This is a genomic window from Streptomyces sp. NPDC046860 (assembly GCF_040645115.1).
GTDB lineage: Bacteria > Actinomycetota > Actinomycetes > Streptomycetales > Streptomycetaceae > Streptomyces.
Map to the genome: position 1 here is coordinate 1 of NZ_JBEYXQ010000011.1, position 56,256 is coordinate 56,256.

50 protein-coding genes are annotated in these 56,256 nt (G+C 72.0%); 27 read left to right on the plus strand and 23 right to left on the minus strand.

The genetic code is table 11. From position 1 onward, the window contains the following. Positions 1-175 precede the first annotated feature (175 nt). Entirely contained in the window at positions 176-934 is a 759-nt protein-coding gene (locus ABZ898_RS17630; RefSeq protein ID WP_361659013.1) for a FadR/GntR family transcriptional regulator, read from the plus strand. Positions 935-975: 41 nt separating this feature from the next. Continuing rightward, a complete protein-coding gene (locus ABZ898_RS17635) occupies positions 976-1,992 on the plus strand; it encodes an asparaginase (RefSeq protein WP_361659524.1) in 1,017 nt (338 codons plus the stop codon). A 26-nt stretch (positions 1,993-2,018) separates the two neighbouring features. On the opposite strand, the gene ABZ898_RS17640 is transcribed toward ABZ898_RS17635, so the two are convergent. Continuing rightward, entirely contained in the window at positions 2,019-3,203 is a 1,185-nt protein-coding gene (locus ABZ898_RS17640) for a serine hydrolase (protein ID WP_361659016.1), read from the minus strand. 296 nt (positions 3,204-3,499) lie between these two features. Between ABZ898_RS17640 and ABZ898_RS17645 the strand changes: the two genes are divergently transcribed. Then, positions 3,500-4,387: a hypothetical protein gene (locus ABZ898_RS17645; protein ID WP_361659019.1), complete on the plus strand. Its 888-nt coding sequence runs from the start codon at positions 3,500-3,502 to the stop codon at positions 4,385-4,387. Positions 4,388-4,441: 54 nt separating this feature from the next. Next, positions 4,442-5,161, plus strand: a complete 720-nt coding sequence (locus ABZ898_RS17650; RefSeq protein ID WP_361659021.1) for a class I SAM-dependent methyltransferase — start codon at positions 4,442-4,444, stop codon at positions 5,159-5,161. Positions 5,162-5,194: 33 nt separating this feature from the next. On the opposite strand, the gene ABZ898_RS17655 is transcribed toward ABZ898_RS17650, so the two are convergent. The 3 genes from ABZ898_RS17655 to ABZ898_RS17665 all read right to left on the minus strand — a co-directional run bounded on the left by ABZ898_RS17655 (position 5,195) and on the right by ABZ898_RS17665 (position 7,231). After that, positions 5,195-5,773 carry a hypothetical protein gene (locus tag ABZ898_RS17655; RefSeq protein ID WP_361659527.1) on the minus strand — a complete coding sequence of 193 codons (579 nt, stop codon included), beginning with the start codon at positions 5,771-5,773 and terminating at the stop codon, positions 5,195-5,197. Positions 5,774-5,841: 68 nt separating this feature from the next. Then, complete coding sequence (locus ABZ898_RS17660) at positions 5,842-6,561, minus strand: ferredoxin reductase (protein ID WP_361659530.1); 720 nt, start codon at positions 6,559-6,561, stop codon at positions 5,842-5,844. A gap of 64 nt (positions 6,562-6,625) precedes the next feature. After that, positions 6,626-7,231: a sulfite oxidase-like oxidoreductase gene (locus tag ABZ898_RS17665; protein ID WP_361659024.1), complete on the minus strand. Its 606-nt coding sequence runs from the start codon at positions 7,229-7,231 to the stop codon at positions 6,626-6,628. A gap of 171 nt (positions 7,232-7,402) precedes the next feature. Here ABZ898_RS17665 and ABZ898_RS17670 point away from each other — a divergent pair, with 171 nt between their 5' ends. Continuing rightward, complete coding sequence (locus ABZ898_RS17670; RefSeq protein ID WP_361659027.1) at positions 7,403-8,170, plus strand: GNAT family N-acetyltransferase; 768 nt, start codon at positions 7,403-7,405, stop codon at positions 8,168-8,170. A 12-nt stretch (positions 8,171-8,182) separates the two neighbouring features. On the opposite strand, the gene ABZ898_RS17675 is transcribed toward ABZ898_RS17670, so the two are convergent. After that, entirely contained in the window at positions 8,183-8,578 is a 396-nt protein-coding gene (locus tag ABZ898_RS17675) for a MarR family winged helix-turn-helix transcriptional regulator (RefSeq protein WP_361659533.1), read from the minus strand. A gap of 214 nt (positions 8,579-8,792) precedes the next feature. Between ABZ898_RS17675 and ABZ898_RS17680 the strand changes: the two genes are divergently transcribed. Then, positions 8,793-9,866 carry a hypothetical protein gene (locus tag ABZ898_RS17680; protein WP_361659030.1) on the plus strand — a complete coding sequence of 358 codons (1,074 nt, stop codon included), beginning with the start codon at positions 8,793-8,795 and terminating at the stop codon, positions 9,864-9,866. Positions 9,867-10,121: 255 nt separating this feature from the next. Then, on the plus strand, positions 10,122-10,910 hold the full coding sequence (locus ABZ898_RS17685) for a putative protein N(5)-glutamine methyltransferase (RefSeq protein WP_361659033.1): 789 nt from the start codon (positions 10,122-10,124) through the stop codon (positions 10,908-10,910). Between the two features lie 30 nt (positions 10,911-10,940). Here ABZ898_RS17685 and ABZ898_RS17690 read toward each other — a convergent pair whose 3' ends face one another. After that, complete coding sequence (locus ABZ898_RS17690; RefSeq protein ID WP_361659036.1) at positions 10,941-13,022, minus strand: SpoIIE family protein phosphatase; 2,082 nt, start codon at positions 13,020-13,022, stop codon at positions 10,941-10,943. Between the two features lie 308 nt (positions 13,023-13,330). Between ABZ898_RS17690 and ABZ898_RS17695 the strand changes: the two genes are divergently transcribed. The 4 genes from ABZ898_RS17695 (at position 13,331) to ABZ898_RS17710 (ending at position 17,412) form a co-directional block, all read left to right on the plus strand. Next, positions 13,331-14,212 carry a hypothetical protein gene (locus tag ABZ898_RS17695; RefSeq protein ID WP_361659038.1) on the plus strand — a complete coding sequence of 294 codons (882 nt, stop codon included), beginning with the start codon at positions 13,331-13,333 and terminating at the stop codon, positions 14,210-14,212. An 82-nt stretch (positions 14,213-14,294) separates the two neighbouring features. Further along, on the plus strand, positions 14,295-14,669 hold the full coding sequence (locus ABZ898_RS17700; protein ID WP_361659041.1) for a hypothetical protein: 375 nt from the start codon (positions 14,295-14,297) through the stop codon (positions 14,667-14,669). 149 nt (positions 14,670-14,818) lie between these two features. Further along, the gene (locus tag ABZ898_RS17705; RefSeq protein WP_361659044.1) at positions 14,819-16,834 is read left to right on the plus strand and encodes an NADPH-dependent 2,4-dienoyl-CoA reductase; all 2,016 of its coding nucleotides are present in this window, start codon (positions 14,819-14,821) and stop codon (positions 16,832-16,834) included. A 26-nt stretch (positions 16,835-16,860) separates the two neighbouring features. Beyond that, on the plus strand, positions 16,861-17,412 hold the full coding sequence (locus tag ABZ898_RS17710) for a PadR family transcriptional regulator (RefSeq protein WP_361659047.1): 552 nt from the start codon (positions 16,861-16,863) through the stop codon (positions 17,410-17,412). A gap of 34 nt (positions 17,413-17,446) precedes the next feature. On the opposite strand, the gene ABZ898_RS17715 is transcribed toward ABZ898_RS17710, so the two are convergent. Next, complete coding sequence (locus tag ABZ898_RS17715) at positions 17,447-18,004, minus strand: hypothetical protein (RefSeq protein WP_361659050.1); 558 nt, start codon at positions 18,002-18,004, stop codon at positions 17,447-17,449. 151 nt (positions 18,005-18,155) lie between these two features. Then, positions 18,156-19,139: a fibronectin type III domain-containing protein gene (locus ABZ898_RS17720; protein ID WP_361659053.1), complete on the minus strand. Its 984-nt coding sequence runs from the start codon at positions 19,137-19,139 to the stop codon at positions 18,156-18,158. A gap of 374 nt (positions 19,140-19,513) precedes the next feature. On the opposite strand from ABZ898_RS17720, the gene ABZ898_RS17725 reads away from it, so the two are divergent. Next, positions 19,514-20,215: a glycoside hydrolase family 75 protein gene (locus tag ABZ898_RS17725; protein ID WP_361659055.1), complete on the plus strand. Its 702-nt coding sequence runs from the start codon at positions 19,514-19,516 to the stop codon at positions 20,213-20,215. 42 nt (positions 20,216-20,257) lie between these two features. On the opposite strand, the gene ABZ898_RS17730 is transcribed toward ABZ898_RS17725, so the two are convergent. The 6 genes from ABZ898_RS17730 to ABZ898_RS17755 form a co-directional block, all read right to left on the minus strand. Next, positions 20,258-20,668 (minus strand): PTS fructose transporter subunit IIA, encoded by a 411-nt coding sequence (locus tag ABZ898_RS17730; protein WP_361659058.1) that lies wholly within the window; start codon positions 20,666-20,668, stop codon positions 20,258-20,260. Further along, the gene (dhaL, locus tag ABZ898_RS17735; protein WP_361659061.1) at positions 20,661-21,272 is read right to left on the minus strand and encodes a dihydroxyacetone kinase subunit DhaL; all 612 of its coding nucleotides are present in this window, start codon (positions 21,270-21,272) and stop codon (positions 20,661-20,663) included. The genes ABZ898_RS17730 and dhaL overlap by 8 nt, the downstream gene beginning before the upstream one ends. A gap of 46 nt (positions 21,273-21,318) precedes the next feature. Further along, the gene (dhaK, locus tag ABZ898_RS17740) at positions 21,319-22,311 is read right to left on the minus strand and encodes a dihydroxyacetone kinase subunit DhaK (RefSeq protein ID WP_361659063.1); all 993 of its coding nucleotides are present in this window, start codon (positions 22,309-22,311) and stop codon (positions 21,319-21,321) included. A 351-nt stretch (positions 22,312-22,662) separates the two neighbouring features. Next, positions 22,663-23,943: a ThuA domain-containing protein gene (locus tag ABZ898_RS17745; RefSeq protein ID WP_361659066.1), complete on the minus strand. Its 1,281-nt coding sequence runs from the start codon at positions 23,941-23,943 to the stop codon at positions 22,663-22,665. A gap of 25 nt (positions 23,944-23,968) precedes the next feature. Beyond that, positions 23,969-26,173 carry an RICIN domain-containing protein gene (locus ABZ898_RS17750; protein ID WP_361659068.1) on the minus strand — a complete coding sequence of 735 codons (2,205 nt, stop codon included), beginning with the start codon at positions 26,171-26,173 and terminating at the stop codon, positions 23,969-23,971. 25 nt (positions 26,174-26,198) lie between these two features. Continuing rightward, positions 26,199-27,566 (minus strand): lectin, encoded by a 1,368-nt coding sequence (locus ABZ898_RS17755; protein ID WP_361659071.1) that lies wholly within the window; start codon positions 27,564-27,566, stop codon positions 26,199-26,201. 321 nt (positions 27,567-27,887) lie between these two features. Here ABZ898_RS17755 and ABZ898_RS17760 point away from each other — a divergent pair, with 321 nt between their 5' ends. After that, complete coding sequence (locus ABZ898_RS17760; protein WP_361659074.1) at positions 27,888-30,284, plus strand: SpoIIE family protein phosphatase; 2,397 nt, start codon at positions 27,888-27,890, stop codon at positions 30,282-30,284. Positions 30,285-30,324: 40 nt separating this feature from the next. After that, a complete protein-coding gene (locus tag ABZ898_RS17765) occupies positions 30,325-30,549 on the plus strand; it encodes an alpha/beta hydrolase (RefSeq protein WP_361659077.1) in 225 nt (74 codons plus the stop codon). On the opposite strand, the gene ABZ898_RS17770 is transcribed toward ABZ898_RS17765, so the two are convergent. Further along, positions 30,533-31,579, minus strand: a complete 1,047-nt coding sequence (locus ABZ898_RS17770) for a helix-turn-helix transcriptional regulator (protein WP_361659080.1) — start codon at positions 31,577-31,579, stop codon at positions 30,533-30,535. The two genes, ABZ898_RS17765 and ABZ898_RS17770, sit on opposite strands and share 17 nt — an antisense overlap. A 94-nt stretch (positions 31,580-31,673) precedes the next feature. Here ABZ898_RS17770 and ABZ898_RS17775 point away from each other — a divergent pair, with 94 nt between their 5' ends. Further along, on the plus strand, positions 31,674-32,105 hold the full coding sequence (locus ABZ898_RS17775) for a VOC family protein (RefSeq protein WP_361659083.1): 432 nt from the start codon (positions 31,674-31,676) through the stop codon (positions 32,103-32,105). Between the two features lie 91 nt (positions 32,106-32,196). Here ABZ898_RS17775 and ABZ898_RS17780 read toward each other — a convergent pair whose 3' ends face one another. Then, positions 32,197-33,273: an NAD(P)-dependent alcohol dehydrogenase gene (locus ABZ898_RS17780; RefSeq protein ID WP_361659085.1), complete on the minus strand. Its 1,077-nt coding sequence runs from the start codon at positions 33,271-33,273 to the stop codon at positions 32,197-32,199. A 330-nt stretch (positions 33,274-33,603) separates the two neighbouring features. On the opposite strand from ABZ898_RS17780, the gene ABZ898_RS17785 reads away from it, so the two are divergent. From ABZ898_RS17785 to ABZ898_RS17795, 3 genes are all read left to right on the plus strand, one after another. Next, entirely contained in the window at positions 33,604-34,131 is a 528-nt protein-coding gene (locus tag ABZ898_RS17785) for a YbhB/YbcL family Raf kinase inhibitor-like protein (RefSeq protein ID WP_361659088.1), read from the plus strand. 123 nt (positions 34,132-34,254) lie between these two features. Then, a complete protein-coding gene (locus ABZ898_RS17790; protein WP_361659091.1) occupies positions 34,255-35,631 on the plus strand; it encodes an NADP-dependent succinic semialdehyde dehydrogenase in 1,377 nt (458 codons plus the stop codon). Further along, positions 35,624-37,984 (plus strand): FUSC family protein, encoded by a 2,361-nt coding sequence (locus ABZ898_RS17795; RefSeq protein ID WP_361659094.1) that lies wholly within the window; start codon positions 35,624-35,626, stop codon positions 37,982-37,984. Before ABZ898_RS17790 ends, ABZ898_RS17795 begins: the two co-directional genes overlap by 8 nt. Here ABZ898_RS17795 and ABZ898_RS17800 read toward each other — a convergent pair. The 3 genes from ABZ898_RS17800 to ABZ898_RS17810 all read right to left on the minus strand — a co-directional run bounded on the left by ABZ898_RS17800 (position 37,942) and on the right by ABZ898_RS17810 (position 40,186). Next, positions 37,942-38,358 carry an SRPBCC family protein gene (locus tag ABZ898_RS17800; protein WP_361659097.1) on the minus strand — a complete coding sequence of 139 codons (417 nt, stop codon included), beginning with the start codon at positions 38,356-38,358 and terminating at the stop codon, positions 37,942-37,944. The genes ABZ898_RS17795 and ABZ898_RS17800 overlap by 43 nt on opposite strands. A gap of 72 nt (positions 38,359-38,430) precedes the next feature. Continuing rightward, on the minus strand, positions 38,431-39,441 hold the full coding sequence (locus ABZ898_RS17805; RefSeq protein WP_361659100.1) for an aldo/keto reductase: 1,011 nt from the start codon (positions 39,439-39,441) through the stop codon (positions 38,431-38,433). 49 nt (positions 39,442-39,490) lie between these two features. Continuing rightward, entirely contained in the window at positions 39,491-40,186 is a 696-nt protein-coding gene (locus ABZ898_RS17810; RefSeq protein WP_361659103.1) for a type 1 glutamine amidotransferase domain-containing protein, read from the minus strand. A 343-nt stretch (positions 40,187-40,529) separates the two neighbouring features. Between ABZ898_RS17810 and ABZ898_RS17815 the strand changes: the two genes are divergently transcribed. The 7 genes from ABZ898_RS17815 (at position 40,530) to ABZ898_RS17845 (ending at position 50,281) form a co-directional block, all read left to right on the plus strand. Next, on the plus strand, positions 40,530-42,203 hold the full coding sequence (locus ABZ898_RS17815; protein WP_361659106.1) for an FAD-dependent oxidoreductase: 1,674 nt from the start codon (positions 40,530-40,532) through the stop codon (positions 42,201-42,203). Between the two features lie 403 nt (positions 42,204-42,606). Further along, on the plus strand, positions 42,607-43,650 hold the full coding sequence (locus tag ABZ898_RS17820) for an Lrp/AsnC family transcriptional regulator (protein WP_361659109.1): 1,044 nt from the start codon (positions 42,607-42,609) through the stop codon (positions 43,648-43,650). A gap of 286 nt (positions 43,651-43,936) precedes the next feature. Continuing rightward, entirely contained in the window at positions 43,937-44,734 is a 798-nt protein-coding gene (locus ABZ898_RS17825) for a polysaccharide deacetylase (protein WP_361659111.1), read from the plus strand. Further along, the gene (locus ABZ898_RS17830; RefSeq protein ID WP_361659113.1) at positions 44,731-46,041 is read left to right on the plus strand and encodes an MFS transporter; all 1,311 of its coding nucleotides are present in this window, start codon (positions 44,731-44,733) and stop codon (positions 46,039-46,041) included. The genes ABZ898_RS17825 and ABZ898_RS17830 overlap by 4 nt, the downstream gene beginning before the upstream one ends. Then, complete coding sequence (locus ABZ898_RS17835) at positions 46,041-46,817, plus strand: SDR family oxidoreductase (protein ID WP_361659116.1); 777 nt, start codon at positions 46,041-46,043, stop codon at positions 46,815-46,817. The genes ABZ898_RS17830 and ABZ898_RS17835 overlap by 1 nt, the downstream gene beginning before the upstream one ends. Further along, entirely contained in the window at positions 46,814-49,033 is a 2,220-nt protein-coding gene (locus ABZ898_RS17840) for a M20/M25/M40 family metallo-hydrolase (protein WP_361659119.1), read from the plus strand. The genes ABZ898_RS17835 and ABZ898_RS17840 overlap by 4 nt, the downstream gene beginning before the upstream one ends. A 150-nt stretch (positions 49,034-49,183) precedes the next feature. Continuing rightward, a complete protein-coding gene (locus tag ABZ898_RS17845) occupies positions 49,184-50,281 on the plus strand; it encodes an NADH:flavin oxidoreductase/NADH oxidase (protein WP_361659121.1) in 1,098 nt (365 codons plus the stop codon). Between the two features lie 82 nt (positions 50,282-50,363). Here ABZ898_RS17845 and ABZ898_RS17850 read toward each other — a convergent pair whose 3' ends face one another. After that, complete coding sequence (locus ABZ898_RS17850; protein ID WP_361659124.1) at positions 50,364-51,524, minus strand: aromatic acid exporter family protein; 1,161 nt, start codon at positions 51,522-51,524, stop codon at positions 50,364-50,366. Between the two features lie 233 nt (positions 51,525-51,757). On the opposite strand from ABZ898_RS17850, the gene ABZ898_RS17855 reads away from it, so the two are divergent. Beyond that, positions 51,758-52,285: a peptidylprolyl isomerase gene (locus ABZ898_RS17855; RefSeq protein ID WP_361659127.1), complete on the plus strand. Its 528-nt coding sequence runs from the start codon at positions 51,758-51,760 to the stop codon at positions 52,283-52,285. A gap of 54 nt (positions 52,286-52,339) precedes the next feature. Here ABZ898_RS17855 and ABZ898_RS17860 read toward each other — a convergent pair whose 3' ends face one another. Continuing rightward, on the minus strand, positions 52,340-53,710 hold the full coding sequence (locus ABZ898_RS17860) for an MFS transporter (protein WP_361659130.1): 1,371 nt from the start codon (positions 53,708-53,710) through the stop codon (positions 52,340-52,342). A gap of 294 nt (positions 53,711-54,004) precedes the next feature. Between ABZ898_RS17860 and ABZ898_RS17865 the strand changes: the two genes are divergently transcribed. Further along, the gene (locus ABZ898_RS17865) at positions 54,005-55,456 is read left to right on the plus strand and encodes an aromatic amino acid ammonia-lyase (protein ID WP_361659132.1); all 1,452 of its coding nucleotides are present in this window, start codon (positions 54,005-54,007) and stop codon (positions 55,454-55,456) included. 17 nt (positions 55,457-55,473) lie between these two features. Here the strand turns inward: ABZ898_RS17865 and ABZ898_RS17870 are convergent, their stop codons facing one another. Then, the gene (locus tag ABZ898_RS17870) at positions 55,474-55,908 is read right to left on the minus strand and encodes a VOC family protein (RefSeq protein WP_361659135.1); all 435 of its coding nucleotides are present in this window, start codon (positions 55,906-55,908) and stop codon (positions 55,474-55,476) included. Positions 55,909-56,013: 105 nt separating this feature from the next. Continuing rightward, positions 56,014-56,241 (minus strand): DUF2945 domain-containing protein, encoded by a 228-nt coding sequence (locus ABZ898_RS17875; protein ID WP_361659138.1) that lies wholly within the window; start codon positions 56,239-56,241, stop codon positions 56,014-56,016. Between the last annotated feature and the right edge of the window lie 15 nt (positions 56,242-56,256).

The following is a 56,256-nucleotide window of genomic DNA, read 5'->3' on the forward strand; positions in this document are numbered from 1 at the left end:
CATCCAGTACGAGGGCGACCCTCCGCCTTGCGATCGCACGCACCAGACGCCGCGAGCCCTGCCCTCCGGGCAGACGACGCCACTTTGCGGACACGCCCTAGGGCGTCCGCACCCCGTCGGCGTTCCGGATCGTCACGCCTTGACAGGTTCTGCCCTCAGCCCGCACGATCGCTCCGTGAACCTGTCAGACAGCCAGACAGGTGGCCCGGCCCCGCGACGCGTCAGCGCCATGGAAGCGGTCCTCGGCCACCTCCGCGGCGCCATCGAGCGCGGCGAGTACGCGATCGGCGCGAAACTGCCCTCCGAGGCCGAGCTGTGCCGCACCCTGGAGGTCTCCCGGCCCGTCGTGCGCGAGGCCCTGCGCGCCCTGCACACCATGGGGCTCACGGTCTCCCGCACCGGCAAGGGCACCTTCGTCGTCGCCGACGCGGTGGAGGACCCCACCTTCGGCGACTACGCCGCCAGCGACCTGCTGGAGGTCCGCCGGCACATCGAGGTCCCGGTCGCCGGGTACGCCGCCCGGCGCCACACCCCCGAGGACCTCGACCGGCTGTCCCTCCTGCTGGACCGCATGGAACGCGAGACGGACACCACCGCGTGGGTGGCCATGGACACCCTCTTCCACCTCGCCGTCGCCGAGGCCGCCCGGAACCCGGTCTTCCGCAAGGTGATCGAGGAGATCCGCGACGCCCTCGCCCGCCAGTCGGCGTTCCTCACCGAACTCGGCGGCCGCCGCGAGCAGTCCGACCGCGAGCACCGCGCCATCCTCGACGCGCTCGCCGCCGGCTCCGAACACGACGCCGTCGCGGCCATGACCCACCACCTCGACCGGGTCGCCACGACCCTCTCCCGCGTGGTCCGCACCGCGGGCACCGCCACACCCCCGGCGCTGCCCGGACAGGGCGGACCGAAGACCACCGGAGCCGACGCGTGACCCGCGCCCAGGCCACCCCCGACCCCGTGACGCAGGCAGTGATGCACCAGACCTCCCCCCTCGACGCCCCCGTCGTCCGCGAACCCCGCCACACCCCCGTCGCCCACCTGGTGCGCGGGGGAGTCGTCGAAGGCGTCCACCACGGCTCGGTCGTCGTCCTCGACGCCGACGGCGGTGTGCGGTTCCGGCTCGGCGACACCGAGGCCGCCTTCTACCCTCGCTCGGCCCTCAAGCCCGTGCAGGCCGTCGCCATGCTGCGCGCCGGACTGCCCCTCGACGGCGACCTGCTCTCGCTGGCCGCCGCCAGCCACTCCGGCGAGGAACGCCACCTGGAGGGGACCCGGCGCATCCTCGCGCGCGCCGGACTCACCGAGGCCGACCTGCGCAACACCCCCGACATGCCCTACGACCCGGTCGTCCGCGACGCCTGGGTCCGGGACGGCCGGGAGCCCTCGCGGCTCGCCCAGAACTGCTCGGGCAAGCACGCCGCCATGCTCTGGACGGCGTCCCTGAACGGCTGGACCCTGGACGACTACCTCGACCCGGCCCACCCCCTCCAGCAGACCGTCGCCGAGACCGTCGAGGACCTCACCGGCCAGCGGGTCGCCCACGTCACCGTGGACGGCTGCGGCGCACCCCTCTTCGCCGTCTCCCTGCACGGACTCGCCCGCGCCCTCGCCCGCATCACCAGCGCCCCCGCCGGCACCCCCGAGGCGCGCGTGGCGGACGCGATGCGCGACCACGCCGAGATGGCCTCCGGAGTCCGCCGGGACGTGGCCGCGCTGATGCGCGCGGTGCCCGGACTGCTGGCCAAGGACGGCTTCGAGGGCGTCCAGGTGGCCGCGCTGCCCGACGGCCGCGCCGTCGCCGTGAAGATCGCGGACGGCGCCGACCGGGCCCGAGTCCCCGTCGCCGCGGCCGCGCTCGCCCACGCGGGCGTCGACGCCGCCCTCCTCGACGCCTTCGCGGGCGCGCCCCTGCTGGGCGGCGGCAGGCCGGTGGGAGCCATCCGTACGGTACGGGCGCTGGAGGCGGCCCCGCTGGTGCCCTCCGCCTGACGGGGCGGGCCGGGCGCGGCGCCCGGTCAGGCTCCGGTGCCGCCCCGGCCGGCCTTTCCGCCCTTGCTCCGCAGCGCCAGGGTCACGCCCGCCGCGCCGAGGACCACGATCCCGGCGACGGTCGCGGTCCGCGTCCAGTCGGTGTCGTCGTCCGGCGCCGGTGAGGTGGCGGCGGCCACGGGGACGGCGGAGTGCTTGGGCTGCGGCGTGGTGCGCAGCGCGTCCAGCGAGCCGACCGGGTCCACCCGGCCCGCGGCGGCGAACCCCCAGTCCAGCAGATGACGGGCCTCCTCGTACACGGCGAGGCCGCCGCCCTCCTGAGGGTTCATCACCGTGACCACGAGGGTGCGGCCGCCCCTGCGGGCGGCGGCGACGAGGGTGTTGCCCGCGTTGCTGGTGTAGCCGTTCTTGATCCCGACCAGCCCCGGATAGAGGGCGACGCCGTCCTCGCCGCTCAGCAGCCGGTTGGTGTTCTCGATGGCGAACGGCCAGCCGTCGCCCGGGAACTGGGCCTGCACGGTGGAGCAGTACCGGGCGAAGTCGGGGTTGCGTAGCCCGGCCCGCCCGAACACCGCCAGGTCGAACGCCGAGGACACCTGGCCGGGGGCATCGTAGCCGTCCGGCGAGATGACGTGGGTGTCCATCGCGCCGAGCGAGCGGGCGGTGGACTGCATCCGGGTCACCGTCCTCGGCACGCCGCCGTCCAGCGCCGCCAGGACGTGCACGGCGTCGTTGCCGGAGCTGAGGAACACCCCTCGCCACAGGTCCGCCACCTGATAAGTGTGGCCCTCCTCCACCCCGACCAGGCTGCTGCCCTCGCCGACGTCCGCCAGCTCCTGGTAACTCACCCGGTGCTGCTGTGTCGCGGGCAGCGTCGGCAGGACGGTCAGGGCGAACAGGGTTTTCAGGGTGCTCGCGGGCGGCAGTTTGCGGTGCGCCCCGTCGGCGGCGAGCACGTCGCCGCTGTCGGCGTCGGCCACCAGCCAGGACAGTGCGGAGAGCTGAGGCGTCTCCGGGGCACCGGCGCGCGGGCGCACCTGGATGCCGGAGCCGTAGAGCAGCGACGGCTGCGGGACGGCCGCCCGGGGCGCGGGCGGTGCGGGTTCCCCGCCGCTTCCGGTGGCGGCGGCCGCGGGCGCGAGGGCCAGCGCTCCCGCCACACACAGGGAACAGACGGAAACGGTCGCCCGACGTGAGAATCCGGTGCTCATATGATCAACGTAGGAAGATCGGCGGAATGCGGCGAGCTGCCCGCGCCGGACGGCTGACCCGAGCAACCCGGATGCCGCACTGGGGGCACTTCGGCGGAACGCGCCCGAAGCGAGCAGAAGGGCTCTCCGGAGGGGTGACGGGTGGGCCTGGAGTACACCCCTGTGCGCTCCTGTGTATGACGGGGCGACATGGTGTGGCGCCCTGTGTGCGAGTGCTCCAGGGGCCATGTCCTGATGCCGTAACGATCCCGTCCGGGCGGGGTACTTGGGCGTCACCTGTGCCCTATCGTCACGACATGTCCACGCCACCGCAGCAGCCCGCGCAGCCGTCCGACCGGCCGCCGCAGCCCGGGCCGCCCGCGCAGCCGCCCTCGGTCCCGCCCCAGCCGACCGCCTACCCCTACCCGGGCCCCCAGTCCCCGCCGCCGGTTCCGCAGTCCCCGCCGCCGGGCCCCTTCCCGCCGCCCAGCGTTCCGGGCGGCCCCCAGCCGGGCAACCCCTACGCCCAGCCCCCGCAGTACGGCCCCCCGGTGGGTCCACCGATGGCAGGCGGGAGCGGTGCCGCCGGACGGGCCGTGCTGTGGGCGGTCGTCGGAGCCGTCGCCGCCTCGGCGGTCTGGGCGGCCGGCGTCCTCCTGATCGGCGCCACGGCGGGCGCGGCCGACCTGCGCGGCTACGCCGCCCCCTCCGATCTCTGCTCGCGCGCGGACTACTCCTCGTTCAAGGACGAATACTCCGCGACCGACTCCTCCCCGACCCACAACTCCCTCAAGGACGGTGCGCTGGACGAGAGTTACTGCAGCGCCAGCCTGAAGAAGCCCGGCTCCTCCTACGCGGACGCCTACCTCACCCTCCAGGTCGACCTGCACAAGAAGACCGACCCGGGACCCGAGTTCACGGCCTCCTGGAAGAACTACGAGGAGAGCCACACCGGTTACGACGTCGGCCGGGTCGAGGGCATCGGTGACGAGGCGTACCTCGTCACCCGCGACACCACCAGCGGCACGTCCAGCGGCTCCCGCTACGCCACCCTGGCGGTCCGCGACGGCTGGGTCACCTACACCATGAGCTACAGCGCCTACCTCAGCTCCTACGACCCCGACAAGGACCCGCCCCGGATCGACGAGGTCTCGGACTGGCTGAAGACGGACACCCGCAACACCCTGGACCGGCTCAAGGACTGACGCGCTGCCCGGTCGGCCCCGCTCCCGACACCCCGCACGCCCTACCCTGGACCCATGTTCAGCCCCGAGGGTCCCACCACGCGCGAACTGGCCGTGCAGGCGTTGTCGTCCGTCGAGCGGGGCTACGACCTGCTCGCGCCCAAGTTCGACCACACGCCGTTCCGGACACCCGGAGCGGTGCTGGACGCCGCGGCGAAGGCGCTCGGTCCGCTGGGTCCCTTCGAGGACGGGCTCGACCTGTGCTGCGGCACCGGCGCGGGACTGTCCGTGCTGGGCGGGCTGTGCCGCCGGGGTGTCACCGGGGTCGACTTCAGCGCGGGCATGCTCGACGTGGCCCGGCGCGGGCAGGGTGCCAAGGCCGCGCTGGTGCGGGCGGACGCCCGCGCGCTGCCGTTCACGGCCGCCTTCGACCTCGTCGTCAGCTTCGGCGCCCTCGGGCACTTCCTGCCGCGCGAGCTGCCCGGCCTGTTCGCCCAGGTCCACTCGGCGCTCCGGCCGGGCGGCCGGTTCGCCTTCCCGGTGCTCGCACCGCCCCGGCCCACCGACGCCGCGTACTGGGCGCTGCTCGGCTTCGACGCGGTGATGCGGGTGCGCAACGCCGTGTGGCGGCCGCCGTTCGTCATGTACTACCGGGCCTTCCGCCTCGGCGACGTCCGCAGGGAACTGGAACGGGCCGGCCTCACCGTGGAGCTGTGGCCCCTGCCTGAGTTCGGCCGCCGCTCCGACGGCAGCCCCCGCGCCCGGCTGGTGACGGCACGGAAGGCGAACCCGTAGGCGCACGCGGGGTGTGGTGATGTCACGCGGCTCCTACGCGCGTCGCCGGGTCCATCGCGGACCGGTGCGTGCCCAGGCCCGCTCCCACTCGTCCAGCCGGCGCCGCAGCGCCACCCGGCGTTCCACGGCGCGGGCCAGGAGCACGATCGCGGCGGTGCCGCCCACCGTGGCCAGGCCGACCGCGACCGTGTGCTGCCAGACCGCCACGTCGTCCGCGGGCGCGGGCACCGCGCGCCCACGGCCGTCGAACCACACGGTGACCGTGTCACCGGCCCGCGTCCCCACCGGCACGGGGGCGACGGCGGTACGCGGACCCCGGCCCGCCTCCGTCCAGCGGACCTCGGCACGGTAGCCCTGTCCGCGGTCGCCCCGGACCGTCGGCCGGGCGTCGGGACGGCCCCGCACCACGGCCCGCACGGCGTGCCGTTCCGCCCGTTGCTCCGTGGCGTGCGCCCGCGCGCGGTCGTAGGTGTACAGCCCGGCCGAGATCCCCGCCAGCGGCGCGAGGACGCACAGCAGGACGGCGACGACCGTCACCACCCACGCCTCCATCACGTCCGACCGCCGCCGCAGCGGATTGTGCCGACGGCGGCGGCGCGACCGGATGCGCATGTCCACCCGGGTCGGGTACCCCACCGGTCCGGTCTCGTGCACGCGGCCCGCCACGAGCCGCCGAGGACTCAGCCGAAGCGCTCGATGCGGATGCGGTCCACCGGCTGACCGGCGGCGACGAGAAGCCGGGAGGCGTGTTCGGCGAAGCCGTTGGAGCCGCACACATAGGCTTCCCACCCACCAGGAGGCTGCTCCGCCAGGAGCGGGGCCACATGTGCGGCCGACATACGGCCCACCGGCTGCCCCTCGGGGGCGCTGCGGGTGAACACGGCCGTCGTCTCGGCGCCCAGCTCCCCGGCGTAGATCAGCTCCTCGGGTCCGCGCGCCGACACCAGCATCCGCAGCGGCACCGACAGGCCCCGGGCGCGGTGGTGCCGGACCATCGACATCAGCGGGACGACGCCCGAGCCGGCGCCCAGCAGCAGTGCCGGACGGTCGCCCGGCCAGGCGAAGAAGCCGCTCAGCGGGCCGCGCACCTCGATACGGTCGCCGGGCCTGGCCACCGTGTGGAACCAGCCCGAGACCTCGCCGTCCGGGACCCGGTCCAGGGTCAGCTCGATGTGCCCGGAGTCGTCCGGCGCGGAGGCGATGGAGTAGTGGCGCTGGGCCACGTACCCGTCCTCGGCGGTCAGCCGCAGCATCAGGTGCTGGCCGGGGAGGTGGCCCGCCCACGCGGGCACCGCGAGCCGGAACGTCGACGCCTGTGGGGTCTCGTGCCGCACCTCGGTCAGTGTGGCCGTCTGCCACGCGGCCGCGACCTGCTCGCTCACCGCGATCCGGCCCGGCACCGCGAAGCGCGCCGGGGGAGCGGGGGAGGCGGCGCCGGGAGCGGCGGGGGCCTGGTAGGTCTGCTCAGTCACCTCGGTACCGCTGTTCCTCCCACGGGTTGCCCCGCTCGTGGTAGCCGTTGCCCTCCCAGAAGCCCGGCTCGTCGTGGTCGAGCAGGGTGAGGCCCGCGATCCACTTCACGCTCTTCCAGAAGTACAGGTGCGGCACGATCAGCCGGGCCGGCCCGCCGTGTTCCGGGGCCAGCGGCACACCGCCCTGGTCCCAGGCGAGCCAGGCGCGGCCGCCGGTGAGGTCGGCGAGCGGCAGGTTCGCGGTGTACCCGGTGTGGGAGCGGGCCAGCACATGGGTGGCGGACACATGTGGCCGCGCCATATCCAGGAACGCGTCCAGCGAGACCCCGCCGAAGCGCATCCCGAACTTCGACCAGCCGGTCACACAGTGGATGTCACCCTCGTACACCGATCCGGGCAGCGCGTGCGCCTCGTCCCAGCCCCACGTGTGCGGCCGCTCCACCAGTCCGTCGACGCGGAAGGACCAGTCGGCGGGCGCGAGGGCGGGAGTGACCTCGGCGGACAGGACGGGCCAGTCGTCGCGCGCGTCGTACTGCCCCGGAGGCAGCCCCGGACGGGAGACGCGCCGACGGCCCGTGAAGCCTCGGGTGACGTTCATGGCTCAACCGTACGCTCTCGTCACAGCCGTCCCGCCCCAGGCCAGGGCCCCCGGCGGGCGAGATCGCCCACACTCCGCACCGCCCCGGGAATAGCCGCCCCGCCGCCGGACTTGGGTGGAGGGCCGACGCCCGAGCGCCGGTTCCCGACGAGGGAGAACGAGGAGTTGCAGATGCCCGAGGCGTACGTCTCCGCGCGGTACGAGAGCCCGGGGGCCGATGCCCCGGCCGGAGCCGTTCCCGGCCCCGCCGGACGGACGGCCCCGCACCCGCTCGACAACGCCGCGCGCGCCTCCCTCACCGGCCCGCACGCCCGCTTCGCCGAGCGCCACGGCCGGGTGCTCCGGTACCCGGTCGAGGTGTCGCCCTGGCTGGCCCTGCCCGACGACGTCGGCGCCGCCGACTGGGACGACATCGCGCGGATGGCGGGACCGGGCACGGAGGTCCCGCTGCTCGGCCACCGCGGCCCGGTGCCGCCGGGCTGGGAGATCACCTTCGACGTGGCGGGCGTGCAGATGGACGACGACGGGGTGGCCGGCGCCCCGGAGCCCGAGGCCGTGCCGCTCGGCCCGGCCGACGTGCCCGAGATGCTGGACCTCGTCGCCCGCACCCAGCCCGGCCCCTTCGCGCCGCGCACCGTCGAGATGGGCACCTACCTCGGCATCCGCCGTGACGGCGCGCTGATCGCCATGGCGGGGGAGCGGCTGCGCCCGCCGGGCTGGACCGAGATCAGCGCGGTCTGCACCGACCCCGCCTTCCGGGGCGAGGGCCTGGCCACCCGGCTGATCCTCGCCGTCGCGCACGGCATCCGCGAGCGGGGCGAGCGCCCCTTCCTGCACACCGGCGCCGCCAACACCGGCGCCATCCGCCTGTACGAGGCCCTCGGTTTCCGGCACCGGATCGACACGAGGTTCTTCGGCGTGCGCGTGCCCCTCGGGTGACGGCCCGGCCGCCTACTCGGTGCCGCCGGAGGCGCCCGTGTTGTACCGCTCCAGATACGCCGCGAAGCGGATCAGGTCGTCCTCCGGCCAGTCCGCGAGCCGTTCCCGGAAGGCGGCCCGGCGGCTGCGGGTGACCTGGGCCAGGATCTCCTGGCCCGCGTCGGTCAGATGCAGCACCTGCACACGGTGGTCGTCCGGGGCGAGCCGCCGTTCGATCAGCCCGGCCCGCTCCAGCGCGCCGACCTGACGGCTCACCGTCGACTTGTCGAGGGCGTAGTGCGAGGCCAGGTCGGTCGCCCGGCAGCCGCCGCGCTCCTCCAGGTGCCCGAGCAGCGTGTACGACACCAGCGACAGCTCGGGGTGCATGCGGCCCGCCGAGGCGCGGGCACGGCGCGCGAAGGCCGTCATCTCGCGCTGGATCGTCTCGACGGCCGACTCCGCCGCCGTCACGGAGACACCTTCGTCATGAGTACACCGGTCATGAGTACACCTTCGCTGAGAGCGCCCTGAGAGCCCCACGCGGAGCTCCTCCGATCCGCCCGACGATCCGCCCGGGCCGTTCTGGTTGTATAGTACAACTTGAATGTGAGTTGTATAAGACAACCAATGGAGGTTCCGGCCGATGAAATCACCGGCACTGCGTCATGTGCTCGCGCACCTGATCACCCCGCTGCTGATGTGCATAGGCATGGGGCTCGCCTATATGGGGGCCTTCGTCACCCCGGAGCCCCACCACATGCCCGTGGCCGTCGTCGGTGCCGGACCCGAGGCGAAGGTGTTCGCGCAGACGGTCAAGGACAGCGCGGGGGACAAGCTCGACGTCCGTACCGTCTCCACCCGGGCCGCGGCCGTCGACCTGCTGGAGAAGCGGCAGGTCACCGGCGCCTATGTGCCCAGCGCACATCAGCCCGAGCTGATCGTGGCGAGCGCCGCGTCCGACATGGGCGCCACCGCCGTGGAGAAGGTCTTCACCCCGGTCGCCGCGCACCAGGGCAAGCCCCTGAAGGTCACCGACGTCGCCCGGCCCGTCCCGGACGACCCCACCGGGCAGGGCCTGTTCTTCCTGCTCATCGCCGTCAGCATCGGCTCCTACGCCTCCGTCGCCGCCATCGGCGCGGCCGGCGCGGCGCTCGCGGTGCGGGTGCGGGCGCTGCTCGCCGTGGGCACGGCCGCGGTGGTCGGCGGCATCGGCGCGCTGCTCGCCGGGCCCGTCTTCCACCTCGCCCACCACGACCTCGGCACCCTGTGGGCCATGGCGTGGCTGTATTCGGCGGGCATCCTCCTCATCGGCGTCGGCCTGCACACCTTCCTCAAGCGCTGGACCACGCTGGCCATGATGGTGCTGTTCGTGATGCTGAACTTCACCAGCTCCGGCGGTTTGTTCCGGCCCGAGCTGCAGAACGGCTTCTTCGGCACCCTGCACGCCTTCTGGAACGGCGCCGGATTCGTGGAGGGCGTCCGCTCGCTGCTCTACTTCGGCGACGACGGCATCGCCCGCGACGTGTGGACGCTCGTGGCCTGGCTGGCCGTCGGCATCGCCGTCACCGGCCTCGCCGCCCTGCGCGAGCGCCCGGCCCGCCGGAACCCGGAGGCCGTACCGGCCGCTCCCGGCGCTCGGGCCACCGAGGCCACCGAGGCCGCGCAGGCGGCGGAGGCGGAGGCCGAGGAAGAGACCGAGGAGACCGTGGCCGTCTGAGCCACCGCCGGCGGACGGCCCCGGCCGGGCCGGGAACCCGGTGCCGCCCGGGGACCCGGCACGGTATGGTGGCCGTCCGGTCGCACACGGTGCGCGGCCGACGCGACAGAGGAGGTGAGACCCATCAACGCTGTGTCAGCCAGGGTGCTCTCTCCTCGCGCCCGTGCCGTGTGACGGTACGGACCGACGCGACGGTGACCGCGGGAGCGCCCTGAGGCCCCAGGTCCCGAAAGGCTCATGGCTCTTATGGCCACCATGCCCGCATCACCCTCCCCGCTCGCCGACCCGCCCGCCCTCGTCGCCGCCCTGCGCGCCGCGGGATGTGTCTTCGCCGAGGACGAGGCCCGCCTCATCCTCGCCACCGCCCGCAACGCCGACGAGGCCGCCGGGATGACCGCCCGCCGCGTCCGCGGACTCCCGCTCGAACACGTCCTCGGCTGGGCCGAGTTCCACGGCCTGCGCATCACCGTCGAGCCCGGCGTGTTCGTACCCCGCCGCCGCACCGAGTTCCTCGTCGACCAGGCCCTGGCACAGGCGCCGCGCGCTCACGTCGTCGTGGACCTGTGCTGCGGCTCCGGCGCGCTCGGCGCGGCCCTGGCCGTCGGCCTCGACGGCGCCGAGGTGCACGCCGCCGACATCGACCCGGCCGCCGTACGCTGCGCCCGCCGCAACCTCGCTCCGCACGCGGGCCGCGCCCACACCGGCGACCTCTACGCGGCGCTCCCCGGCCGGTTGCGCGGCCGCGTGGACATCCTCACCGCCAACGTGCCCTACGTACCCACCGCGGAGGTCGCCCTGCTCCCCTCCGAGGCCCGCGACCACGAGCCCGCAACGGCGCTCGACGGCGGCCCGGACGGCCTGGACGTGCTGCGCCGGGTGGCGGCCGGCGCGGCCGGATGGCTGGCTCCCGGCGGGTGCCTGCTCTCCGAGACCAGCGCCCGTCAGGCCTCGGCAGCCAAGGAGGTCTTCGCCCGCGCGGGACTGACCGCACGCGTGGCGGTCTCCGACGACCGGGACGCGCACGTCGTGATCGGCGTGCGGTGACCGTCCGCCGGCCTACGACCGTCCGCCGGCCTACGACCGTTCGCGGGCCCGTGCGATGAGCACGGCCACGTCGTCGTGGTTGTCGGGCTCGTACAGCGTCGTCAGGAGGTGCTCGCAGACCTCCTCCAGCGGGCGGTCCGGGGCGTCGGCCAGCAGCGACAGCAGCCGGTCCAGGCGCTCGTCCAGCGAGTGGCTGCGGGTCTCCACCAGACCGTCGGTGTACAGCACCAGCTCGTCACCGGGCTCGAAGTCGACCGTCACGGTGGAGAACTGCACCCCGCCCACGCCCAGCGGCACACCCGTGGGCAGGTCCAGCAGCTCCGGAGCCCGGCCCGGACGGATGCGCACCGGCGGCAGGTGCCCGGCGTTCGCGATCAGGCACCGGCGTCGCTCGGGGTCGTGAACGGCGTACACACAGGTGGCGATGGAGTGCTCCGTCGCCGCGGTGGCCTTGTCCAGCTGCTCCAGCAGCAGGGACGGGTCGAGGTCGAGCGAGGCCAGCGTGGTGGTGGCGGTGCGCAGCAGGCCCATCGTGGCGGCGGCGCTGATGCCGCTGCCCATCACGTCGCCGACGACCAGTGCCGTCTTGTCGCCGTCCAGCGGTATGACGTCGAACCAGTCACCGCCGACCTCGCTGGTCGATCCCGCGGGCTGGTAGCGGGACGCGACCTCCAGCCCCGCCGTCACCGGCGGATGGCTCGGCAGCAGGCTGCGCTGCAGGGTCAGCGCGGTGCTGCGGGCGTTCTGGTACCAGCGCGCGTTGTCGATCTGCACCGCCGCGCGCGCCGCCAGCTCCCGCGCCAGCAGCACGTCGTCCTCGTCGAAGGGCGCCGGATTGCGGGTCCGTTTCAGGTCCAGCGCGCCCAGCACCTCGCCGCGCGCGATCAACGGCACCGCGAGATACGAGTGCAGGCCCGCCCGGTGCAGCAGGACCGCGGCCTCGGGGGAGCGGGCGATACGGGTCAGATCCTCGTCCCGCACTCGCGGCACGTGCACCGCCTCGGCCGTCCGCACGCACTCCGTGACCAGGCGGTCCGGGCCGTACCAGGCGATCCCGCCGGGCCGGTCGGCGGCCCGCGCCGCGTCGCCGCCGTCGTCCGGGCGCACCGCCAGGGCCCGGATCACGGCGGGCTCCGACGGACGCAGCGTGCTGCGCCTGCCCTCCACCACCGCGTCCAGCAGATCGACGGCGGCCACGTCCGCGAGCGCGGGCACGGCCACCTCGGCCAGCTCGCACGCGGTCCGCTCCAGCTCCAGCGTCGTACCGATACGGGCCGAGGCGTCCGCGATCAGGGCGAGCCTGCGCCGCGCGTTCTCCGCTTCCACCGCCGCCCGGTGCTGCTCGGTGATGTCGACCAGGGACAGGGCGACGCCGAGTACGTTGCCCAGCGTGTCGTCGAGGCGGTACAGGGACAGCGACCAGGTGTGCCGGTTCTCCGGGTCGGCCGGGGTGCGCCCCACCACGGTCCGGTCGATCACCGGGTCCCCGGTGGCCAGCACGTCCCGCAGCGCCTCCTCCACCACGTCGGCGTCCAGCCGCGGCAGCACCTCGCGCGGCAGGCGTCCCGTGTGCCGCTCGGCCGGTACTCCGCTGAGCCGCTCCAGGGCCGGATTGATCGAGACGAACCGCAGCCCGGTGTCCAGGACGGCCAGTCCGATGGGGGACTGGTGCACCATCCGCTCGGACAGCGCCACGTCGTGTTCCAGCCGCCGTACCGTCGACTGGTCGGCCGCCAGGCCCAGCGCGTAGACATCGCCCCGGTCGTCCAGCAGGCGCATGTTGCGGAATTCGACCAGTCGGGTGGTGCCGTCCTTGCGGCGGATGGGGAAACCGCCCGCCCAGCTCTGCCCGGTGCGCATCACGTCCTCGAACAGCTCGCCGACCAGTTCGATGTGCCGTTCGTGCACCATCAGGCGGGCCGCGTACCGGCCGAGCGCCTCGTCGGCGGGGTAGCCGAACAACTCCTCGGCCTGCGGGCTCCACAGCACGATGCGGCCCCGGGCGTCCAGCACCACGGAGGCCACGCCCAGCATGTCGAGCAGCCCGCCGGGCCGCACCGGGCCGCGCTCGGGCTCGCCGTTCCCGGCCGCCTGAGTCTCGGCTGCACTCATGCCACGCACCGCCTTCGCCCGTCCGCACGGCACGCCGTCCCCCGTGCCGACTCCCCTTGTTGTACCGCGCTCACACCCGCCTCGCCGAGACCAAGGCCCTCCTGAGCCTCAGCTCCACCTTCTCTCACTCCCGCCACTCACGTGCTCCCCGGGCCGGCTCGCCCGCGCCACCCGCGGGGCGCCCGTCGTCCGCGGGGACGGGAGAGTTCACCCTCACCTTCCCTGTTTGGTCTGTACATGCCTACGCGGGCGGGCCAGACTGTGCGCCGACCGAGTGTCCCCACCCCCCCTCACCGAGGAGTCGGCCCATGCCCTCCCCTGCCCGGGAACGCCGCCGCGCGTTACTCGCCGGACTCGTCACCCTCGCCACCGCCGCCGTCGTGTCGCTGGGCTCCGCGGCCCCCGCCTCGGCGGCGGACGTGTGGAACGAGACCGGTTCCGACCGTGCCGACCCGCTGACCGAGAGCCAGGGCCTGACCTCCGTGGAGGTCCCTGCGGGCAGCCCCAACCGCTACACCGGCATCGGCACCATCCCGGTCGGCGTCTCCAGCCGGGGCTGGAACCACGTCGGCGACCCCGACGCCTCGTACAACGGCTACTACATCGAGCCCTACCAGCGGGACTCGGGCAGCTCCAAGATGTACCGGGTGCAGGCGCCCGGCGGTGCCTGGTCGGAGTACGTCCACCAGCTCGCACCCGGCGAGGCCATGAACAACTCCTGGTCCGCCGTCTCGCCCGACGGGCAGTGGATGCTGTCCGGCGAGTGGGGCACGATGAACCGCCTGCTGGTCTTCCCCACCCCCGGCGTCAACTCCGCCACCTCGCCCTCGGCCGACCTGAAGCTGGCCTCGAACGTCACCCTGGACCACGCCGTGCGCGACGTGCAGGGCTGCGACTTCTCCGGCCCGACCACGCTGCTCTGCTCCTCCGACGACCCGGAGGGCACGCTGTTCGGCATGACCAAGCCGCTGCTCCAGATCGACCTGTCGGCGGCGCCGAACGGCACCTCGAACGTCTCCGGCCATGTCACGGCCCTGCGCCAGTTGCCGCTGCGCAGCTCCTGTTCGGGGAGCTTCGAGACCGAGGGCATCGACTACGACCGGCGCAGCGGCGTCCTGCGCGTGATCGTCGTCTCGCCGGGCTTCTGCGTGATCACGGACAGCAAGACGTACAAGTTCACCCGGAGCTGACCTCGCGGTCCGCCCGATTCCTGGGGATGGCCCGGGTGCGCCGGGGTACCCGACCAGCGGCACGGCCAGGAAAGGAGCGGACATGACGAACACGGAGGCATCGCACCCGGAAACCGTCTCGGTGGAGATCAGCGGGTGTTCCCCTGACGACGCGCGCATGGTCTTCGATGTGCTGAGCACCTGCTTCGCGTCGGACCGCGACGCGGGCGAGACCCCGCGGCAGCAGGACGAGACACGCCCGATGGTCTGGCTCGGCACGTACGACATCGCGGACTCCCGCTCCGGGAGCTGCCCGCCGGTCAAGCTCAGCTCGTCCGTCCAGGCGGACGTGCAGGGCGGGTACTGGGCGGTGAACCGGTTCCGGGAGGCGCTGGACGAGATGTTCACCGTCCGGGAGACCGTCGCGGCCTCCGGCGATCAGGAGCGGGAACTCCACCTGCTGCTGGACAGCCGCTGACCGGTCCCCGCGTGAAGCGGCGCCCCGGCCGACGTCCTGTCGGCCGGGGCGTTTCGTGTGCCCTCCGTCCCACCTTTATGCAACTAGTTGCAAAAGGGTGAGCGGTTGCTCTACAAACAAGAGGCGACCGCACCCCCACGGAGGGCCCGATGAGCCGTTACCCGCACCTGATGTCCCCGCTCGACCTGGGATTCACCACCCTGCCCAACCGCGTCCTGATGGGCTCCATGCACGTGGGCCTGGAGGAGGCCGAGCGCGGCTTCGAGCGGATGGCGGCCTTCTACGCGGCCCGCGCGCGCGGCGGAGTGGGGCTCATCGTCACCGGCGGCATCGCCCCCAACGACGAGGGCCGCCCCTACGAGGGCGGCGCCAAGCTCACCACCGACGCCGAGGCCGGGCAGCACCGCGTCGTCACCGACGCCGTGCACCGCGAGGGCGGCCGCATCGCGCTGCAGATCCTGCACTTCGGCCGCTACGCCTACCACCGCGACCTGGTCGCCCCGAGCGCGCTCCAGGCGCCGATCAGCCCCCACGTCCCGCGCGAGCTGACCGACGCCGACGTCGAGCGGACCATCGAGGACTACGTCCGCACCGCCCGCCTCGCCCGGCAGGCCGGGTACGACGGCGTGGAGATCATGGGCTCCGAGGGCTACCTCATCAACGAGTTCATCGCCGCCGGCACCAACCACCGCACCGACCGCTGGGGCGGCTCGTACGAGAACCGGATGCGGTTCCCCGTCGAGATCGTGCGCCGGGTGCGCGAGGCCGTCGGCGAGGACTTCATCCTCGTCTACCGGCTCTCCATGCTGGACCTCGTGCCCGGCGGCTCCTCCCTGCCCGAGGTCATCACCCTCGCCAAGGCCGTCGAGGCGGCGGGCGCGACCATCATCAACACCGGCATCGGCTGGCACGAGGCGCGCATCCCGACCATCGCCACCTCCGTGCCCCGCGGCGCCTACACCTGGGTCACCAAGCGGCTCATGGGCGAGGTGTCCGTGCCGCTGGTGACCACCAACCGCATCAACACCCCCGAGCTGGCCGAGGAACTGCTGGCGGACGGGCGCGCCGACATGGTGTCGATGGCCCGCCCGATGCTCGCCGACCCCGACTTCGTCATCAAGGCCGCCGAGGGCCGCTCCGAGGCCATCAACACCTGCATCGGCTGCAACCAGGCGTGCCTGGACCACACGTTCAGCGGCAAGATCACCTCCTGCCTGGTCAACCCCCGCGCCTGCCACGAGACCGAGCTCGTGCTCACCCCGACCCGGCTGAAGAAGCGCGTCGCCGTCGTCGGCGCCGGACCCGCGGGCCTGGCCTGCGCGGTCTCCGCCGCCGAACGCGGCCACCAGGTCACCCTGTTCGACGGGGCGGGCGAGATCGGCGGCCAGCTCAACGTGGCCCGCAAGGTCCCCGGCAAGCAGGAGTTCGACGAGACCCTGCGCTACTTCCGCCACCAGCTCGACGCCCACGGCGTCGACGTACGCCTGGACACCTGGGTCACCTCCGGCGACCTCGGCGGCTTCGACGAGGTCGTCGTCGCCACCGGCGTCACCCCGCGCACCCCCGACATCCCCGGCATCGACCACCCGAGCGTCGTCGGCTACCTCGACGTGCTGCGCGACGGCGCCCCCGTCGGCGACCGGGTCGCCGTGCTCGGCGCGGGCGGCATCGGCTTCGACGTGGCGGAGTTCCTCACCGACGCCGGCGACAAGGCCAGCGAGGACCCCGCGGCCTACTTCCGCGCCTGGGGCGTCGACACCGACTACACCGCGCCCGGCGGCCTGGGCGCGCCGAGCCGTCCCACGCCCCCGCGCTCCGTCCACCTCCTGCAGCGCAAGGCCGCCAAGGTCGGCGCCGGACTCGGCAAGACCACTGGCTGGATCCACCGCACCGAGCTGAAGCACCGGGGCGTCACCATGGTCCCCGGCGTCCGCTACGACCGCATCGACGACGCCGGCCTGCACGTCACCGTGGGCGAGGAGAGCCACGTGCTCGACGTCGACACGGTCGTGCTGTGCACCGGCCAGGAGCCGCGCCGCGACCTGTACGAGGAGCTGATCGCGGCCGGACACAGCGCCCACCTCATCGGGGGCGCCGACGTGGCGGCCGAACTCGACGCCAAGCGGGCCATCAAGCAGGGCACCGAGCTGGCGGCGGCCCTGTAGCACCCGCGCGTCCCTAGGATGACCCCATGTCACTCCCGCACGCCATCCTCACCGCCCTGCTGGAGAAGCCGTCCTCGGGTCTGGAACTGACCCGGCGGTTCGACAAGTCGATCGGCTACTTCTGGTCGGCGACCCACCAGCAGATCTATCGCGAGCTGGGGAGGCTGGAGGCCGAGGGGTTCATCCGCGCCCTGCCGTCCGCGCAGCCCGCCCGCGGGCAGAAGAAGAGTTACGAGGTTCTGCCCGCGGGACGCGGCGAGCTGTCCCGCTGGACCGCCGCGGCCCAGGACCCCAAGCCGATGCGGGACGCGATGCTGCTCAGGCTGCGCGCGGCGGCGGTGGTCGGCACGGCGGGCCTGGCCGCCGACATGCGCCGTCATCTGGATTTGCACCAGCGGCAGTTGACCGAGTACCGAGAGATCGAGCAGCGCGACTTCCCGCCCGGCCGGGACTCCCCGCAGGACCGGCTGCGCCACCTGGTCCTGCGGGCCGGGATCGACCTGGAGACCTTCTGGTCGCAGTGGCTCACCGAGGCGCTGGAGGATCTGCCGCCCTCCCCGGACGAACCGGGACGCTGACCGGGCTGACCGGAGTGCCGTGCTGGGGCCGCGCTCAGTGCCGCCGGTGGGACCGGGGCCGGCGGCGCAGGAACCAGGCGCCCGCGATGACCCCTGACCCCACCAGGGCCGCGCCCACCCCGAGGGTGACCGTGCCGTAGTCGCGCGCGGAGCCGCCGATGCCGCCCGCCACGCCCCGGGACGGAGTCGCCCTGACCGCCGAGGTGCCCGCGACGCTCGGAGCGGACGCCGTTGAAGACGCCGCGGACACGATGACGACCTGACTGCCCGCCGTCACCCCGTTGGCGCACACCACCGTCACCGTGTACGTCCCCGGAGTCACCCCGGACCAGGCGGCCGACTGTCCGGTCGCCGTCCCCGACAGGGCCACCTGCCGCCCCTGGGCGAAGCTGGTCTGCCCGCTGCTCAGCAGCGAGGCGACCCCCCAACTGCCGTTGCTCTGGACACAGGCGCTGGTCGTCACCGACACGTTCGCGCCCGTGGTGCTGACGGAGATCCCGGACACGGCGGCGGCCGGCCCGGCGAGCGCGAGCGGCAGCGCGGCGGCGGCCAGCGGCGCGGCGGAACGGGACAGGACTCGGGAATAGCGCATGGGCTCGCCTCCGGCGGCACGGTGGCGGTACATCCCGTGCGCCGCCGGGGTCGGGAACGTCCGTGCTGCCCCAGACGCAGCCAACGCGGCCCCCGAGCGCGCCGCACGCGCAGGGCGTCCGCACAGGTGACGCGCTCCGCCGTCCGGGCGTTCAGCCGGGCCGGCGGCCGGTCGTGACGGTCCGTTCCACCGAGAAGCCGCCCCACGTGCCGTCCGGCAGCCGGGCCCGCAGCCGCACCCGGTGGACCTCGCCCGCCTCGCGCCCGGCGTACAGGCTGTGGTGCGCCCGGCCGGGCGGCGGCGTGCCGCCCCACACCAGGGAACTGTCCGTGCCCCCGTCCAGCCGGATCTGGTACTCCGTGATCACCCCGTCCACGTGCGGCGGGTCCCAGGCGAGGTCGAGGTAGTAGGACCCGGCCGAGTGGCGCGAGGCCGCAGTGAAGCCGGTCGGCGCGGTGCCCCGGCGGTCACCGGCGCCGGGTGTGGTGAGGCGGACCGGCGTGCTCGCGGGGGAGAGGTTGCCCGCCGCGTCCTGGGCCCGGACGGTGAACGTGTAGCGGGTGCCGGGACGCAGCCCGGTGACCACGGTCGCCGTCTGGCCGCCGCCGACGGTGTGGATGCGCACCCCGCCCTGCTCGACGGCGTACGACCGCACGCCCCGCTCGTCGCGCGCCGCCGCCCAGGAGAGCTGCACCGCGCGGCCGTCGACCACGCGCCCGGCCGCGCGTTCGGGACGGCTCGGCGCCGAGCGGTCCGCGGCTACCGAGGCGGGCGTGCGGGCACGCGCCTCACGGCTAGGGGGCCCGATCCGCCCGTCCGCGTTCCGGGCCCGCACGGTGAAGACGTACGGGGTGGACGGCTGGAGCCTGGTGACATCCACCATGTGCTGCGCGGCCGGTACTTCGCTGACTTTCGTGGTGCCGCGATACACCTCGTAGACATCCACACCGGTGCCGGCCGCGTTCCACATCACATGGACGCTGGTGGCGCTCCCCGCGTCGGCGGTCACCCCGGTCGGCGCCCCGGGGGCCGGGCCCGTCGTGGACCCGCCCTCGGCCGGGGCGCAGGAGACCGCCAGCAGAAGGGCCGCGCAGACCGGCACCCGGCGGGCGGGTCGGAGGGGAACACGTCGCACGGTGCTGCCTCCCGGACGCCCGGCGGCAAAGGTCCGGACCAATATGGCGGTCGTGACACATCCCTGGCAAGGGGGGCGCGGTGGTGACGCCGTCCGGACGTTACGTATGCTGTGGTCTCCCTGAGGCGTGAACTGGCCCAGAAACAGGTCGAGTTCGTGCCCGAGGCGCGGAAACGCTGTCGTCGCAGGACCCGCGCCGACGCGGGCGGCCGGGGACCCGGGCCTTCGCCGGTCCGGGTCCCCGGACTCCCGTGAGCTGCTCCATCCGGCCGCAGAACATGCCCCGTCCGGCCCCATGGCGGCAACCGTGCGCCCCTCTCGCCACCCACGTGGGTGATGGTGTTCGAAATATCCCCTACGGGAGGTTCTCCAGCGTGCGATTTCCGTCGCTGACGCCGGTCCTGGCCGGTGCCGCCCTGCTCGCCCCGACGCTGCCGCCCGCCGCCGCTGCCGCACCCCTCGGCGACCGGCCCGCCGCCCGCCACGGAACCGCGGTGACCGCGGCCGAACTGCGCGCCCGGACCCGCGACTGCGCGCAGGTCTCCCACGGCCGCTACCGCGAGGACGCCGCGGGCCCCGCCAAGGTCGCGGTCTGCGGCACCCGTGACGCCGTGTTCTGGAAGGCGGACCTGGACGTCGACTGCGACGGCCGGTCCGGCACCCGCTGCAACCGCCGCACCGACCCGTACTTCTCCCCGGCCACCGCCTTCCCGCAGTCCGACGGCCGTCCCCTCGACGCCGAGCGCCTGCCCTACATCGTCATCCCGCCCGCCAGCGGTATCTGGGACCACCGGGCCCACGGCGTCCGGGGCGGCTCCGTGGCGGCCGTGCTCTACCGCGACCGGATCGCGTACGCGGTCGTCGGCGACACCGGCCCGCGCGACATCATCGGCGAGGCCTCCTACGCCACCGCCCGCGCCCTCGGTATCGACCCCGACCCGCGCGGTGGCGGAACCCCGTCCGGGGTCACCTACATCGTGTTCCGCGACGCGCGGGCGCAGCCCATCGAGAACCACGCCGACGCGGTGGCCAAGGGGGAGAGGCTCGCCCGGAAGTTCGCCGGGCGCACGGGCTGAGAGCGGGCGGGCCGGCCCCGGTGACCGGGACCGGCCCGGCGCTCACACCTTGCGGTAGGCGTACGCCTCGGACGCGGCGGCCACCACCGCGTCCAGATCGGCACCCGTCGCCGCCGTCACCACGGCGGCCACCGCGCCCTCGACGAACGGGGCGTCCACCAGGCGGGTCGCCCCGGGCAGTTCGTCGCCCTCGGCGAGCAGCGCCTTGACCGTCAGCACCGCGCTGCCCAGGTCGGTGAGGACCGCGACCCCGGCCCCCCGGTCCACGGCGGCCGCCGCCGCCGAGATCAGCTCCGCGCTGGTGCCGAAGCCGCCGCCCTCCGTGCCGCCCGCCGCCGCGACCGGCACGTCCGCCGCACCGCCCGCCAGCGCCTTCGCCAGTCCGGCCACCGAATCGGCGACCTCCGCGCTGTGCGACACCAGCACGATCCCGACCCGCTGTTCGTCACTCATCGGTGCCTCCCTCCGCGGCGGTCGCGAGCGCCGCGATCAGCAGGGCGGACGAGGTGGCACCGGGGTCCTGATGGCCGATGCTGCGCTCTCCGAGATAGCTGGCCCGGCCCTTGCGGGCCTGCATCGGCGTCGTCTCCACCGCGCCCGACTCGGCGGCCCGGCGCGCGGCGTCGAAACCGTCGCCGAGCGCGTCCACGGCCGGGATCAGCGCGTCCACCATCGTCTTGTCGCCGGGCGCAGCCCCGCCGAGCGCCCGCACCCCGTCGACCCCGGCGCGCAACGCCTCCGCCAGCTGCGCCTCGCTCACCTCGGGGGCGTCCCCGAGGACCTTTCCGGCCCGGCGCAGCAGCGTGCCGTACAGCGGTCCGGACGCGCCGCCGACCGTGGAGATGAGCTGGCGCCCGGCCAGCGTCAGGACGGCACCCGGCGTGCCGGGGGCCTCCTTGTCCAGGGTGGCCAGCACGGCCGTGAAACCGCGCTGCAGATTGCTGCCGTGGTCGGCGTCGCCGATGGCCGAGTCGAGAGCGGTGAGCCGCTGTGCCTCCCGGTCGACGGACGCGGCGGTCGCCGTGATCCAACGGCGGAAGAAGTCGGCGTCGAGCACTGGATCTCCTTGGCTGGTAGGGATGTTGACCACTGCCTCCGCCGTATCACATACCCCAGCGCAGTGCGGGGGTGCGGACCGGCGCGTCCCACAGCCGCAGCAGTTCCTCGTCCACCTGGCACAGGGTGACCGACGCGCCCGCCATGTCCAGGGAGGTGACGTAGTTGCCGACGAGCGTGCGGGCGACCGCCACGCCACGCTCCGCCAGCACCCGCTGCACCTCGGCGTTGAAGCCGAACAGTTCCAGCAGCGGGGTGGCACCCATGCCGTTGACCAGGACCAGCACCGGTCCGCGCGGCGGCATGTCGTCCAGGATGGCGTTCACCGCGAAGTCGGCGATCTCCCCCGACGTCATCATCGGGCGCCGTTCCCGCCCCGGCTCGCCGTGGATGCCGATGCCCAACTCCAGCTCGCCGGGCGGGAGGTCGAAGGTGGGGGAGCCCTTGGCCGGGGTGGTCACGGCGCTCAGGGCCACGCCGAAGCTGCGCGAGGCGGCGTTGACCTGGCGGCCGATGGCCTCCACCCGCTCCAGCGGCTGCCCCTCGGCCGCGGCGGCGCCCGCGATCTTCTCCACGAAGAGGGTCGCCCCGGTGCCGCGCCGGCCGGCGGTGTAGAGGCTGTCGGTGACCGCGACGTCGTCGTCGACCAGAACCTTGCCGATCTGGATGCCCTCGTCCTCGGCGAGTTCGGCGGCCATGTCGAAGTTGAGCACGTCGCCGGTGTAGTTCTTCACGATGAACAGCACCCCGGCGCCGCTGTCGACCGCGGCCGCGGCCCGCGCCATCTGGTCGGGCACCGGCGAGGTGAACACCTCTCCGGGACAGGCCGCCGCGAGCATCCCGGGTCCGACGAATCCGCCGTGCAGCGGCTCGTGTCCGGACCCGCCCCCGGAGACCAGTCCCACCTGCCCGGCCACGGGCGCGTCCCGGCGGACGATCAGCCGGTTCTCCACGTCCACGTTCAGATCCGGGTACGCGGCCGCCATCCCCCGCAGAGCATCCGCCACCACGGTCTCCGGAACATTGATCAACATCTTCATCGGTGTCTCCTCACGACGCCGCGGACGGGCCTCCGGACGGCGTCTGCGCTGTAATAGGGCTGTCAGGTCTCGATGAGCGCTCTGTGATGCCGGAATCGCAGTACTACTGTCGGCAGTATCGACCTTGCGGCTCCCAAGGTCACGTGGAGAGCGGGAGGTCCGCAGGTCCGCATCGGCCATTGGGGTGACCTGACCGTGCCGGGCACCGCGTCCGAGCCGGCCTCGGCGCGCCGCCTCCGCCGCGGCGCCACCGCCGAACCGGACAGCCTTTGCCGGGGATGACGGCCCCGGAGCGCCGCACAGGGGATGCCCCGTGTGGGACATCCCCTGTGCGATACGGTCACCCGCTGGTCACCCGCTGGTCACCACGAAGCTCTGGGCCGGTGAGCCGTCGCAGGCGCGCTGGGTGAGCTGCGCGCTGTCGGTGGCGGCGGCCGCGGCGGTGAGGCACTTGCCGCTGTGCCGGGCGGTGAAGTGATATCTCCCGGCGGCCTCCTTCACCGGGAGCCACTGCTGGTTCTGCCCGCCCGTGTACGCCCACAGCTGGAGCGGCGCGTTGTCGGCGGTGGAGACGCCGGTCACGTCGATGACCTGATCCGGCGCGGGGCGCACCCCGATGCGCCGGTATCCGCCGCCGGTTCCGGCGAGCCGGAACTGCTGGGCCTGGGTGCCGTTGCAGGCGTACTGCTGGATCGCGGTCCCGTTGGCCGTGGCGGCCGCGCGCGCGTCGACGCAGGTCCCGTTGCCGATGTTGCGCAGCGCGTACCAGGACGTCTCGGAGAGCGTGTCGTCCGGCGGCGTGGTAACGCCCGCGCCGCCGAGCCACTTCAGCCCGTCCAGCAGGAACCGGTTCTGCGTGGCGCTGGCGAACGTCGACGACAGACGGGTGTTCGTGTCGTAGTTCATCGCGTTGTGGCCGAAGTTCGCGTAGAGCATCTTGTACTTCGTGTTGGTCCACAGGATCGGGTAATACCCGCTGTACCAGGACTGGTTCGGGTCGGTGCCCAGGGGGAAACTGCTGGGGTTCACCGAGGCGAGGACCTTGATGTCCGGGTTCTGCCGCAGGTCGTTGGACCAGCTGTACCACTCGCTGACCGACGAGGTGAAGGTGGCGGGCAGGTTCACGGTCGAGGGATGCGTGCGGTCCTCGACCTTGAGGACGGCGGAGGTCGGTCCCCAGGTGTTGGACTTGAAGTCGCCGCTGCCCAGGAAGGTGTTGTAATACCAGGACCAGCCGGCCGCGTCCGTGGTGAAGGCGGAGACATGGAAGCCCATCCAGGCCCCGCCGCCGCGCATGTACTGCTCGAACCCGGTGCGCTGGGCGGCGGTCTGCGGCAGGTCGTCGAGGAAGAGGACGACCTGATACGCCCGTACGCCGCCGTTGGCGAGCAGGTTCCAGTCGTTGCTGGCGGTGTAGGTGAAGCCGTTCGCGGCGGCCTGCTTGGGCAGCCAGTCGTTCGCCTCCTTCTCGAAGTCGATGTGCGCCGCGTCCCAGGTGCCGCTGTAGAGACCGAGCACCTTGAAGGGCGCCGCCGCGGTATCTGCGTGCGCGGCAGGTGGCGCGGCGAGCCCGAACAGGGCCGCGAGCAGGAGGAGGAGCCGCAGTCCGGTGCGGCCGGATCGAGTGTTCATCTGCTGATCAATCCTTCCGTACGGTCTACGGGTAGGTGGTCAGGTAGGCGACGTTGCTGGCGGAGTTGGACGGTCCTCCGGTGTTGTTGATGACGTGGCTGATGGTCCCGGTGCCGCCCAGCGAGACGGTCACCATGTCGTGGAACCTGACCCCGGAGGTGTTCGGCACCTCGAAGGCGCGGTCCGCGACGACGCCGGGGTTGGTGCTGAAGTAGCAGTAGCTGCCCAGTCCCCACGCCTCATGCCGGGTGACGGAGTCGGCGACCTTGTAGGCGGGGTAGCCCTTGCCTCCGCCGTTCATCCAGGCGGCCTGGTTGGGCGGGTCGTAGGGCATCTCGTTCTGGAAGAAGTACGTCCTGCCGCCGTTGCCGTTCCAGAGGACCTGGGTCTTCTGGAAGTGCTCGACGAACAGGCCGTACGCGGTGACGTCGGCGCCGTTGACGACGAGCCCGGTGTCGGCGGTGTTGGTGGTCCAGCCGACCGTGCCGTTGTTGCCGTGGTCGGCCCGCCAGATCCAGGTGTGGTCGATGACCGTGTTCGCGCTGTTGACGACCAGCGAGTTCGTCGCCTTCCCGACGGTGGCGCCGCCGATCCGGACGAAGAAGTCGGACAGCTGGACGGGGTCGGCGGCATGGCCGGCGGTCGCGCCGTCCGGGCCGATCCGCACGAGCGTCCGGGAGTTGGTGGTGCCCGCGTCGATCAGCAGGCCGGCCAGCTGGATGCCGTCCACGTCGGCGGTGCTGATCGCGGTGATCCCGCCGTCCGGCACGAAGGTGGCCAGGCCCATGCCGAGGACGACCGTGTCGGGGCGCGTGATGTTCAGCGTCTGGTCGAGGTGGTAGACACCGGGGGTGACCAGCAGGTTCTTGCCGGCCGCGAGAGCCGCGTTCAGGTCGGCCGCGGTGGCGCCGGGCTTGACGACGAAGAACTGGTCGAGCGGCAGCGACGTGCCCGCGGGCGTCCTGCCGCTCCAGGTCGTGCCGACCGCGTTCGCCCGCAGCGCGGGCACGAACACCTTGTAGGCGCCGGCCGCGTCCACGTACAGGAAGGGCTTCTCGCGGATCGTCGGGCTGCTCGCGACGTTGGTGTACGTCGGGAAGGACTGCGCGGGCGCGCCCTGGTCGCCGACGAAGACCATGTTCCAGTTGGACCCCGACCAGCTGCCCATCTGGGAGTTGCGGGTGAGGAACTGCTGCTGGGAGCCGGAGCGGATCTGTCCGTCGACCTTGGTGTCGGAGATGAACCCGCCGCTGGACCAGCCGCCGTCGTCGAGCGCGAGGTTGCCGCGTACGTGCATGCGCCGGTACGGGGCGGCCTGCGAGACGGCCCAGCGGTCCGTGCCGCCGGTCGGGTTGACCGAGAGGTTCTCGGCGGAGCGCCAGAAGTTCTGCGTGGCGTTGCCCTGGAACCAGTCGGCCTCCGCGTGCACGGCGCCGTTGATGGTCACGTCGTCGGGGGAGAGGCCGAGCCCGGCGACCTGGGTGTAGAAGCCGACGTTGGCGTCGGCGCTGTAGGTCCCGGGCTTGAACAGCAGGGCCTGGCGGGCCGCGCCGAACTGGTCGGTCTGCTGCCGGGCGAAGACCGAGTTCAGCTTGGACTGGACGGTGGCGGCCGGCATCGAGGGGTCGAACACCGTCACGTTCGGGCCGAAGTCCGGGGTGCCCGGCGGGTTCGTCGTGCCGCCGCCCAGTGTGAAGGACTGCGCGGCCGTGCCGTTGCAGGTGTACTGGGCGAGTTGCACGCTGTCGGCGGCGGAGGCGCCGGGGACGTCCAGGCACTTGCCACTGTTGCGGTTGACGAAGTGGTAGGCGCCGTCTGCCTCGGCGACGGGCCGCCACTGCTGGTTGGCGCCGTCGGAGTACGTCCACAGCTGGACGGCGGCCGAGTCGGCGGTGGACACGTCGGTGACGTCCCAGACCTTGGTGGCGTCGAGGCCGCTGCCGACGCGGTAGTAGCCGTCGCTGGTGGCGGCGAGCTGCCAGGTCTGGGCGGCACTGGCGTTGCAGGCGTACTGCTGGACGGCGGTGCCGTCGCCGCTGGCGGCCGCGCGGGCGTCGACGCACTTGCCACTGCCCTTGTTGATCACGGTGGTGGGGCCGGTCGGGATCGCCGCGGCCGCCGCGGTCCTCGCGCCCGCCGTCGTCTGTAACTGCGTCGGCGTCGGCGCGGCCGACGGGAGTCCGGCCGCGGTCGTGGCCACGAGCGCGGCCACGGTGAGAGCTCTGAACACGTAAGTCTCCTGTGGGGGCGGGCCGTCAGCCGGTGTACTTGGCGAAGATGCCGGTGAACTGCCAGGCGCTCTGGGCCACACCCGAGCACGTGTCGTCGTTGGGGTAGCCGCCGGGGCAGGGCCGGTCGCGGTTGGCCGACCAGAACGTGAGGCGGGCGAGGTGGTGCTGCTGCGCGTAGCCGAGGATGGTCTGGAAGTCGGCGGGGGTGACGGTCTCGTTGTCGTCGGTGATCCCGTTCATGGACGAGATGCCCATGCCGCGGTACGCCTGGTCGTCGCTGTATCCGTAGGCGCTCTTGAGGGCGTTCTTCAGCCCCTCGGCCGCCCTGGTGGTGAGCGTCCCCATGTTCTGTCCCGCACCGCCGAAGTCGAACGGCATGATGGTCCAGCTGTCCACGGTGAGGCCGGAGTTGGCGGCCTTCTTGATCAGGCTCGTGTCGGGCCCGGACTGCCCGGTGCCGATGGTGACGTACACCTTGATGCCGGGGTTGTTCGCCTTGACCGTCTTGAGCGCGTCCACGGTGCGCTGCTGCACGGTGGCGTTGCTGTACGCGTCGGCCTCGAGGTCGATGTCGATGGCCTTGAGCCGGTAGGCGTCGATGACCTTCTGGTACGCGCCGGCCAGTGCCGAGGCGCTGGTGCAGGAGCTCTCCAGCTTGTTGCCGCTGTAGCCGCCGAACGAGGGGATGACGTCCCCGCCCGCGCCCCGCACGGTGTTGATCGTCTGCTGGTCGATGCCGCCGGTCAGTGGACGGCCGCCGTCCCACTGCGGGTTGCAGGTGCCGTTGCTGAGGACGAAGGCGAGCGTGAACCACTTGACGCCGGTGGCGTTCATGATCGTGGTCGGATTGGGCGGGCTGCCCCAGCCGTTGTAGAGGTACGGGGCGACGGCCATCGGCGCCGCGGCGGGAGGAGTGCCGCCGCCGGTGGGCGCGGTCCACTTCTGGTTGGCCGCGCCGGTGCAGCTCCAGATCTGGACGGGCGTGCCGTTGGCGGAGGTGTTGCCGGTGACGTCCGCGCACTTGCCGGACTGCCGGCCGACGAGGTCGCGGGCCGCGGAGACGGTCCACTGCTGGTTGGCACCGCCGGAGCAGTCCCACAGCTGGAGCCTGGCCCCGTTGGCCGTTGAACTTCCAGTGACGTCGAGGCACTTGCCGAGCGCGCGGACCGTGCCGTCGGTTCCGACCGTCCACTGCTGGGCGTTGGTGCCGTTGCAGTCGTAGAGCTGGACGGCCGTGCCGTTGGCGGAGTCGGCTCCCGCCACGTCGAGGCACTTGCCGCCGAGTCCGGTGATGGTGCCGGTGGCCGCGGCGGCCGGAGTCACGGTCAGCGCGGAGGCCGACGCCGTGAGCAGTGCGGCAGCGAGCACGCCGCGCAGGGCGGATCTGGGCATGGGGTTCACAGCCTTTCGAGGGAGGCCGTCAGTGGGGGGCAAGCCGTTCAGGTACATGAACAGCGTTTGTATTCATGAAGCTGTGGCGAACGGGAACCTAAAGGTCCAGACCTGGGCCGTCAAGAGTTGATGCCGAAAAGGGCTGCGACGAGTGCGTCGGAGCAAGGTGTTGAACACACGTGGCCGGCGTCCGGAGCCGGATCTTGCCCGGCACGGCGCCCGATCGTCGGCGCCGCACGCCTGCGGCGTACCGCGAAAGCGCCCCCACCTCCCTGGACGTACGGTGGGAAGAACGCGGGGGCGCCGAGCCGGAGGAGCGGTATGGGCGGGAGCAGCGCCGGTGCCGGGCAGTACGTGTTCTCGTTCGCCGGTGTGGCGACCGCGGTCCTCGACGAACGGGGCACCGTGCTGCGCTGGTCGCAGGCGGCCGCGGACCTGGTGGGCCGTACCGCCGAGGAGGTGTGCGGGCGCCCCGTGCGTGAGCTGCTCGCCCGCGACTGCCCGGACACCGGCGACGACGGCGCCCTCCCGGCCGACGGCTCCGCCCTGCTCCGCCACCGGACCGGGCGCGCGGTCGCCGTCAGCTACCGCGTCCTCGGCACCGAGCCCGACGCGGAAGCCCTGGTGCTGGCCGCCCCCGCCCATCGCGTGAGCCGCTGGCAGGCCGACGCCAACGTGCTGCGCGCCCTGCTGTCGCAGGACCGCATCGGCGTCGGCATGCACGACGTGGATCTCACCGTCGTGTGGACCACCATCACGCCCCGGATGTTCGGCGGAGCCGCCCTGCCGCGGGGCAGCCGACTGACGGACGTGGCGACCCTGCGGGACGCCAAGTCCGTGGAGGAAGGGCTGCGCCGGGTGCTGGAGACCGGCGAGCCGCTGATCGGCAGGACGCTGTACACGCGCTCCGCCGGGGACGGCGACCGGTTCCAGCTCCTGTCCCTGTGCGCCTTCCGCGTCGAGGACGACACCGGCGCCCCCGCCGGTGTCGTCACCTTGTTCGCAGACACCCCGGAACAGCAGCGGGTCCGCCGCAGGCTCGACCTGCTGCACACCGCCGCCGACCGGATCGGGGGCTCCCTCGACGTCACCCGCACCGCGCGCGACCTGATGGACGTCCTCGTCCCCGACCTCGGGGACGTCGGCTGGGCCGACCTCGCCGACGCCGTGCTCGGCACCGACGAACCGCCCGGCACCCGCGGCGGGGAGGATCTGCACCTGCGGCGCATCACCGTGGCCCCCGAGGACGGCACCAGCACCCTCTTCCAGCCCGGCGAGCCGATCCCGCGGCTGCCGTACTCGGCCGAGCTGGGCGACATCCGGCGCGGCCGGCCGGTCCTGCTGGACCCGGACACCGTGGCGAGCGTCCTCGGCGATCCGACGCCGGCGCACCGCTTCGTGCCGGAACACGGCCACTCCGGCCTGTGGGCTCCGCTGTTCGCGCGCGGACTGGTGCTCGGCTCCGTCACCGTGTGGCGCACCGGTGACCGCGAGCCCTTCGAGCCGGAGGACGCCGAACTGCTCGCGGAGATCGCCTCGCGGGCCGCGCTCGGTGTCGACAACGCGCGCCGCTACACCCGCGAACGCCGCACGGCGCTCACCCTCCAGCGGCGGCTGCTGCCCCCCGCCACCACGGAGAGCCCGGCAGCCGAGACCGCGGGCATCTACCTCCCGGCGGGCGGCGGCGCCGAGATCAGCGGCGACTGGTACGACGTGATCGTGCTGCCCTCCTTCCGGGTCGCCCTCGTCGCCGGGGACGTCGCCGGACACGGGCTGAACGCCACCGCTGCGATGGGCGGCCTGCGCTCCGCCGTCCGCACCCTCGCCGACCTGGAACTCGACCCCTCCGAACTCCTCACCCACCTCGACGACCTGGTCCGCCGGCTCGGCCGGGACTCCGAGTGGGGCAATCCGGAGGGCGCCACCTGCCTGTACGTCGTCTACGATCCCGTCGCCCGCCGCTGCTCCGCGGCCGGGGCGGGACATCCGCCGCCCGTCGTGGTCCGCCCCGACGGCACCTCACGGGTGCTCCGCTTCACACCGGGGCCGCCGCTCGGCGTGGGCGGCATGCCCTTCGAGACCGTCACCGCGGACGTGGAGCCCGACAGCGTCCTCGCGCTGTACACCAACGGGCTCCTGGAGCAGTACGACGGCGATCTGAACGCGGGGCTGCGCTGGCTCACCCAGCGGGTCGCCACCTCGTGCGGGCCCGGCCGGAGCGTGGCGGACGCCGGCCGGCTGCTGGGGGCGGACCTCGGCCAGAACCCGCCCCGCGACGACATCGCGCTGCTGCTCGCCCGGGCCCGCGCCATCCCCGACGAGGCCATCGCCCACTGGGAGTTCGGTGCCGACGAGGCCGTCGTGGCCGACGCCCGCCGGGCCGCCCGGGAGCAGCTCACCGCCTGGGGACTGGAGGAGCTGGCGTTCACCACCGAACTGATCGTCAGCGAACTGGTCACGAACGCCGTGTGCCACGCCGGGGCCCCGGTGGGACTCCGGCTGATCCGCGACGACGTCCTGGTCTGCGAGGTCACCGACCCCAGCAACACCCAGCCCCGGCTGAGGCGGGCGGTCTGGAGCGACGAGGGCGGGCGCGGACTCTTCCTCGTCGCCCAGCTCTCCACCCGATGGGGCAGCCGCTACGGCCACCGCGGCAAGGCCATCTGGTCCGAACAGCCACTCCAGCCCCGGGAGGTGGACTTCGAGGCATTGGCGTGAGAGGGCCGGCGTCCGGCGAGGGGTGCCGCCCGTACCCCCTATGACCCCCATCCCTCTCAGGTACTGCGCACCGGCTTTCTCAGGGTCGGGGGCCGGCGCGTTCGGCGCCTACCGGGACGGCCTGGAGATCTACCGCCGCGCGGCCTCCAAGGGCAAGGAGCTGGTCGTCGCGGAAGGCTTCTCCCACTACGACCTGTACGACCAGCCCGAGCCGGTCAAGATCGCCCTGGACGCCCTGGTGCCGTTCTTCAAGAAGTTCCTCTGAGGTTCCGCAGGTACGCGGCCGGAGTGCTTCCGTAAGAGGACTTGAAGTGCCGGATGAAATGGCTGGCGTCCGAGAACTGCCAGCGCGCGGCGATCTCGGAGATCCTCGCGGCACTGCCCAGCCGCAGGAGGTCCGCGTGCGCGCGCTGCAGTCGCTGACGGCGGACGAAAGCCATGACCGTGTCGTTCGAATCGGCGAATGAGCGCTGCAAGGTGCGGAGCGACACTCCGACGGCCTGAGCCACCATGGCGGGAGACAGATCACCGCTGTCGAGATTCTTCTGGACGAAGTTTCTGGCCGCCGCCATGGTGGCATCGGGAAAATCATGTACAGCGGTCTCGGGCCTGGCGCAGAGCATGCCCGAGAAGATGGCGGTACACGCATTGAGCGCGAGGGCCTGGGCCGCGGCCGAGCGGGCCAGGTCCTCGCTGCTTTTCTCGACCGCTTCCAGGAAGTTCAGCAGGAAGCGTACTTCCGGTGTTCTGACGTCCGCGACGTAAGCCTCGTTCATCGTTCCCGGGGAAGCGGTGCGCGGGAACACGAGGTCTCTGGGCACTCTCACCACGCGTACGCGGGTCGCGGGCGCGCAGACGAATTCCCAGGACGCCCTGGTGTCCCGTACACAGATGCGGCCCGGTGTGACCGTGTGCGACGCCCGCTCGCTCCGGAACAGGATCTCCCCGGCGGTCACCAAGTCCGCCACGACCGGGTCCTGTTCGCGGTCGGCTCCCGAGATACCGGTCAGGGAGTCGCAGTAGGCCCTGATGGACAGCAGGTCATCGAAATGGTGGCCGTCGGCCAGGAACCGGAACCCGTTGCGCGCGTCCGGCTCCGGGATGGCCAGACGCGCCAGATGGGAGAGGGGGCCTCCCTCCCAGGCCCGGACAATGTGCTCCGTGCGGTCGATCTGCTGCGCGGAGAGATGTATGGCGGAACGGAAATCCGTCCCGCTGCCATGACGGTCGATCACCTGAGCCTCATCTCGGCTGCCGCACAACCGGGCGGAGCGAATACGCCGGTTGCTGCTCACTTCCCCTGCGAGTAGTTTGAAAATCGGTCAGAAAGAAGTCATATTCCTTCCGCCTTACCGGATTCGCCACTCTGTCGCCCATGGGAGGTTTCCAGTGAGTCAGAACACCGCCCCCACCATCAATGGGGTCCACCACCTGTCCTTCACCGTCGCCGACCTGGACAGCAGCCTGGGCTGGTACCAGAAGCTGTTCGGCGCCGACCGGGTCGACCACAAGTTCGTGCATCTCGGTGCCGAGGACACGGGATACGGAATTCTGCTCGTCACCCCGGTCTCCGGCGTCGTCATCGGCCTGCACACCAACACCGCCAACAAAGGGGAGAAGTTCGACGAGGCGCGTACCGGACTGGACCATGTCTCGTTCCAGGTGAGCGCCCGCGAGGACCTGGAGACCTGGGCGGCCTGGCTGGACGAGCTGGGCATCGCGCACACCGGAATCCGGGACGAGACCGAGCCCTTCGCCTACTCCACCCTCGTCTTCCGCGACCCCGACGACATCCAGCTCGAGTTCGTCGCCGTCGGATGACCCTCGACGCCCCGTCGTCTCGGCACGCTGATGAGCCTGCCGAGACGATGCCGAGGGCGCGCAGGACCGGGGTCCTGCGGAGGACCGCTGTCTAGTCGTCGAAGGTGACGACCAGGCGGCCGACCACGTCACCTCGCCCCAGGGCTTCCAGATGCTCGTTGATGTCCTCGAGCTTGACCTTGGTGACGTTGTGCTTCACGAGGTCCTTCTCGGTCAGCGCGAGCACCTCGCTGAGATTCTCGTGGTTGGCCCAGAAGGAGCCCATGTAGGTGCGCTCGGTGCCCACGAAGGGGAACTGGGCGATCTCCACATGATGGCTCATCAGCCCGACGCTCGCGACGACACCCTCGGGGCCGAGCAGGGCGAACGCCATCGGGATGGACTGCTCGCTGCCGACGCAGTCCAGGACGGCGTCGAAGGTCCGGCTGCCGGTCAGGTCCTCCAGCTCGTTCTGGATGGCCTCGGTCGACTTGTCCCGGATGTTGATCACGTAGTCGGCGCCGTTCTCCTTCGCCACGTCGAGCTTGTTGTCGGAGCGGGCCAGCGCCACGACGGTCGCGCCGGCACCGAGCAGCTTCGCGTACTGGATGCCGTAGCTGCCGAGACCGCCGATGCCCGTGACGCCCACGACCCGGCCGGGGCCGACCTTGCCGGTGTCCCGGAGCTTCTTCATCGCCCGGTACGGAGTGACGCCCGCGTCGGTCATCGGGGCGAGGAGCTCGGGCTGCTTCGCGGCTTCCTCGGAGACCGGAATGGCGTGGTTGAACTGCACCGGCATGTACTCGGCGAACCCGCCCTGCGGGCCGAATCCGACCCACCGGCCGTTGCCGCTGCAGAGCTGTTCGTTGCCCTCCCGGCACTGGCGGCATGTGCCGTCGCCCCAGCTCGGATTGACGACCACCATGTCACCCACGGCGTAGTCGACCGAGTCCGGGACGTCGCTGCCCATCTTGACCACGCGACCCGCGACCTCGTGCCCCGGAATGTAGGGGAAGTCCACGGGGAACGGGTCCTTGAAGTAGCCGTCGACGAGCTGGTAGTCGCTGCGGCACACACCGGCCGCGGCGACTTTGATCAGGATCTCGTCCGGCCCCGGTTCGGGTACGGGCACCTCTTCGATCCGAAGCGGTTCGTTGTACCCGTGCATCCGCGCTGCGCGCATGTTCATGTGGGTGGCCACCTTTCTCTCGGTGTGAGCGGTGTGCGTGACCGGCCGACGTCTCTGTGTCGTTCCGCCGCGTTGGCCCCCGTCACCAGAATCCGGCACTTCTTCTTGATCGTGCAACCGGGAGACGGCGCGCGGATACGGGATCGTATATGCGCGCCAAAAAGCCCCGCCAAAAGGCGGGGGGGGAGAGATTGAACCTGCTCTGTCAACCGCCTCACCCGGCGCCCGGATTGCCGAGCGACTGAGCTGCTCCTAGCGTTGCATGGTGGCGGGCGTGGCCCTGATTCCGCCCGGCGTCATGATCCCCTGATATCCATGCGAGGGATTGTCGTGATCAAGCCTTACGGTCCGTACGACCACAACCCGCCCATTCCGTCGTTCTCGCTCACCTCGCGCTCCGTGGCCGACGGCCGGCCGCTGGCCCGCGAGCACGTGAGCGGCATACTGGGGGCAGGGGGATCGGACGTCTCCCCGCAGCTGAGCTGGTCCGGCTTCCCGGAGGAGACGCGCAGCTTCACGGTCGCCATGTTCGACCCCGACGTGCCCACCGCCTCGGGTTTCTGGCACTGGGCCGTGGCCAATCTGCCCGCCTCCGTGACCGATCTCCCCGCGGGTGCCGGAGACGGACGCGATCTGCCGGGCGGTGCGGTCACCCTGGCCAATGACGCCGGACACCGGAGGTACCTGGGGCCGGCGACACCCCCGGGCAACGGACCGGACCGCTATTTCCTCGTCGTGCACGCCGTCGATGTCGAGGAACTGGACGTGTCCGACACGACGACTCCGGCACTCATGGACTTTCTTCTGTTCACCCACGCGATCGCGCGGGCCACCATGTACTGCACCTACGAGCGCTGAATGAATGGAACGGCAGCGACGCGTTCATGGAATCCGGGTGCCATTTCCCGGCAGGAATTCTCGGAATTTCCCTGTAGTTCCCCCGGAGTTGCTGTCATTATCCCCCGCTCGTACGCTGCTGATATGGGCATCGCATCGACGAATCCAGCCACGGGTGAGGTCTTCGAGAGATTCGATGAACTGACCGAGGAGCAGCTGGAGGACAAGCTCGCGCGTGCCGCCGCCGCGGCCGAGTCGTACCGGCTCACGAGCATCGACGACAGGGCGGCCTGGCTGCGGGCCGCCGCCGACCGTCTGGAGAGCGAGGCGGACACGGTCGCCGCGCTGATCGTCTCGGAGATGGGCAAGACCCTCCGGGCGGCCCGCGCCGAAGTGGCCAAGTGCGTGGCCGGACTGCGCTTCTACGCCGAGCGCGGCCCCGCGTTCCTGCGCGATGTCGCGGGGGACGGCGAGAGCGTCGGCGCGCGGAGCACGTACGTGACGTACCAGCCCATCGGCGCCGTGCTCGCGGTGATGCCGTGGAACCTGCCGCTCTGGCAGGCCATGCGGTTCGCCGCCCCCGCGCTGATGGCGGGCAACGTGGGCCTGCTCAAGCACGCCTCCAACGTGCCGCAGTGCGCCCTGTACATGGAGCGGCTGTTCCGCGAGGCGGGCTTCCCCGACGACGTCTTCCAGACCCTGCTGATCTCGTCGGGCAAGGTGGAGCAGGTGCTGCGGGACCCGCGCGTCGCGGCCGCGACCCTGACGGGCAGTGAACCCGCGGGACGCTCGGTGGCCTCCATCGCGGGCGACGAGATCAAGAAGGTCGTCCTCGAACTCGGCGGCTCGGACCCCTTCATCGTCATGCCGTCCGCGGACATCGAGCGGGCCACGGACGTCGCGGTCACGGCCCGCACACTGAACAACGGGCAGTCCTGCATCAACGGCAAACGCTTCTTCGTGCACGAGGACATCGCCGACGCGTTCGTCGAGAGATTCGTGGCCAAGATGGGGGCGCTCGTCCTGGGCGACCCCATGGACCAGGACACGGACATCGGGCCGCTCGCGACCGAGTCCGGGCGGCAGGACGTCGAGGACTACGTCGCGGACGCCGTCGGCAAGGGCGCGACCGTGCTGGCCGGCGGCGAACGGCCCGACCGGCCGGGCTGGTACTACCCGCCCACGGTCCTGGCGGACATCACCCCGGAGATGAGGATGTACCACGAGGAGGTGTTCGGCCCCGTGGCGCAGGTGTTCGTCGTCTCCTCACTGGAGGAGGCCCTGCGAGAGGCCAACGGCCACCCCTACGGGCTCGGTTCCAACCTCTGGAGCGAGGACGAGGCGGAACGCGCCACCTTCGTGCGCGACGTCGAGTCCGGCATGGCCTTCATCAACGGCCACACCACCAGCTACCCGGAGATCCCCTTCGGCGGGGTCAAGCGCAGCGGTTACGGCCGGGAACTGTCCGACCTCGGGATGCGCGAGTTCATGAACGCCAAGACGGTATGGGTCGGTGAGTGACCTCACGCGAGCCCTGAGCGGCGTGCCGACGTGGCTGCGCGCCCACGACCCGGGGCTGTCCGCCCTGCGCCGGTCCCTGCGCGCCGCGGTCCTGACACCCTCGCTGCTCGCCGTCACCTACCTCGGCCTGGGCCGGCCGGCCGTCGCGATCTTCGCCGCCTTCGGCTCACTGGTCCTCACCCTGTTCGTCGACTTCGCCGGCCCGGTCCGCGAACGCGTCGCGGCACAGACGGCGTTGCTCGCCGCCACCACGGCCATAACCTGCCTGGGCAGTCTGGCCGGCCGGACCGCCTGGCTCGCCGGCACGGTGACCTTCGCGATCGCGTTCTGCGTCCTGTTCTCCGGCATCGTCAGCTCCGCCCTGACCGGCGCCACCACATCGCTCCTGTTCGCCTACATCCTGCCGGTGACGCTGGGCGGCCCCCTGGACGCGATCCCGGAGCGCGTCATCGGATGGGCGCTGGGCGGCGTGCTCTCCGTCCTAGCCGTCGCCTTCATGTGGCCAGTGCCGGTGCGCGAGCCGCTGCGCACCGCCGGTGCGCGCGCCTGCGCCCTGCTCGGCCGCAGGCTGCGTGTCGAGGTCGACTGCGTCTCGGACCCGGCCGCGCACGAACAGGCCCTCGGCGACGCCGTCCGGGAGGCGGAGGAGAGCCTCGACGGACTGCGCAAGACCTTCTACGGCACGCCGTACCGGCCGACCGGACTGTCCATGTCGGCGCGTGCCGTGGTGCGGCTGGTGGACCAGGTGATCTGGCTCGGCTCCGTCCTGGAACAGGAGCCGCCGCGCAACGACGACCCGGTGAGCCAGATGGTGGTGTGCGAGGTCAAACTCGCCACGGCGGACCTGCTGGAGCAGAGCGCGGCACGGCTGGAGGCGGACGCTCCGGTGCCGCACGATCTGGAATCCCTCGTCGCCCGGCTCGAAGCGGCCCGGGTGAGGCTGGAGGAGTCCATGGTCGGGCTCCTGCCGACGCAGTCCGCCGTTCCACTGGCCCGGGCCGGCCCCGGATGGGTCCCGGCCACCGGCCCCGGGCCCACCGACGCGCTGCTCGGTTCGCTGGAGCCCAGTTTCCGCGCGCAGAACATGAGCTTCGTCGTCCGCGCCATCGCGGGCGACATCGACCTCGCCGTGACGGCGCGGCAGCGCAGCTGGCGGCATCGGCTGCTGGGGCGCCGCCCGCCGGGGTACGACTCCGCGCTGTCCTCGGCGCGGGAACGCCTCGCGTCCCACCTGAGCCGCAACTCCGTCTGGCTCCACAACAGTCTGCGCGGTGGCGCCGCGCTGAGCCTGGCGGTCGTCATCGCCCACCTGACGGGACTGGACCACGCCTTCTGGGTGGTCTCCGGCACGCTCGCCGTGCTGCGGTCCAACGCCGTGAGCACGGGGCAGACCGTGCAACGCGCCCTGGCCGGCACGGTGATCGGCTTCGCCGTGGGCGTGGCGCTCATCCTGGCGCTGGGCGACCATCCCGTCTTCCTGTGGCTGCTCCTTCCCGTGGCGATCACCCTCGTGGGGCTGGAGTCGGCCGTCGCGGCGTACACCGCCGGACAGGCCGGGTTCACCGTCGTGCTGCTGGTCCTCTTCAGCATCATCGCCCCCGAGGGCTGGCAGCTCGGGCTGGTCAGGATCCAGGACGTGGCCCTGGGGTGCGCCGTCAGCCTGGTGGTCGGTCTGCTGTTCTGGCCCCTGGGCGCCGCCGCCGCACTGCGCCGGGTGCTGTGCGAGTCCTTCTGCGACGGCGCGCGGTACCTGCGCAGCGCCGTCGTGACCGGGATGACGCGCTGCGACGGAGCGGGGAGGCCGGTCCCGGACTCCCTCGACGAGGACCGGCGGCGCGCGCAGGCCGCCGCCCGGCGGCTCGACGACGCCTTCCGCGAATACCTCGCCGAACGCGGCGCCAAGCGCCTCCCGCTGGCGGACGCGGCCGCGCTCGTCGACGCGGTCGCCATCATGCGGCTGACCGCCGACGCCGTCATCGACCTGTGGTCGCGCGCGGGCCGTGCCCCGGCGGACGGCCGGGCCACGGCCGGTGGCGAGATCCTCGCGTCCTGCGAGTCGGTCGCCTCGTGGTTCGAGTCCGCGGGCCGGGCGCTGGCGGGTGACGGTGCCGCGCCCGGCCCTCCGGTCAGCCGGCCGGTGGCCGAGGCGGCACTTCAGGAGAGCGTCCGCCGCGATCTGCGGACGGGCACGGAACAGAGCACGGCGACGGCCGTACGCATGGTCTGGACGGCCGACCACCTCGACACCATGCGCCGCCTCCAGGCGGACATCGAGGGCCCCGTCCGCGCCGCGTCCGCACCGCCTCCGCGTCAGCCCAGAGCCGAGCGCAGGGAGTCCAGGCCGTCGCTGTAGATCCCGGTGAAGAGAGCGACGACGTCGGCGTCCGGGACGTCCCGTGGGGTGAAGCGCCCGGACCACTGCACCTCGCTCACCGCGTCGTTCCCGGCGACGGCCCAGACGCGCAGGGTGGAGAGGTAGTCGGTGACCGGGAAGGGCGCTTCGAGGATGGAGTAGCTGTACGAACGCGCCTCGTCGTCGTACGCGATCAGCCGCTCGACGATGGTCTGCCCCTCCTGGTCGCCGAGCCGTCGCGTACGACCGCCGTCCTCCAGCGTGCTGGAGGGGATGAAGGGGAGCCAGTCCGGCAGCGAGCCGAAGCCGCCGACCAGCCGCCATACGTCGTCCGGGGAGGCCGGCACGATCCGGCTCACCGATGTGGATGCCATGGGCTGTCTCCAAGGTGCGGGAAGGGCGGTGCGTGCACGGGCGGGTGGTGGAGCGGCGGAGGTACCGGCCGCTCAGGCGCCGCCCGGCAGGGGGGCCAGGGGGCTGACGAGATCGGCCGCGCGGAGGTCCCGCCAGAAGTCGAGGGGGATCTCCTCGTTCAGCGCGGAGAGGTCCTCGGTGATGCGGCTGGGTTTCGTCGCGCCGGGGATGACCGCGTCGCTGACGGGATGGGCGAGGGAGAACTGGAGCGCGGCGCCCTTCATCGAGACGCCGTGCCGGTCGGCGATCTCCTTGATGCGCTTGACCCGCGCGACGATCTCCGGGGGAGCGTCCTGGTACTCGAAGTTGGTGCCGCCCGCGAGGATGCCGGAACTGTAGGGGCCGCCCACCACCATGCCGACGTCCTGCTCCTCGGCCGTCGGCAGCAGCCGTTGCAGGGCGTGCGCGTGGTCCAGGAGGGTGTACCGGCCGGCCAGCAGGAAGCCGTCGGGCTGGGGCTCGTCCAGTGCGAGGGTGAGTTCGATGGGCTCGGTGCGGTTGACCCCCAGACCCCAGGCCTTGATGACACCCTCGTCCCGGAGGCGGGACAGCACACGGAAGGCGCCCGTGCGCGCTTCCTCGAACTTGCCGAGCCACAGGTCGCCGTGGAAGTCCTGGGCGATGTCGTGCACCCAGACGATGTCCAGCCGGTCCACTCCGAGGCGTTCCAGACTGCCTTCGATGGAGCGTTCGGTGGCGTCGGCCGTCCAGTCGTGCAGGATCTTGTTGCGCCGTCCATGGGCGAACAGGTCGCCCTTGTCGCCCAGATCGCGCTGACCGGACTCCACCTCGTCGAGAATCACCCGGCCGACTTTCGAGGACAGTACGAACTCGTCGCGCGGTTTCTGCGACAGCAGTTCTCCCAGCCGGATCTCGGCGAGTCCGGCTCCGTACAGCGGGGCCGAGTCGAAATAGCGGATTCCCTGGTTCCAGGCCGCGTCGAGTGTCTCCGACACTTCTTCGTCCGAGACGGCACGGAACATGTTTCCTAGGGGTGCCGTGCCGAATCCGATACGTTCGTTCAGTACATGATCGAGGGCCATACTCGGTTCCTTTACGGGTTTCCGGATTTCCGTGTTTTTGTCGCCCCGCTCAGTCCATGATTTTCAGCATTTCCTCGGCCAGGGGTCCGGACGACGCGGGATTCTGTCCGGTGTAGAGCGTGCGGTCGACCACCGTGTACGGCTCCCACGCGGGGCCGCGTGAGTAATCCGTGGGGAGTTTCTTCAGCTCGTCCTCCAGCAGCCACTTGGCCTTGTCGGCGAAGCCGACGCCGGCTTCCTCCTCGTTGGTGAATCCGGCCACGCGGTAACCGGCGAAGGGGGTTTCCCCGTTCTCGTCGCGGGTGGCGAGGAGCGCTGCCGGGGCGTGGCAGACGATGCCGAGCGGCTTGCCGGACGCCAGCGTCTCGCGCAGCAGCCGAGCCGAGTCCTCGTCCGAGGACAGGTCCTCCATCGGGCCGTGTCCGCCCGGGTAGTACACCGCGTCGAAGTCGTCGATGCTGACTCCGTCGAGGGACACGGGGCGACGCAGTTCCTCCGCGTCCTCGATGGCGGACTCCATCCGCAGGGCACCGTCCTCGCCGCCGTTCATGCTCGGCCGCAGGCTCATGGAGTCCACCACGGGGACGACTCCGCCGGGCGTCGCGACGGTGACCTTGTGGCCGGCCTGGGTGAACGCGGTGTACGGGGCGACGAACTCCTCGGCCCAGTAACCCGTCGGATGCCGGTGGCCGTCCTTCAGTGTCCAGTAGCTCGCGCCGGTCATTACGAAGAGAACGTCAGCCATGAGATTGCTCCTCCGGAGGAGAGGGTGTGAGGAAAAACAGTCCGGTCGCGGCTTCTGCCGGCCCCCCCGCCCAAGCTTACGCCGCACGAGGTCGGGGGCAAGATGAGCCGGGCGCTGACGTCCAATACCCTGGCGCTGTCGTTCGAGTGGGCCGCACGGAATTGAATGGGCGCGCACCGGTCCCTTCCTTTTCCGGAATCCTCGATATAGGAATACCGACACAGTTCCTTGCCCGGGATGCCGGGTGCGCCCGTGTGGGAGGACACTGGGGACCTACGGGGGCTTACGTGTGCGGTTCCACGGCAAGGCTGTCCGGATCGAGCGAACAATGTGAGCAATCGTCATGGAATACGGTGACAGGCCGGCGTCGGCCGGTATGGACGAGGACGCGTTTCCCGTGCTGTCCCAGGACCAGGTGCGCTGTGTGAGCGACTACGGGAGCACGGAGTCCCTGGAGGGCGGGCGGGTCCTCTACAGTCGCGGGACCACGGACTTCGACTGCTTCCTGGTGCTGGACGGAGTGATCGACGTCTACCAGGAGGGACGCCCCGGTGACTCGCCTGAAGACCGGACGGTAGCGGTGCTGGCCGGGGGGCAGTTCACCGGGGAACTGTCGCTGCTGCACCGCAACAAGTCGCTCGTGGAGGCGGTCACGCGCGACGACTGCACCGTGATCCGCCTCCGGCCCGCCCAGCTGCGGACTCTGATGGCGAACGAGCCGAAGATCGCTCAGCTCGTTCTGCAGGCGTTCATGCTGCGGCGCCTGAGATACCTGCGGATGGGGCTGGGCACCGTACTGCTGGCCGGGCCCCCCGACTCGGGCGACATGCTGCGGATTCGCGGCTTCCTGGACCGCATCAACTATCCGGTGCGCCAGCTCGACCCCGGCGAGGACGAAGCGGTCGAGATGCTCCGGGACTACGACGTGCGATCCGATGCGCGCTGGCCGATCGTCATCTGCCGGCCCGGCTCCTACATGCAGAACCCGACGATCTCGGAGGTCGCCGAATGCCTCGGCCTCAGGGAGCGGCTCGACGACCTCGGCACCGTCGACGTGGCGGTGGTCGGCGCCGGGCCGTCCGGCCTGGCCGCCGCCGTCTACGCCGCCTCCGAAGGGCTCAGCACGGTGGTCATCGAGGCCACGGCACCGGGAGGCCAGGCCGGGACCTCCTCGATGATCGAGAACTACCTGGGATTCCCGCTCGGGATCAGCGGGCACGACCTGGCGACGCGGGCGCAGGTCCAGGCGGTGAAGTTCGGGGCGCGCATCGCCCTGCCGTACACCGTGGAGAGACTGCACTGCGACCGGACACCCTTCGTCCTCCGCATGAGCGACGGCGAGGAACTGTCCGCCCGTACGGTGATCGTGGCCACCGGCGCCCACTACCGGCGCCTCGACCTTCCCGAACTGCCACGGTTCGAGGGCAACGGCATCCACTACGCCGCCACGGCCCTGGAAGGGTCGTGCTGCCAGGACGAGGAGATCTTCGTGGTGGGCGGCGCCAACTCGGCAGGGCAGGCGGCGGTGTTCCTGTCCCAGGTCGCGGCGCACGTGCGCATGCTGGTGCGCGGGCCCGCGCTGTCCAACTCGATGTCGCGCTATCTGTCCAGGCGCATCGAGGCATCGTCCAAGATCTCCGTGCACACGAGGAGCGAGGTCGTCGAACTGCGAGGCAAGGGGCACCTGCAGAGCGTGCGCTGGGAGGACTCCTCGACGGGGGAGTCGCTGGAGACCCCCAGCACCAACGCCTTCCTGATGCTCGGGGCCGTACCCAACACGGCATGGCTGACAGGCTGTCTGGAGACCGACGGCAAGGGGTTCATCCGGGTGGGCGGCGACGTGTCCGACACCTCCGCCTATCCCGACGGCGGCCGCCCCACCGGACTGGAGTCCAGCGTCCCGGGGGTGTTCGCCGTCGGGGACGTCCGATCGGGGTCGGTCAAACGGGTCGCGTCCTCGGTGGGCGAGGGGTCCGTCGTGGTGGCGGCCGTCCACCGGGCACTCGAACGCGGGTGAACCGCGGTCGGGCCCGCGCCCCCGCGCCGCAACGTCCGGACGAGCCGACCCGTCTTTCGTCGTTCCCGTTCGGGAAGGTCGATCTCATCCATTCCCGGACGGGCACAGGGCGGTCCCGCGTCCGGGATTCCAGCTCGCCGCGGTGCGCCCTCTTACGTCCCCGTATTCCGATCCCGAAATCGCGCGGCCGGGGGAACATGGCCTTGCCGGATCGGTGATGAAAGAAAATTGCGGGTCTTATCGAGGAAATCCCCCACGCGGGCCGAGTGCGGCTGGATGGGCTCTGACCTGCGCATACGTAGGAACGGGCGAATGCCGGCGAGTCGGTTACGTGGCGGTGGGCGGGGCGTGTGCAGGATCTCGTCGTTGACCCCTCGCGGACCGGGCGATTAGTTTCCCGGCCATGTCCCACGGCTCACCCTCGCACGGCATCGACGATCTGGACCGGCGCATCATCGCGGCGCTCCAGTTGGGCGGTCGCGCGCCCTGGAGTGCGATCGCGCATTGGGCGGGCGCCAGCGAGACCACAGTGCAGCGCCGGTTTCAGGCGTTGCGCGACCGGGGTCTCGTCCGCGTCGTGGCGACTCTGGAACTGGAGCGCACCGCGTCCGGTTGCTCCATGCTCGTCCGTGTCCAGGCGCGGCCGGGCCGCGGCCTGGAACTCGCCAGGGTGCTGGCCGACTGTCCGCAGGTGCGCTTCGTGGCCGTGGTCACGGGCGCGGCGGACCTGGTCGTCGACTTCGTGGCCGAGGACAACGATCAGCTGATGCGCCTCCTGTACACGGACCTGCCAGGGGCGGATCTGATCACGGGCACCGAGTGTGTGGCCGCCATCCGCAGCTTCACCTCACCCGCCCACTGGGACACCGGACTGCTGCCTTCGCAGGCGAGAGAGGCGCTGCGCCCCGCGGCGCTCGCCGCGCCGTACGAGCGAACGGGCAGGGACGAGGCGCCACAGGCGCTCTCCGAGGTGGAACGCGAGGTCGCCCGGGCCTTGCGCGCGGACGGCCGCATGCCGGTCAGCGCGCTGGCCCGTGAGCTCGGACGGACCGAGTCCAGTGTCTCGCGGGCCCTGGAGAGGTTGACCGACCGCGGTGTGCTGCACTTCCGCACCCTGGTCGATCCGGGGCTGCTGGGCTTCGAGGCGGAGTTCATGGTCTGGCTGTCCGTCGAGCCGGACCGCCTCGACGCGGCGGGCCGGCAGCTCGCCCGGCACTCCGGGACGAAGCTGCTCTCCGCCGCCACCGGGCGGTTCAACCTGGTCGGACACGTCGTCCTGCCCCATCGCTCGGATCTGTTCCGGTACACCGGGGAGGTTCTCGGGGCATTGCCCGGGCTGATCGCCTCGGAGATCACCCTTCATCTGGCCACGCTCAAACACGCCTGGACCCCGATGGTGGCACCCGGGAGGTCCGTCCTCTCCGCGGCGCCGTCCGCCGAGTCCTGACAGCTCGCTGTCACGGTGTGGAGACCCCCTCGGGCTCCCGCCGTTCATCGTCGTACCCATTTTCAGGAAGTGGGGATTCATGTCCGGACCGAAAGAACACGTATCCACGTACGCATGCGAACATCCATCGGAAGATCAGTCGGAAGACTCTTCCGGCAACGCGGCCGAATACGCCGCGCGACCCAGTTGGCGCTGGCCCGAAAGCGAGTGGCGTCGGCATGTCGACGCGGTCCGCGCCGGACAGCGCCTGAGCCCTCGGCAGTGGCCGGGCCAGGCCCGGGTCGCCGTGGCCATCTCCTTCGACCCCGACCACGAGACCATCCCCCTCAGGGACGGTGAGACCAGTCCGGGTCGCCTGGCGCAGGGCGAGTACGGAGCACGGGCCGGTGTGCCCCGCATCATGGCGATGCTGGAGAAGTACGGCGTTCCCGCGACGTTCTTCATGCCGGCCGTGTCCGCGCTGCTCCACCCCGAGGAGGCGCGCGCCTACGTCGACGCCGGTCACGAGGTGGCCGTGCACGGCTGGATCCACGAACGCAACATGCTCCTGCCGGAGACCGACGAGCGGGCCCTCGTCGAGAAGTCCGTCGAGACCCTGACCCGGCTGACCGGTCAGCGCCCGGTGGGCGTGCGGACCCCGTCCTGGGACTTCTCGCCGACGACGCTGGCCACGCTCGTGGACGCCGGATTCACCTATGACTCCTCGCTCATGGCGGACGACGAGCCCTACGAGATCCTCGCGCACGGGGAGCCGACCGGGCTGGTGGAGATCCCCGTCGAGTGGCTCCGGGACGACGCCCCCTATTTCACGATGGACCGCTACGGCTCGGTGCGTCCGCACAGCCGGCCCCGCGACGTCCTCGAGATATGGAAGGACGAGTTCGAGGCCGCTTACCACGAGGGGGGCGTCTTCCAGCTCACCCTCCACCCCCATGTCATCGGTCACCGCTCCCGCATGGTCGTCCTGCGCGAGCTGCTCGATCACATCGAGGCCCACCCGCAGGTCTGGTACGCCACCCACGCGCAGATCGCCGCAGAGGTCCGCCGTGAGATGCCCCGTCGCACATCGGAGAACCGCACATGAACGCGAGCAGAGTCCCGACCGTGCAGGCGGCCGAGGAGACCGAGCGGCTCAGCCGCCGGCAGGTCAAGGCGATCGCCGCCGGCGCCGTCGGCAACACCATCGAATGGGTCGACTGGGCCCTGTACGCGATCTTCGCGAAGATCATCTCCTCGCAGTTCTTCCCGGCGGGTGACGAGAAGGTCGCCCTGCTCTCCACCCTCGCCATCTTCGCCGTGGGCTTCGTCCTGCGTCCGGCCGGCGCGGCCGTGCTCGGGATGTACGCCGACCGATTCGGCCGCAAGAAGGGTCTGACCCTCACCGTCGGTCTGATGGCGGGCGCCTCGTTCGCCATCGCCGTGACTCCGACCTACACCCAGATCGGCCTGGCCGCTCCGGTCGCCCTCCTGCTGGCGCGACTGGTCCAGGGCTTCTCGGCGGGCGGCGAGTTCGGCTCGTCCTCGGCGTTCCTCGTGGAGTCGGGCACCCGCGCGGGCCGGGCGTTCGCCGGTTCCTGGCAGCAGGTGTCGGTCGGTGGCGGCGCGCTGATCGCCTCGCTGCTCGGCACCGTCGCCACGAACACCCTCAGCGACGACGCGCTGCACGCATGGGGCTGGCGCGTGGCCTTCGCCATCGGCGGGCTGCTCGGGCTGATCGGTCTGTGGCTGCGCGTGAACGTGGAGGACACGCAGTCCTTCGAGAAGGCGCGGACCACGGGCCGGGTCAGGACCAACCCGCTGCGGACGGTGTTCGCCAGCCACCCCGGCGCGGTCCTGCGTGTCGTAGGCATCACCGTCGCCGGCACGCTGACCTACTACATCTGGGTCAACTACCTGCCCACGTACGCGAACCTGGCCACCGGCATCCCACTGGGCAAGGCGCTGCTGTCGCAGACGCTCTGTCTGCTGATCTTCATCACGCTGCTGCCGTTCGCGGGGAGGCTGTCCGACCGGATCGGCCGCAAGCCGACCATGGCGGGATTCGCCGGCGGGTTCGCGGTGCTGAGCTGGCCCCTGCTGCACTTCCTGGACAACAGCTTCCTGAGCCTGTTCCTGGTGCAGTTGACCGGCATGCTCCTCATCCTCGGCTACTCCGCCAACTGCGCGGTGGTCATGGCCGAGCAGTTCCCCGCGGAGATCCGTGCCACGGGCATCGCCGTCCCGTACGCCCTCGCCGTGGCCGTGTTCGGCGGCACCGCGCCCTACGTGATCACGTGGATGCACGACCACCACTTCAGCCACTGGCTCTGGCTCTACCTGTCCGTCGCCTCACTGATCTCCCTCGCCGTCTATCTGACGATGCCGGAAACCAAGGACAAGGAACTCGACTGATGCCACACGCCGTTGTCACCGGTGCGGCCGGCGGGATCGGGCGCGCCGTCGCCGAACGCTTCGCCCGCGCCGGCTACACCCTGACCGTCTCCGACCTCGACGGTCCCGCCCTGCGGCGGGTCGCCGCCGACGTCGACGCCCTCGCCGTGCCCGCCGACCTCACCGAGGCCGCCGCGCCCCACGACCTGATCGAGCGGGCCTGGGAGGGCGGGGGAGCCGTCGACGTACTCGTCAACGCGGCCGGCCTGTACCCCTCGCTGGACATGCTCGACGTCACGGCCGAGCAGTGGGACCGCCTGTTCGCGCTGAACCTGCGGGCACCCGTGCTGGCCACGGCCGCTTACGGGAAGCGTGTGTCCGCCGCGGGAGCCACCGGCGCGGTCGTGAACATCAGCTCCGGATCCGCCCTGCGGTCCCGCCCGGGCGGCGGACCGTACGCCACGACCAAGGCGGCCCTGGAGATGGCCACCCGTGCCGCCGCCCTCGAGTTCGGTGCCCTCGGCATCCGCGTCAACGCCGTCAGCCCGGGCTTCGTCCCCGTCGCGAGCGAGGCCAACCCGGTGTCGCCCGTGTACGCGCGGGCCATCTCCGCCAATCCCCTGGGGCGGTCGGGAACGCCCGAGGACATCGCGCACGCCGTCCACTGGCTGTCCACGCCCGAGGCCTCCTGGATCACCGGCGAGGTCGTGCGTGTCGACGGCGGCTCGAGCACCGGAGCCCTGCACCTGCCCCGGATCGACGGACGCCCGGAGTACGAGAAGAGGAACCCCGCATGACCGGCACCACCCACACCGTCGTCGGAGGAGGAGCCATCGGCGGTGTCCTCGCCCACCGCCTGGTCCGGGCGGGCCGGCGGGTCCGTATCGTCGACACCGATCCCGACCACGTCGCCGCGATCCGTGAGAACGGTCTGGTCCTGACACACGAGGGTGGCGATCCCGAGGTGGTCCGCGTCGAGGCGACGCTCCCCGAGGACCACGACGGCCCGCTGCACGTCGTCCTGCTGGCGGTGAAGGCCCAGGCCACCGGGGCCGCGCTGGACTGGATAACCCCGCGCCTGGCCCCCGACGGGTACGTGGTCTCGATGCAGAACGGCTTCAACGAGGACACCATCGCCGAGCGCGTGGGCCCGGACCGTACGGTCGGCGCCTTCGTCAACATCTTCGCCGACGTCGTCGAGCCCGGCGTGATCCGGGACGGCGGAGCGGGGGCACTCGTGGTGGGGGAGACGGGCGGCGCGCCGGTCTCCGAGCGGGTGCGGGCGCTGGTCGGCCATCTCGGCACGGAAGATCCCGCGCTGGCCAGCGACAACGTGGAGGGATACCTCTGGGCCAAGGCGGGCTTCGGGGCGATGCTCGCGGCCACCGCGCTGGCCGACGCTCCCATGGCCGACCTCATCGACCGGCACCCGGACGTCATGGCCGCCGTCGCGGGTGAGGTGTTCAGCGTGGCCGACGCGCTCGGGGTCACCCTGGAGGCGTTCGACGCCTTCGAACCGGAGGCGTTCCGGACCGGAGCCGCTGTCGACGACCGGGCCGGCGCGACCGAGCGCCTCACCCGATGGCTGCGCACCCAGCCCAAGACCCGCAGCGGGATCTGGCGGGACCTGGCCGTGCGCGGGCGTCCCGTCGAGGTGACGACCCACTACGAGGTCGTCCTCGCGCACGCCGCGCGGCGGGGGATCGCCGCACCCGTCCTGCGAGCCGTCATGGAGGGCCTGGCCGAACTGGAACGGGACGCCACGGGCATGTCGGAGGACCGTCTGGACGCCCTCGGCGCCCTGATCCCGGCCGCGGACGGCCCGGTGCGGTCGAAGGTGCCGCCGTCCACGCCCACCGTCGGCGCCGAGGAGGCCGAGCGCGTCTCCTCCTGGCTCACCGCGCACCGCGACGAGATCGAGGCGGACCTGGCCACCTGCACCGGGCTCGAAAGCCCCAGCGACGACGAGGAACTCCTCACCGTCTGCGCGCAGTGGCTGCGCGGGTGGCTCGACGAGCGGCTGGGCACCGACCGTGAGGAGGAGGTCCTCGCCCGCCAGGGCGCGGGCGACATCCTGATCCGGCGGTACGCGGGCAGCGGTGAGAGCCCTCTGCTCCTCCTCGGGCACTACGACACCGTGTGGCCGGCGGGCACGCTGGCCGCACGGCCGTACCACCGCGACGGGGACCGCATCACGGGCCCGGGCGTCTTCGACATGAAGGCCGGGCTCGTCCAGGCGGTGTGGGCGCTCAAGGCCCTCGACGCTCTCGGACTCCCGCGGCCGGGCGTCACGCTGCTGATCAACGGCGACGAGGAGACGGGGAGCCTGGCGTCCAAGGACGTCGTCATGGCCGAGGCCCGGCGCAGCCGCGCCACCCTCGTGTTCGAGGCGTCGGCCGACGGCGGCGCCATCAAGACCGCCCGCAAGGGAGTCGGGCTCTTCCGGATCACCGTCACCGGCCAGGAGGGCCACGCCGGACTCGACCCCCACCGCGGCGCCAGCGCCGTGGACGAACTGGCCCACCAGATCCTGCACCTCGCCGGCCTGCGGGACCTGGCCGCGGGCACCAGTGTCAACGTCGGTGTCGTCAGCGGCGGGACCCGGCCGAACGTCACCGCCGGCCGGGCGGTCGCCGACCTGGACGTACGGGTCTCCTCGCGTGGTGAGAAGGAGCGGATCAGCGCCGCCCTGGCGGCGGTCCGGCCCCATGATCCCCGTACGGCCGTCGAAGTGACCGGCGGCTGGAACAGGCCCGTGTTCGCCCGCGAGCCCGGGGTCGCCGCTCTCGCGGACCTGGCCCGTGACTGCGCGGGCCTGCTGGGCGAGAGGCTCGACGAGGCGAGCGTCGGTGGTGCCAGCGACGGGAACTTCGCGGCGGCCGCCGGAAGTCCGGTCCTCGACGGTCTGGGCGCCGTCGGTGACGGAGCCCACGCGGCCTCCGAGTACGCCTCGGCCTCCGCGCTCGTCCGGCGCGCCGCACTGGCGGCCCTCGTCATCACCTCGCTCGCCTGACCCCCCGCCGTCGGCGCCGGCGGTCACCGCACGCGACCGCGCCCACGCCGCGGCGGCAGAAAGAAACTCCGGACATCTGAGGCTGCTGCGCGCAGTCAGCGTTCGCAATCAATGTTCGGGTTCCCTCCCCGCATCACAGGAGATCTTCACGTGACCACGCTCTTCACTCCCTACGCCGCCCGTTCGCTGACCATCCCGAACCGTGTGTGGATGGCCGCCATGTGCCAGTACAGCGCGGCGCCCGACGGAGACCTGGCGGGAGCGCCGAACGACTGGCACTTCGCGCACCTCGCGGCGCGGGCGACCGGGGGCACCGGTCTGATCATCACCGAGGCCACCGCCGTCACCCCCGAGGGGCGGATCAGCCCCTACGACCTCGGCATCTGGAACGACACGCAGGCCGGGGCATTCCGCCGGATAACCGACTTCCTCGTCTCGCAGGGCACGGTGCCCGGTATCCAGCTCGCGCACGCCGGCCGAAAGGGCTCGACCGAGCGCACCTGGGTCGACCGGGGAGCGCCCATCGCGCCGGACCAGGAGCACGGCTGGCAGCCCGTGGCCCCCAGCGCCATCCCCTTCACGGAGAAGGCGACCACGCCCGTCGAGCTGACGGTCGATCAGATCAGGGAACTGGTGCAGCAGTTCGCCGACGGCGCCCGCCGCGCACTGCGGGCCGGATTCCAGGTCGTCGAGGTCCACGGCGCGCACGGCTACCTGATCCACCAGTTCCTCTCCCCGTTCAGCAACCACCGCACCGACGAGTACGGCGGCTCCTTCGAGGGCCGTATCCGCTTCGCCGTCGAGGTCGTCGAGGCCGTGCGCGCGGTCTGGCCCGAGAACCTGCCCGTCTTCTTCCGCGTCTCCGCCACCGACTGGCTCGCGGAGAACGGCGACCCCCGCGACGGCTGGAACGCCGACGAGGCCGTGCGCCTGGCCAAGGAACTGCGCGCCCTGGGCGTCGACCTCTTCGACGTCTCCACCGGCGGCAACGTCCCCGACGCCAGGATCCCGGTGGCCCCGGACTACCAGCTGCCGTTCGCGCGGCGCATCCGCGAGGAGGCCGACATGCCGGTGGCGACCGTCGGCCTGATCACCGAGCCGGCCCGCGCCCAGGCCGTCGTGGGCGCCGGGGACGCCGACGCGGTGCTGCTCGGCCGGGAACTCCTGCGCAACCCCTACTGGGCCCGGCACGCCGCCAGGGAACTGGGCGGCGAGGTCGCCACGCCCGACCAGTACCACCGCTCCTGAGACGAGCGCCGGAGGGAACCCGGGACCCCTCCGGGTCCGGGGTTCTTTCCGGCGGTGCGGCGCTCCGGACCCCCGGCGGCGCTCACGCGTCCGCCGTGTCCTTGAGGGCGTCGCAGGTGTTCTGGAACTCCTCCATCAGGCGGGTGGCCTCGACGACCAGGACGCCGTAGGGGCGTGAGGCGTCCGACAGGGGCAGGTTGTTCTCCTGGGCGGCGGCCAGCACCTTTTGCAGCGCCTCCTGGGAGAGCGTGGCGAGCCGGCACATCTCGGCGGCCTGCTCGGAGAGCGTGTCGCTGTCGAGCTCGGCGATGACGTGGGCGATGTCGCGCAGGCTGCCCGCGAAGTCGGCGTACGCCCTCAGCGCGGGCGCGTAGGTGTAGGTGTTCTCCGTCTCGCGCCAGCGTCCCAGGGACCGGGTCAGCGACGCCAGCTGGTACACCGCGCGTTCCAGGGCGTCGACGCTCTGCCGGTAACGGTCGAAGGTCAGGTAGCCGCGGTGGGAGGGCAGCAGCCGGCGCGGGTTGAAGGGGAGGCTGTTCTCCGCCGTGCTCAGTCCCGCCCGCGCCTGTCCGACCGCGCGCTGCGCCCGCTCGCCCGCCCGGCGCCACTTCGCGGCCCGGTCCGCGTCCACGTCGCCGGTGCACAGGCCGTCGGCCATGTCGTCGAGGAGGGTCTCGATCGCCGACGCGAGCACCTGGAGCCCGTGCTCGGCGCTGCGGTACCGCAGCGGCGGCACGATGGTCAGGTTCACCAGCAGGCCCACCCCGCATCCGATGAGCACCAGGACGATGATCTGCCCGAGCTGGTTCACCTTGTCGCCGGTGGTGGTCGCCGACGCGTAGGTGGAGAAGGCGAAGAACGCCGCGGTGGCGACCTGGGACCGCTGCTCGCCCAGCGCCGGCCACCGGCCGATGCACAGGGCGATGACGGCGACCAGGAGGAAGGCGAACAGGCCGGGGCCGACCACGGACCCGACGACCGCCTGCACGGCTACGCCCACGGTGACCGCGGCGGCGTAGCGCAGGGCCTGCCAGACGGACTTGTAGATCGTGGCGTTCATGATCAGAACGGCGGAGAACGGCGCGAACGCCGGCGACGACGCGTTCAGCAGGTCATGCGCGATCCACCACGCCAGCGTCGAGGCCAGCGCGCTCTTGCCCACCAGGAGGACCGTGTTGCGTTCGTGTCCCGGCGCGTCCCACGCCCGCCTCAGCCATGCTCCACAGCTCCGTACCCACTCCATGTCTCGCGCTCCGGACTCCCGCTCGCCGCATCCGTACAAGGTAGGCGGTTCACCCGAAGCGGAGCAGGTATGCGGGGCGGCGGCACGCCGTCCACCAGCGGCTGGGTGTCCGGCCGGACCGTGAGCGGACGGCCGTGCCACTCGTGCGGGTGAGCCGTCGTGTCTTCGTCGCGTGCGCGTCGGCGCGGCCGGAAGACTGTCCGGGCCAGTAGACCGCACACCGGAGGATTCCCATGGCGGATGAGCTGTACGCGACGCTGAAGACCAACAAGGGCGACATCGTGGTCCGGCTGCTGCCGAACCACGCCCCCAAGACCGTACGCAACTTCGTGGAGCTCGCGAACGGCGAGCGCCAGTGGACCCACCCCGAGACCGGTCAGCCCCTCGACAGCCCGCTGTACGACGGGACGGTGTTCCACCGGGTCATCGAAGGCTTCATGATCCAGGGCGGCGACCCCCTGGGCAACGGCACGGGCGGCCCGGGGTACGAGTTCGCCGACGAGTTCCACCCGGACCTGGCGTTCGACAAGCCGTACCTGCTGGCCATGGCCAACTCCGGGCCGGGAACCAACGGATCGCAGTTCTTCATCACGCTCGCTCCCACCGCCTGGCTCACCGGCAAGCACACGATCTTCGGTGAGGTCGTCGACGACGCCAGCAAGAAGGTCGTCGACGCCATCGGCACCACGGAGACCAACCCCCGCAACGACCGCCCCGTGCAGGACGCCGTGGTCGAGAAGGTCGTCATCGAGACCCGCTGACGGACCGGCCCACGGGACGCCGTCGCCCGCGACGCCGTCCCGTGGGCGCCCCGGTCAGTCCAGGGCCACGTTCTTCGTCTCCGGCGCCCACGCCACCGAGGCGACCAGGCCGACCACCAGGACCAGCGTCAGCACCAGCATGGTGGGGGAGAACCCGGCGTGCTCCAGGCCGAGCGGCAGGAGGAAGGTGCCGATGGCGGAGCCGATGCGGCTCATACCGTTGAGCAGCCCGACCCCGGAGCTGCGCAGGTCGGTCGGGAACAGCTCGGCCGGATAGACCTGGTCGAGGTTGACGGCCGCCGACATGGTGAACGTGAACACCAGGAACAGCGGGAACAGCAGACCGGTGGGCGCGTCGGGCCAGACCGCCATGGGGGCGAGCGAGGCGATGAGGACGACAAAGGACCAGATCGTCAGCCCGCGCCGGCTCATCTTCGCCACGAACCACAGGCCCGCCACGCTGCCGCCCAGCAGGAACAGGTTCAGCACGCCGTCGCTGGTGGTGTCCTCCTCGCTCACTCCCATCTTGGCCAGGACCAGCGGCAGGAAGGTGTAGATGGCGAAGTACGGCACCACCTGCGCGTTGTAGAAGATGACGCCGAACGCGGTCCGCCGCCAGTACTCGCGCCCGAACAGGTCGCGGTAGCGCGCCCGCGGCCGCTCGGCGGCGGCCCGGGCGATCCGAGCCAGCGACGCGACCGCGTCCTCGTCGCCGCCCAGGCGGCGCACCACGGCCCGCGCCCGGTCGAGCTGCCCGCGCGCCATGAGCCAGCGGGGCGACTCGGGCACACCGATCCGCAGCAGCACCACGGCCAGCGCGGGCACACTGCTGGAGGCCAGCAGCCACCGCCACGCCTCGCCCCCGATGCCGACCACCCAGTTGCCGAGGAAGAACGCCACGACGTAGCCCACCGTCCACAGGACGGTCAGGGACGCCAGCAGACCGCCCCGGTAGCGGCGCGGCACGAACTCGGCGACGAGCGTCGGGCCCAGCGCGTAGTCGGCGCCGATGCCGATGCCGATCAGCAGCCGCAGCACGAAGAGCTGGCCCGGACCGGTCACGAAGAACTCGGCCGCCGACGCCACCGAGATGAGCAGGAAGTTGTACGTGTACAGGCGCTGGCGGCCGATCCGGTCGGCGGCCCAGCCGATGACGACACTGCCGAGGAAGATGCCGATCAGCGCCGCCGCCCCGAGCAGCCCCTCCCACACGGAGCCGAAACCGAGCTGGGTGGCGATCACCGGCAGGGCGATGCTGATGATGCCGAGTTCGTAGCCGTCGGAGTAGTTGGCGCAGAACGTCAGCGCCGTGATCCGCAGATGGAACCGGTTGAGCGGGGCGTCGTCGAACGCGGTGGCGGCCTCGTCGCTCCCTGAGGGGTCGGGACCGTCGCTCCCGGAGGACGTGGTCTTGCTCTGCGGCATGGGCTTCGGAATCCTTCCCGCCGGCGTCGTTCGGCAGCCGGGCGTCCGGACGAATCCTGGCCGCACGGCGGGCGAACGGGGCGGTCCGCGCGGCCGACACGCGGTACCCGGCGACGACCGGCGCAACGAGCCGCCCCGACGGACGGCCTCCAGGTCCTTGCCCGCGGAGTGGATCAAGAGTTACATGCTCTGTGCCGGAAAGAACCAACAGGTGAGAACCGACAGGTGTGAGAACCGGCAGGTGAGAACGAACCGGTGCCCGGAAGAACGAACCGTCGTCGACAGGGGGTGGCGATGACCGACTCCAGCCGCATCCTGATCAGCGGCAGCGGCCTGAGATGCGCCGACGTGGTCCGGCTGGCCCGCCGCAGCGCCTGGCCCAAGCTGGCGTCCGACGCCCTCACCCGAGCCGCGCAGAGCTACGAACTCGCCGTGGAACTGGGTGCCAAGGGCGCGGTCTACGGCAGGACGACCGGCGTCGGCGCCAACCGCCACATCGTCGTCGACCCCGAGGGCGCCGACCTGCACGGGCTGCGCCTGCTGCGCAGCCACGCCGGCGGCACCGGTGCCCCGCTGCCCGACGACGCGGTGCGCGCCGTCATGGCCGTGCGCCTCAACCAGCTCGCCGCCGCGGGCAGCGGGGTGCACCCCCGGCTGCTGCGGGCACTGGAGCAGGCCCTGCGCGTCGGGGCGCTGCCCCTCGTCCACACCCGCGGCGCGATCGGCACCGGTGACCTGACCGCGCTGGCCGAGATCGCGCTGACCCTCGCCGGTGAACTGCCCTGGGAGTCCGGCGGCATCGACCCCGTGGCGATCAGCCCCGGCGACGCCCTCGCCTTCATCTCGTCCAACGCCGCCACGCTCGCCGAGGCCGTACTGGCCTGGCACGACCTGTCCCGGCTGCTCGCGGCGAGCCATGTGGTGACCGCGCTGACCTTCTGCGCGCTGGGCGGCTCGGCCGAGGCGTACGACGAGCGCGTGCACGCCTCACGGCCGCATCCCGGCGCGGTCCGCTGCGCCGCCGAGCTGCGCCGGCTGCTCACGGCGGGCGGCGATCTGCCCCCGGGCCGGCGTCTGCAGGACCCGTTCGGCCTCAGGGCCTTCCCGCAGGTGCAGGGTCCCGCGCTGGAGGCCGCCGCCCATGTCGAACGGGTGCTGGAGGTCGACCTCAACGCGGCCGCGGAGAACCCGCTCATCGACACCGGGACCGGGCAGGCCTACCACCACGGCCAGTTCTCCACCGCGCCGGTCGCGCTCGCCTTCGACTACCTGCGCGCCGCGCTGCACCACACCGCGGAGCTGTCCGCGGCCCGCCTCAGCGACCTCGTCGAGCCCGACCTCAGCGGACTGCCGCCGTTCCTGGCGGAGGGCCCGGCGGGCAGCTCGGGCGTCATGATCCTGGAGTACGTCGCCCACGACGCCCTCGGCACGCTGCGCCACGCGGCCTCACCGGTCACGCTGGGCACCGCGGTGATCTCCCGCGGCCTGGAGGACCACGCCAGTTTCTCCACCCACGCGGTACGCAGCACCGTGGCGGCCACGGCGGCGTACCGGACGGTGCTGGCCTGCGAACTCCTCGGCGCGGTACGCGCCCTGCGCATCTCCGGCGCCGAACTGCCCGACACGCCGCTGCGCCAGGCGTTCGCCCTGGCCGCGGCGGGACTCCCGCACGTGGCCGAGGACCATCCGCTCAGCGCCGAGATCCACCAGGCGGAACGCCTGCTGGACCGTCTGGCGGCCCTGTAGGAGGGGCCGCCGCGCGCTCAGTCGAGGCAGAACTCGTTGCCCTCGACGTCCCGCATCACGAGGCACGACTCGTCGAACTCGTCGGCGAGCAGCAGTTCCACGCGCGACGCGCCGAGCGGGAGCAGACGCGCGCACTCGGCCTCCAGGGCCGCGACGCGCTCCTCGCCCTCCAGACCGGTGGCGACGCGCACGTCGAGGTGCAGCCGGTTCTTGACGACCTTCCCCTCGGGGACGCGCTGGAAGTATATGCGCGGGCCCACCCCCGTGGGGTCCACGCAGACGAACCCGGCCCCCCGCCGCTCGGGCGGGAGCGAGGCGTCGTACGCCTCCCAGCTCGCGAAACCCTCCGGGGCCGGCGGCACGACGTACCCCAGCACCTCGCACCAGAAGCGGGCGACGCGCTCGGGTTCCGCGCAGTCGAACGTCACTTGGAACTTCTTGATCGATGACACGGGGTGGACCTTAACAGGGGAGGTCGCCGTTCATCTCCCAATAAAATGGGGGTGGTTGGCGAGGCGGGAGTGCCTCGCGGGCCGTCCCGTGCGGCTCGGCGGGCCTCACTTCCCCTTCTTCTTCAGCGCCGAGGGCTTGTGCACCGCCGTACGGCCCGACTTGTCGCTGCGGACCTTGTACTGGGGGTCGTCCGGGGAGGCGTCGACCGTGCGTCCCGCCGCCTCGGTCCGGTGCGTGATCTCCTGCTCGACCTCGCCGGTGGTCTCGGTGCCGTGCGTGCTCCACGTGACCTCGTCGCCCTCGGCGGGCCGGTCCTTGCCGGAGTCGTTCATGGGGTGCTCCCTGCT

Excerpts from the sequence above, each read along its gene's own strand:
- ABZ898_RS17710 (WP_361659047.1), top strand. The coding sequence starts at position 16,861 with ATGTCACTCCCGCACGCCATCCTCACCGCCCTGCTGGAGAAGCCGTCC.
- ABZ898_RS17780 (WP_361659085.1), bottom strand. The coding sequence starts at position 33,273 with ATGAACATGCGCGCAGCGCGGATGCACGGGTACAACGAACCGCTTCGG.
- ABZ898_RS17665 (WP_361659024.1), bottom strand. The coding sequence starts at position 7,231 with ATGAACGTCACCCGAGGCTTCACGGGCCGTCGGCGCGTCTCCCGTCCG.
- ABZ898_RS17645 (WP_361659019.1), top strand. The coding sequence starts at position 3,500 with ATGTCCACGCCACCGCAGCAGCCCGCGCAGCCGTCCGACCGGCCGCCG.
- ABZ898_RS17860 (WP_361659130.1), bottom strand. The coding sequence starts at position 53,710 with ATGCCGCAGAGCAAGACCACGTCCTCCGGGAGCGACGGTCCCGACCCC.
- ABZ898_RS17840 (WP_361659119.1), top strand. The coding sequence starts at position 46,814 with ATGACCGGCACCACCCACACCGTCGTCGGAGGAGGAGCCATCGGCGGT.
- ABZ898_RS17730 (WP_361659058.1), bottom strand. The coding sequence starts at position 20,668 with ATGAGTGACGAACAGCGGGTCGGGATCGTGCTGGTGTCGCACAGCGCG.
- ABZ898_RS17835 (WP_361659116.1), top strand. The coding sequence starts at position 46,041 with ATGCCACACGCCGTTGTCACCGGTGCGGCCGGCGGGATCGGGCGCGCC.
- ABZ898_RS17690 (WP_361659036.1), bottom strand. The coding sequence starts at position 13,022 with ATGAGTGCAGCCGAGACTCAGGCGGCCGGGAACGGCGAGCCCGAGCGC.
- ABZ898_RS17675 (WP_361659533.1), bottom strand. The coding sequence starts at position 8,578 with ATGACGGCCTTCGCGCGCCGTGCCCGCGCCTCGGCGGGCCGCATGCAC.
- ABZ898_RS17700 (WP_361659041.1), top strand. The coding sequence starts at position 14,295 with ATGACGAACACGGAGGCATCGCACCCGGAAACCGTCTCGGTGGAGATC.
- ABZ898_RS17680 (WP_361659030.1), top strand. The coding sequence starts at position 8,793 with ATGAAATCACCGGCACTGCGTCATGTGCTCGCGCACCTGATCACCCCG.
- ABZ898_RS17715 (WP_361659050.1), bottom strand. The coding sequence starts at position 18,004 with ATGCGCTATTCCCGAGTCCTGTCCCGTTCCGCCGCGCCGCTGGCCGCC.
- ABZ898_RS17805 (WP_361659100.1), bottom strand. The coding sequence starts at position 39,441 with ATGGCCCTCGATCATGTACTGAACGAACGTATCGGATTCGGCACGGCA.
- ABZ898_RS17830 (WP_361659113.1), top strand. The coding sequence starts at position 44,731 with ATGAACGCGAGCAGAGTCCCGACCGTGCAGGCGGCCGAGGAGACCGAG.
- ABZ898_RS17865 (WP_361659132.1), top strand. The coding sequence starts at position 54,005 with ATGACCGACTCCAGCCGCATCCTGATCAGCGGCAGCGGCCTGAGATGC.
- ABZ898_RS17765 (WP_361659077.1), top strand. The coding sequence starts at position 30,325 with ATGACCCCCATCCCTCTCAGGTACTGCGCACCGGCTTTCTCAGGGTCG.
- ABZ898_RS17695 (WP_361659038.1), top strand. The coding sequence starts at position 13,331 with ATGCCCTCCCCTGCCCGGGAACGCCGCCGCGCGTTACTCGCCGGACTC.
- ABZ898_RS17850 (WP_361659124.1), bottom strand. The coding sequence starts at position 51,524 with ATGGAGTGGGTACGGAGCTGTGGAGCATGGCTGAGGCGGGCGTGGGAC.
- ABZ898_RS17705 (WP_361659044.1), top strand. The coding sequence starts at position 14,819 with ATGAGCCGTTACCCGCACCTGATGTCCCCGCTCGACCTGGGATTCACC.
- ABZ898_RS17790 (WP_361659091.1), top strand. The coding sequence starts at position 34,255 with ATGGGCATCGCATCGACGAATCCAGCCACGGGTGAGGTCTTCGAGAGA.
- ABZ898_RS17650 (WP_361659021.1), top strand. The coding sequence starts at position 4,442 with ATGTTCAGCCCCGAGGGTCCCACCACGCGCGAACTGGCCGTGCAGGCG.
- ABZ898_RS17755 (WP_361659071.1), bottom strand. The coding sequence starts at position 27,566 with ATGCCCAGATCCGCCCTGCGCGGCGTGCTCGCTGCCGCACTGCTCACG.
- ABZ898_RS17670 (WP_361659027.1), top strand. The coding sequence starts at position 7,403 with ATGCCCGAGGCGTACGTCTCCGCGCGGTACGAGAGCCCGGGGGCCGAT.
- ABZ898_RS17810 (WP_361659103.1), bottom strand. The coding sequence starts at position 40,186 with ATGGCTGACGTTCTCTTCGTAATGACCGGCGCGAGCTACTGGACACTG.
- ABZ898_RS17640 (WP_361659016.1), bottom strand. The coding sequence starts at position 3,203 with ATGAGCACCGGATTCTCACGTCGGGCGACCGTTTCCGTCTGTTCCCTG.
- ABZ898_RS17655 (WP_361659527.1), bottom strand. The coding sequence starts at position 5,773 with ATGCGCATCCGGTCGCGCCGCCGCCGTCGGCACAATCCGCTGCGGCGG.
- ABZ898_RS17800 (WP_361659097.1), bottom strand. The coding sequence starts at position 38,358 with ATGGCATCCACATCGGTGAGCCGGATCGTGCCGGCCTCCCCGGACGAC.
- ABZ898_RS17815 (WP_361659106.1), top strand. The coding sequence starts at position 40,530 with ATGGAATACGGTGACAGGCCGGCGTCGGCCGGTATGGACGAGGACGCG.
- ABZ898_RS17820 (WP_361659109.1), top strand. The coding sequence starts at position 42,607 with ATGTCCCACGGCTCACCCTCGCACGGCATCGACGATCTGGACCGGCGC.
- ABZ898_RS17760 (WP_361659074.1), top strand. The coding sequence starts at position 27,888 with ATGGGCGGGAGCAGCGCCGGTGCCGGGCAGTACGTGTTCTCGTTCGCC.
- ABZ898_RS17875 (WP_361659138.1), bottom strand. The coding sequence starts at position 56,241 with ATGAACGACTCCGGCAAGGACCGGCCCGCCGAGGGCGACGAGGTCACG.
- ABZ898_RS17635 (WP_361659524.1), top strand. The coding sequence starts at position 976 with ATGCACCAGACCTCCCCCCTCGACGCCCCCGTCGTCCGCGAACCCCGC.
- ABZ898_RS17685 (WP_361659033.1), top strand. The coding sequence starts at position 10,122 with ATGCCCGCATCACCCTCCCCGCTCGCCGACCCGCCCGCCCTCGTCGCC.
- ABZ898_RS17745 (WP_361659066.1), bottom strand. The coding sequence starts at position 23,943 with ATGAACACTCGATCCGGCCGCACCGGACTGCGGCTCCTCCTCCTGCTC.
- ABZ898_RS17855 (WP_361659127.1), top strand. The coding sequence starts at position 51,758 with ATGGCGGATGAGCTGTACGCGACGCTGAAGACCAACAAGGGCGACATC.
- dhaK (WP_361659063.1), bottom strand. The coding sequence starts at position 22,311 with ATGAAGATGTTGATCAATGTTCCGGAGACCGTGGTGGCGGATGCTCTG.